The organism is Streptomyces sennicomposti (assembly GCF_019890635.1).
GTDB classification, from domain to species: domain Bacteria; phylum Actinomycetota; class Actinomycetes; order Streptomycetales; family Streptomycetaceae; genus Streptomyces; species Streptomyces sennicomposti.
Map to the genome: position 1 here is coordinate 57,672 of NZ_JAIOAB010000021.1, position 46,528 is coordinate 104,199.

Sequence of the window (46,528 nt, forward strand, 5' to 3'; positions counted from 1 at the left end):
CCTACCTCCTGTACTCCGACCCGCGCCTCGGCCACCGCCGCGGCGGTGTGCTGTTCGTCGGCCCGCACCGCCCCTACCTGGCCTACGTCGCCGATGTGCTGCCGAGTCTGGGCGAGGAGGGTGTGCAGACCTGCGTCCTGCGGGACCTGGTCGCCGAAGGAGCCACGGCGGTGGAGGAGACGGACCCGGAGGTGGCCCGCCTGAAGTCGTCGGCGGACCTGGTGAAGGCGATCGAGAAGGCCGTCAGGTTCTACGAGGAGCCGCCCACCGAGCCGATGACGGTCACCACGCCCTGGGCCGACGTCCGGCTCACCGCCGACGACTGGGCCGAGGCCTTCGGGGCGGCGGAGCCGGGCACACCGCACAACGAGGCCCGCGAGCACATCTGGGAGGCCCTGCTCACCATCGTGGCGGACAAGCACGACGCCGAGGTGTCGCCCCGGCTGCTGCGCCGGGCGCTGGCGCACGACGAGGAGCTGACGGGGGCCCTCTCCCGCGCGTGGCCGCTGCTCGAAGCGGCCGACCTGGTCTCGGACCTGTGGTCGGTGCCCGCGTATCTGCGTATGTGCGCGCCCTGGCTGAGCCGCGAGGAGGTGCGCACCCTGCAACGCGCCGACGCCAAGGCCTGGACGGTGTCCGACCTGCCGCTGCTCGACGCGGCCCGGCAACGCCTCGGCGACCCGGCGGCGGCCCGGCGCACCCGCCGGCGCAAGGCCGCCCTCGCCGCCGAACGCGAGCGGATGGCCGCCGTCATCGACACCGTGCTCGCCGCCGACGACGACGGTGAGGGCGCGGTGACGATGCTGCACGGGGAGGACCTGCGGAACAGCCTGGTCGACGAGGGCGCGCTGCCGCCCGCCGAACCCGACCTGCTCGCCGGGCCGTTCGCACACGTCGTCGTGGACGAGGCGCAGGAACTGACCGACGCGGAGTGGCAGATGCTGCTGCTGCGCTGCCCGTCCCGGAGCTTCACCGTCGTGGGCGACCGTGCCCAGGCCCGGCACGGGTTCACCGAGTCGTGGCGGGAGCGGCTGGAACGGGTCGGGTTCGACCGGATCGACATCGCCTCGCTGAGCGTCAACTACCGCACCCCGCAGGAGGTCATGGCCGAGGCCGAGCCGGTCGTCCGGGCCGCCCTGCCGGACGCCAACGTGCCGACGTCCGTCCGCGCCGCCGGCATCCCCGTCCGCCACGGGTCGGTCACGGAACTGGAGTCGGTGCTCGACACGTGGCTCGCCCGGAACGCGGACGGGACCGCCTGCGTCATCGGTGCCCCCGCGTTCCGGGAGAGGCCCCGAGTCAGGTCGCTGACACCGCGGTTGGCGAAGGGACTGGAGTTCGACCTGGTCGTCCTGGTCGATCCGGAGGAGTTCGGCGAGGGTGTCGAGGGAGCGGTCGACCGCTATGTCGCGATGACGCGGGCGACCCGGGAACTCGTCGTGCTCACCAGCTCCTGAGCGAAGATCCGGCGAGGTGTGCCGGGGGTGTGCTGAGGGGTGTGCAGGCGGTGCGCCGGGGCGGGGGCCGTGCCTCTGCGGACGGCCCACGCCCGGCCCCACGTGTGTGCACGAAGGTGTCGGCACGGGTCGGGTGTGGCCTGCGACGGCGGACGGCGACGGGGTGCGGCCGCCGGCGGCCGGGGCCACATGTGCCCGCGCCGCCGGATCAGGCGGCGCCGGCCTGCGCCCCGTCCTTCTCCTGTCCCACCACGGTGTACATGACCGAACGGCCCTGCTTGTGCCGCTGGATGCGCCCCTTGGCGACCAGCGCCTCCAGGGTGTTGCGGACGACCTGCGGGGTGGGCTCGCGGTCCGGGTGCTTGGCCAGCAGCTCCTCGCGCAGCTCGGCGGCCAGCCGCGGCTCGCTGTGCCCGCCGAGCAGGTCCAGCAGCAGGTCGCGCAGGAGGATCTGGGACTCGTCCTTCTTCGCGGCGGCCTTGCCGGTGCTCTTGGCGGCGGTCTTCGCGGCGCCCTTCGGGGCGCTCTTCGCCGTGCCCTTCGCGGCGGGCTTGGCGGTGTTCTTCGCGGCCCGCTTCTTCGCGGGGCTCTTGGGGGCGGCCTTGGCAGCGGCCTTGGGGGCCTTCGCGTCCTCGGCGGCGTCCTCGCTCTCGGCGGGCGCGGGCCGGCCGGCCGGGGCGCCCTCGGCGGAGGTGTCCGGTGCGGCCGCGGCCGGCTCCGGGACGGACGGCGCCTGCCGGGGGGCGGGCTCCGGCTCGTTGCGGGCCTGCTGCGGCACGTGTGCCGCGTCGGCGGCGGGGTGTCCCGCGAGGCTCAGGATGTCCAGCAGCAGGGTCTCCTCCTGCTGGAGGGTTTCCAACTGACGTGTCAGCTCTTGCTGCTGACGGCGGTTCTCCGCGAGATCCGACGCCGCTTGCTCGGCATACCGCGACCGGACCGTGGCGGTGGCTGATTTGGTGGGCACAGCCGTTCACTCCCTTTGTGTGGATGACGCTGCGCATGCTACTGGGGTGTACGGGCCGTGCCGAGGGCCGGGGACGAAGCGGGGTGCGCGGCGCGGGCCCGCGACACCCCCGGCCACATGGGCCGACGAGGTGTGTCCGGCCGGTTCGGGGCGGTGGGAGCGCCGCCGGAAAACCGCCGTATCGAGTGGCGTCCGCGCTTTGACGGGACGGGTTGCGCGCCCTGAGGCTCCGGCCCGCCGGCCGGGCGCGTTGGGGCTGGGGGTGTTCACCGGCCAACCCCGCGGCCGGGGGCCGGAGTTCGATGAACGTAGCATCGTTGAAATCTTTGCGAAAGGTCTTGCACCGGGTCGGCTCGGTTGTTGCCTGCTGAACTGTCGTTTCTACGCGAGGGGTTGACCGCCGGTGCACCGCGCCGTACGGTCTCGGCCGCAATCTCTTGCAGCAAGAACCAGCCCGCGGCAAGGGACGGCACACGGCCTTCTCCGGCACGGCGCGTTGCCTTCGAGGCTGCTGCTCCGGTACACCCCACTTCACCACTGGAGAAACCATGGCCAGAAAGACCGTGGCCGCTGCACTCGCCGTACTGGCGGGAGCCGCTGCGGCCGTCACGGCACCCACGCCGGCGCAGGCGAGCGCGCCCGGCGGCAAGGACGTCACCGCGGTGATGTTCGAGTGGAACTTCGCCTCCGTCGCCAAGGCCTGCACCGACGAACTCGGCCCCGACGGCTACGGCTACGTCCAGGTCTCCCCGCCCAACGAGCACATCCAGGGCAGCACCTGGTGGACGGCCTACCAGCCGGTCAGCTACAAGATAGGCACCAAGCTCGGCGACCGCGCCGCTTTCAAGAACATGGTCGACACCTGCCACGCGGCGGGCGTCAAGGTGGTCGCCGACGCCGTGATCAACCACATGGCGAACGCCTCCGGCACGGGCACCGCGGGCTCGTCGTTCTCCAAGTACGACTACCCCGGCCTCTACTCGGCGGCCGACATGGACGACTGCACGTCGGTCATCAGCAACTACGCGGACCGCTGGAACGTGCAGCACTGCGAACTGGTGGGCCTGCCCGACCTCGACACCAACGAGGAATACGTCCGCAGGACCATCGCGGGCTACCTCAACGACCTGCTCTCCCTCGGCGTCGACGGCTTCCGCATCGACGCCGCCAAGCACATCGCCGAGGACGACCTCGCGAACATCAAGTCCCGGCTCACCGACCCTGGCGTCTACTGGAAGCAGGAGACCATCGGCGCCGCCGGGGAGGCCGTCCAGCCCTCCGAGTACTACAACACCGGCGACGTCCAGGAGTTCCACTACGCCTACGACCTCAAGCGGGTCTTCACCGGCGAGAAGCTCGCCGAGCTGAAGAACTTCGGCGAGGCCTGGGGCTACGTGCCCAGCGGCAAGGCGTCGGTGTTCGTCACCAACCACGACACCGAACGCAACGGCGCCACCCTCACCTACAAGAACGGCGCCGCCTACACCCTCGCCCATGTCTTCATGCTGGCCTGGCCCTACGGCTCCCCCGACGTGCACTCCGGCTACGAGTTCACCGACAACGACGCCGCCGGACCGGACAACGGACAGGTGGGCGCCTGCTACACCGACGGCTGGAAGTGCCAGCACGCCTGGCGCGAGATCGCGAGCATGGTCAAGTTCCGCAACACCGCCGCCGGGACCGCGGTCACCGACTGGTGGGACAACGGCGGCAACCAGATCGCCTTCGGCCGCGGCGACAAGGCGTACGTCGCCATCAACCACGAGGGCTCCTCGCTGACCCGCACCTTCCAGACCTCGCTGCCCGCGGGCGACTACTGCGACGTGCAGAGCGGCAAGGGCGTCACGGTGAACTCCGCGGGCCAGTTCACCGCCACCCTCGGCGCCGACACGGCCCTCGCCCTGCATGTGGGCGCGAAGACCTGCGGCGGCGGCACGAGCGGCGGCGACGGCGGCGGGAGCACGGCCACCGGCGCGTCGTTCAACGTCAACGCGACGACCCAGTGGGGCGAGAACATCTACGTCACCGGGAACAACGCCGCCCTCGGCAACTGGAACACCGCGAGCGCCCTCAAGCTGGACCCGGCGGGCTACCCCGTCTGGAAGCTGGCGGTGTCCCTGCCCGCCGGCACGTCCTTCGAGTACAAGTACCTGCGCAAGGACGCGAGCGGCAACGTCACCTGGGAGAGCGGCGCCAACCGCACGGCCACCGTCGGCTCCGGCGGCCTGGTCACGCTGAACGACACCTGGCGCGGCTGACACCCGTCGCCGCCCGCGGCCGACGCGCGCCGCCGCCCCGAGTGGGCCGGGGCGGCGGCGCGTACGCACGGCCGAGGGGTTCGGACCCCATCAGCGGGTCCGAACCCCTCAGGAGCGTTCCGGCCGGCCGCCGTCATGGACGCCGGCCCGCCGGGGCTCGCGATAACAAGCGATCAGGCGCAGGTTATGCCGATGCAGATGGTGTTCAGCGCCGTCAGCAGACCGACGCAGGCACACGTGCCGCCGTACGAGGCGCCGTCCATCTCGACGGGCTCCGTCTCGGGGAGGGCGTGCAGCTCGGCCAGCAGTTCAAGGTCCAGGTTTTCCATGGGTGTTCCTTTCTGTGGGGGAAGGGTGAGCGGCGAAGGGACGCTGCTCAGGGTGAGGCGACCGGATGGAGCGGTGCACGCACCACCCGGGGGTCTGAGGGGCCGCGGTCGGCCCGGACCGGCGGCGGGACCGTCCAGAGCCGGGGGGAGGCGTGCCGCAGCCGCAGCAGGAAGGCGAGGATCCCGGCGGACCCGTCGCTCCAGCTGGTCGAGACGTCCCCGTACTCGTTGGGGAAGACGAGGTGGCCGTGCCGGTGGGCGCGCTGGGTCAGCAGCAGGCGGGCCAGCTCCTCGGCCAGCGCCCGGTGGGTGTCGTCCCGGGTGGCGTCGGCCATGTCGAGCAGGAAGTCCCCGTTGCCCGCGAGCCCGTGGCACTGGGTGAGCGGGGCGCGCGAGGCGTACTCGGCCACGGCACGGGTGGCGCGGTGCGCGTAGTCGCCGAAACGGTCGTCGCCGGTGGCCTGGTACAGCCGGACCAGGAAGGCGCCGATCCCGGCGGAACCGTGGCACCAGTACGGGGTCGTGGGCTCGTTCGCGGCCTGCGCCGGCCAGTGCGCGGCCTCGCCGATGAGGACGGCGTTGGCCGTCAGGTGCTCGCCCGCGTCCACGGCCAGGTCCAGCAGGTCGGACCGCCGGGTGGCCAGCGCGGTCGACAGGAGGAAGCTGCCGATGCCCGCGACGCCGTGCGCGAAGCCGAGGTACCGCTTGCCGGCCAGCCGGGAGACGGCCTCGGCGGGCGCCGCCCAGCTCACCCCGGTGGGCTCCGGCTCGGCCGCGGCGGCCAGTTCCTCGGCGGCGGCGGTGGCCAGCTCCAGGAAGCGGGCGTCGCCGGTGCGGTTCCACAGGTGCAGGGCGGCCAGCCCGCTGCCCGCGCTGCCGTGGGTGATGTCGTGGCTGGGGGTGTTCTCGAGCGGCGCGAGGGCCAGCGCGAGGGCGTGGTCGGTGAGCCGGGGATCGTCCACGGCACGGCCCGCGTCGTACAGCGCCCACGCGGTGCCGCGGTCGCCGAAGTGCAGTCCGGGGCGCGCCCGCCGCGTGTCGGTGTGCCGGGTGATCCAGTGGCCCGCGGTGGAGATCACCTCGGGCAGACGCGGATCGCCGGTCAGCTCGAAGTACCGGGTGAGGACGGCCAGTACACCGGCCGCGCCCTGCTGCACGGTACAGGGGGCGGTCTCCCCCGCGGTGGTGGAGACGGGCCACAGCCGTCCGTTCTCGCCCGGTGTCATGGTGGCGATCAGGTGGTCCACGATCCCGGCCACCGGGTCCTGCTCGCCGTCCGGCGCGGGCGGCCGGACGGCGCGGGCGGCGTCGGCCGGGGTGTGCGGGTGTGCGGGCGGGGCCGCGGCGACGATGCGCAGGGCCGTCCGGGCCCGGGGCAGGTCCCAGCGGGCGGCGGGCTCGTCCCGCATCAGCCCGAGCAGCATCGCCACCAGGCCGTCGGCCAGCCCGAGCCGGACCGCGCAGGCGGTCAGCCAAGAGGCGAGCCGCTGTTCCACGGGCTTGGCGGCGGGCTCGTCGTCCAGCAGGATCGGCACCCGGCCCACCAGGACGAAGCAGGCGGTGGCGCCGACGCTGTAGTAGTCGGCCGTCCGGGACACGGGCGCGTCGACCAGACGCTCGGGCGCGCTGAAGCCGGGGGTGCCGAGCCGGGTCGGCGGGGCGGACTCCTCGTCCAGGACGGTGAGTTCGAGGTCGATCAGGCGCAGACTGCCGTCCGGGCGGACCATGACGTTGCCGGGGGTGAGGTCCCGCAGCACACAGCCCTGCGCGTGGGCCGCCGCCACCAGATCCACCAACTGCCCGACCAGGGCGAGTGCGTCGGCCCGGTAGCGGTCCGCGCCGAGGCGGCGGAACTGCTCCGACACCCAGGTGCGCAGCGTGACCCCGGGCACCTCCTCCTCGGCGAGGAACAGGTGCCGGCCGTGCTCGAACAGGGCCAGCGGAGCCGGGGCCAGTCCGAGTCCGTCGAGCCGCTCCAGCGCGCGGGCCTCGTCGCGCAGCCAGTCCTGTACGTCGCGGCCGGCGGCGTCCTCCTCCACGTGCGGCCGGGCCTCCTTGATGACCACCGGGCGGCCCGTACGGAGGTCGGTGCCGCGGTAGACGCCGCCCTTGTTGGTGTGCCGGATCGCCTCCCGCACGGTGAAGCGGCCGCCGAGGGTCAGGGGGCCCGCGGCGCGGGCGGGCTCGCCGGGGGCTGCTGCGGGCGGGGCGGGGGCCTGCACGTCCGGGGCGGAGGCTTGCTCGGCCGGGGTGGCAGCCTGCTCGTCCGGGGTGGGGGAGGCGGACTGCCGGTCGGCGGCGGGCGCGGCGGGAGCGGTGGGTACGGCGGGCGCGGTGGGGAAGGGGCAGACCGCCCAGGACGGGGGCAGGTACCGGCCGGTCCGGCGGTCCTCCACCGGGTTGCCGTCGGGGTCCTTGATGTACGTCACCAGCAGGCCCTCGTCCGACAGCCGCCGCCGGGCGACGAACGCCCCGTAGCGGTAGTGCACCACGCTGCCCGGCGCGTACGCCCGGTCGGAGAGGATCTGCGGTCCGGCGAGTCCGGCCGTGGCCCGGTGGAGTTCCTCCGCGATACGGACCGCGGCGGCGTCGTCCTTCGGGTAGACGGTGAGGAACTTCCCCGAGCTGCCCCGGGGCGTGCTGCGGGAGTTGAGTACGCTCACCTTCTCCCGCGACCGGGCGAACTTGAACGCGGAGTCCTCCGCGAGGAGCACGCCCAGCGCCTGGGTGAGGATCGCCGGGGCGGAGGCGACCGTCGCCGACACGTGGAGCTTCCAGCCCTGTTCGGGCGTCGTCCCGGTGACCGGAGTGACGTGGCACCACGTCTCGTCGGCGACGCTCCGCCAGCGCGCGACGGTCGCGGTGGCGCGGAGTGCTTCGCCAAGGAGGCGCTCGAGGTCGCCTGCCGTGTCGAGGTGCCCGGTCATCTCAGTCCCTTCCACCCGGCCGGGAGGTGTTTCCCGTCCTGCGGTCATGACCAAGGTGCGCACACCTGCGAGCGGTTGGCGCGCGGTGCCGCGCAGACGGGTGACGATCTCACACGAGAGGCGGAGGGCCGGGGTGTGGGAGCGCGGGCGGAGAGGCGGGGTGTGCGCCCCGCCGCCTCGGGGACGAGGTCCGGCAGTCCGGTTCGGCCATGCCCAACTCCATTGGCCGGGCCGCTGTTTCGTCCGGGGCGTCGGTCTCGAAGGGAGGGCCGACAGCCGGGATGAGAGGGACTGCCGTGGGGCCACCGTGAGCACCCCGCCTGCCGCCTGCCGCCCACCGTCCGCGGGCACCGACCCGGCGGGCGTCGGCAGCGGGCCGACCGAGAACAGGCCGACCGGGGACAGTCCTCTGCGGGATCGGGGACAGCCCTCTTCAGGAACAGGGCCGATCGGCCCTGGCCTTTCGGCCCCGGTTCGGGGAAGGATGCCAGGGTAGGCAGAACTCATCACAAGGAGTGACCGATGGCGGACCGCGAGCAGGCAGACCCCGACACCCCGATCCGGGTCTTCCTCCTCGACGACCACGAGGTGGTACGCCGTGGGGTGCACGACCTGCTGAACGACGAGGCGGACATCGAGGTCGTCGGCGAGGCCGGCACCGTGGAGCAGGCCCTCGTACGCGTCCCCGCCCTGCGCCCGGACGTGGCGGTGCTCGACGTGCGGCTGCCGGACGGCGACGGGGTGACCGTCTGCCGCGAGCTGCGCTCCCGCCTGCCGGAACTGGCCTGTCTGATGCTGACCTCGTTCGACGACGAGGAAGCGCTGCTGGACTCGATCATGGCGGGCGCCTCCGGCTATGTGCTGAAGCAGATCCAGGGCTCGGACCTGGTCTCGGCGGTGCGCACCGTCGCCCGCGGCCAGTCGCTGCTCGACCCCAGCGCCACCACCAAGCTGATGGCCCGGCTGCGCGGCGGACAGCAGCAGGAGGAGCAGCCGGACGCACTGCCCGGCCTGACCGAGCGGGAGCGGGAGATCCTGGCCCTGATCGGCGAGGGCCTCACCAACCGCCAGATCGGCCAGCGCCTCTACCTCGCCGAGAAGACGGTCAAGAACCACATCTCCCGCCTCCTCGCCAAGCTCGGCGTGGAACGCCGGATCCAGGCCGCCGTCATCGCCACCCAGGCCCGGGACCGGCTGCGCGGCGACAACCGCTGACGTATCACCGCACAACCGCCGGATCCCGATCTGTCCGGACCCGTCCCGTCCGCCGCCGCGCACGCCGCCGGCCGTTTCCGCGCGGTGTCCCATCGCTGTGCCCTTCCGCGGCGCCACCCGCTACTGTGACCCGAGAGCAGTACGTTCTCGGCACGTCGTGGGCATGGAGGAACAGCGGTGGGAAGCTCCGAGGAGGCCGCCCGCGTCCGCCTGCCGCAGCTGCGGCTGGACGAGCTGCTGGAGGAACTCCAGGCCCGTCTGGACGCGGCGCGCGGCACCCGGGACCGGGTGCACAGCCTGCTGGAGGCGGTGCTGTCCGTCGGCCGCGAGCTGGACCTCGAACCGGTCCTGCACAGCATCGTCGAAGCGGCGGCGACGCTCGTGGACGCCGAGTACGCGGCGCTGGGTGTGATCGGTCCGGACGGCAGGCGCCTGTCCGCGTTCCACACCATCGGCGTCAGCGACGAGCAGATCGCCAGGATCGGTCCGTTCCCGGAAGGGCATGGGATTCTGGGGGAGTTGATCCGGCATCCGGAGCCGTTGCGGTTGGCGAAGCTGTCGGAGCATCCGGCGTCGTACGGTTTTCCGGCGCATCATCCGCCGATGAACACGTTTCTGGGTGTGCCGATCCGGGTGCGGGACCAGGTGTTCGGCAACCTGTATCTGACCGAGAAGCGGGGTGGGGCGGAGTTCGACGAGGAGGACGAGTCGGTCCTGTCGACGCTGGCGGTGGCCGCGGGTGTGGCGATCGACAACGCGCGGTTGTACGAGGAGTCCCGGCTGCGGGAGCGGTGGCTGCGGGCCAACGCGGAGATCACCCGCAGCCTCATGTCCGGCGCCGCCCAGACGGACGTGCTCAAACTCATCGCCGAACGCGCCCGCGAGATCACCGGCGCGGCCCTGGCCGCCATGTCCACCCCGGTGAAGGGCACCGACACCCTCACCGTGGAAGTCGCCATAGGCCGGCAGGCGGAGGCCCACCGCGGCCTGGTGCTCTCCGTCGAGGGCACGCTGACCGGCAAGGCGTTCGCCGACGGCGCCCCCGTGCGCAGCGCGGACGTCGCGCACGACGAACGCGTCACGTCCGGACCGCCCCGGTTCACCGGCCTCGGACCGGCCGTGGCCGTCCCGATCCGCGCCGGCGACCACATCCGGGGCGTGGTGCTGCTCGCCCGGGAGGCCGGCTCCACCGACTTCTCCGACAAGGAGCTGGAACCCCTCAAGAGCTTCGCGGGGCAGGCCGCGCTGGCGATGGAGCTGGCCGAGCGGCGGCAGGACGCGGAGCAGATCGCGTTGCTGGAGGACCGCGACCGGATCGCCCGTGACCTGCACGACCTGGCCATCCAGCGACTGTTCGCCACCGGGATGACCCTGCAGAGCGCGGGCCGGTTCATCGACCACGAGGGCGCCAAGGAGCGGGTGCTGCGGGCGGTGGACGACCTGGACGAGACGATCAAGATCGTCCGCTCGACCATCTTCGGCCTGCGGGCCCGTGACGGCGACGCGGCGCCCGGCCTGCGCGCCCGGGTCGTACGAGTGGTGGGCGAGGTGGCGCCCGCGCTGGGTTTCGCACCCAGCCTGCGCATGGAGGGGCTGCTCGACACCCATGTGGCCAGGGAGACCGCCGACCACGTCGTGGCGGTGCTGTCCGAGGCGCTGACGAACGTCGCCCGGCACGCGCACGCCACCCGCGCGGAGGTGGTGCTGGAGACGGACGGCAAGACCGTGCAGCTCACGGTCACCGACAACGGCGTGGGCATCCCCGCCGAAGGCCGCCGCAGCGGGCTGGCCAACATGGCCGAACGCGCCCGGCAGCTCGGCGGCGACCTGGAGTGGACCACACCCGACGACGGCGGGACGAGACTCTTCTGGCACGCGCCGGTGGGCGGCGCACCGAGCGCGTAGGGCGAGCGCGAGCGCGCACCGAGCGGCAGAAGCTCACGCAGCGAGCGCGCAGCGAGCGCCCAGGGCGCGCGCCGGGGGTGCGCCGAGCGCCCGGAATGCGCGCCGAGCGCCCAGGGCCCGTGCCGAGCGCGCCGGGGGGTGCGCCGGGGTGCGCCGCCTCCGGGCCACGCCCCCCGCTCCGCCTCACCCGGTCTTCTGGTCCCACCGGGGCCCGACCAGCTCCCACTCCGCGGCCCACCGCTGCGAGCGGCGCCGGTCGAGGCGGCGGCGCGGAAGGGCGGCGGCGCCGTGGACGAGCGCGGCCAGCGCCAGCGCGGCCGACGCGCCGAAGAAGACCGACCCGGCGCGCGCCTCGCCCGTACCGGCCGGCTCGGTGGTGAGCGCACCCGTCCCGTCCTGCCAGACGGTGACCGTCGCCCCGGCCTTCGGGCCAGGGGTGAGCAGCGTACGGCCGGTGCGGACCGCGCCGTCGGGCGCGGTCCAGCGGACCTTCGCCAGGGCGCGGTAGACGTCGTTGCCGGTCGAGGTGGTGCGGGGCACGTCGGCGAGCAGGACGGCCCGCACCGGGCGACGGTCGGCGCGCTGCGCGGCGAAGTCGCGGTCCACGGCGCGGCCGACCACCGTCCCGACGAGCGCGCCGCCGACCACGATCACCGTCCACATCGCGAGCACGATCCATGCCTCGACGATGTCGTCGCGGCGGCGCAGCGGGTTCCTACGCCACCGCCACAGCAGCCGCCGCGCCACCGCCGCCCGCCCCGCAAAGACCCCGCCGGACCCCTTGCCGGTCTGCGCACCCTTGCCGGACCTCGCGCTTCGGCCCGTTCCCGCGCCTTTGCCCGACCTCGCACCCCTGCCGGTCCTCGCGCCCCTGATGCCGCGCACGACCCCCACCTCCTTGATCCCTGCCTTCGAAACTGCCAGCGGCCGGTCCGGGGCGACAGGGGCCGGACGGCCCTGTTCCGCCGGGACCACCGGCCGCGCCCGGCCGGGGAGGCCGCCGCACCCGGGCCGTTCTCCGCGTCGGCCGGGACTCACGGCCCTCCCCCGGCGGGCCGGGGCCGCCGACGATGGGACGACAGGGCGAAACGGCCGTGGCGGCCGTACGAGTGGAGAGACGGACCCGCTGATGGACCGTAACGACGGATTCCGCGAACTCGAACGACAGGAGTGCCTGCGGCTGCTGGCCAAGGCGCCGGTGGGCCGGGTGGTCCACACGCGCCACGCCCTGCCCGCCGTGCTCCCGGTCAACTTCTGGCTGGACGGCGACGGCGCGGTGCTGCTGCGCACCGCGGCCGACTCCGGGCTGGTGCGTTCGATCGACGGCGCGATCGTCGCCTTCGAGGCCGACGAGGTGGACGCGGGCGCCCACTCCGGGTGGAGCGTCGTGGTCACCGGCACCGCCTCGGTGGTGACCGACCCCGCCGAGCTGCGCCGCCTGGACCGCGACGGCCCGCGCTCCTGGGCGCCCTCGCCCTGCGAGGTCATCGTCCGGATCGAGCCCGAACTCGTCACGGGCCGCGAACTCGTCGGCGGCCTCACCGCGTACGGCCTCGAACGCTTCTTCTGACCCGCCCCGGCCACCCTCCGGCCCCCGCCCCGCTCCGCCGGGGCAGGTGTGGGGCGTCCGGAGCGGGCGGCTACCGTGACAGGGGACGACGGCGGCCGGCCGTTCGTACGTCGTGAGGGGCTTTGGAGGATCGGTGGAAGGCTCCGAGGGGCCCGGTGAGGCCCGGATGCGGCTGCCGCAGCTGCGGCTGGACGAGCTGCTGGAGGAGCTTCAAGCCCGGGTCGACGCGGCGCGCGGCACCCGGGACCGGGTGCACAGCCTGCTGGAGGCCGTGCTCTCCGTCGGCCGGGAACTGGATCTGGAACAGGCGCTGCGCCGCATCGTCGAGGCCGCCGCGACCCTGGTCGACGCCCAGTACGCGGCGCTGGGTGTGATCGGCCCGAACGGCAGGATCCTGTCGGACTTCCTGACGGTGGGGATGAGTGAGGAGCAGATCGCGAAGATCGGTCCGTTTCCCGAAGGGCATGGGATTCTGGGGGAGTTGATCCGGCATCCGGAGCCGTTGCGGTTGGCGAAGCTGTCGGAGCATCCGGCGTCGTACGGTTTTCCGGCGCATCATCCGCCGATGAACACGTTTCTGGGTGTGCCGATCCGGGTGCGGGACCAGGTGTTCGGCAACCTGTACCTGACGGAGAAGCGGGGTGGGGCGGAGTTCGACGAGGAGGACGAGTCGGTCCTGTCGACGCTGGCGGTGGCCGCGGGTGTGGCGATCGACAACGCGCGGTTGTACGAGGAGTCGCGGCTGCGGGAGCGGTGGCTGCGGGCCAACGCGGAGATCACCCACGGTCTGATGTCGGGCAGCGCCCGGGGCGAGGCGCTGGGGCTGATCGCCGAACGCGCCCGCGAGATCACCGGCGCGGCGCTCGCCGTGGTCGCCGTCCCGATGGCGGACACCGACGCCCTCACCGTGGAACTCGCCATCGGGCCCGAGGCCCAGGCGCACCGCGGTCTGGTGCTGCCCCCGGACGACAGTCTGATCGGGCTCTCCTTCTCCACCGGCGCACCCGTCACCAGCCCGGACATCTCGCGCGACGACCGGGTCTCGCCCGGGCCGCCGCGGTTCGCCGGGCTGGGACCGGCGGTCGCCGTGCCCGTCGGCGCGGGCGAGCGGGTGCGCGGCGTGGTCCTGCTGGTCCGGGAGAACGGGCGCAGCCCGTTCTCGGAGGAGGAGACGGAACCGCTCAAGAGCTTCGCCGCGCAGGCCGCGCTGGCGATGGAGCTGGCCGAGCGGCGGCGGGACGCGGAGCAGATCGCGCTGCTGGAGGACCGCGACCGGATCGCCCGTGACCTGCACGACCTGGCCATCCAACGGCTCTTCGCCACCGGGATGACCCTGCAGAGCGCCGGCCGGTTCATCGACCACGCGAACGCGAAGGAACGCGTGCTGCGCGCCGTGGACGACCTGGACGAGACCATCAAGATCATCCGCTCGACCATCTTCGGCCTGCGTACCCGCGACGACGACGCCGCCCCCGGCCTGCGCGCCCGGATCGTGCGCGTGGCGGGCGAGGTGGCCCCCGCCCTGGGTTTCGCGCCCAGCCTGCGCATGGAAGGCCTGCTCGACACCGAGGTCCCCGACGAGGTCGCCGAACACCTGGTGGCGGTCGCCTCGGAGGCGCTGACGAACGTCGCCCGGCACGCGCACGCCGACCGTGTCGAGGTGGTGCTGGAGACGGACGGCGAGGCGGTACGCCTCGCGGTGACCGACGACGGCGTGGGCATCCCCGCTGAGGGCCGCCGCAGCGGGCTGGCCAACATGGCGGAGCGCGCCCGCCGGCTCGGCGGCGACCTGGAGTGGACCACACCCGACGACGGCGGCACCGCACTGGTGTGGCGGGTACCGCTGAAAGCCGCCTGAGCCGCCTTGAGACATCTGGCACACCTGGCACCTGACACAGACACACCTGACACAGACACACCTGACACGCAGGGCCTCCTGAGACACCGGGGCGGCCGGGCCCACGCCCCGGCCGCCCCGCTCTGTCCCAGGAAGACCCCCACGCCCCGGCTCGTCGGCTCACCCCCTCACCCTCACACCAGGCTGCTCCAGTACGCCCAGAACCGGGTCAGGACCAGCATCGCGATCAGCCCGTACCAGGCGCCCAGCAGCAGCCACTGCGTCTCCAGCACCAGACGCAGCGCGCCCCGGGCGCGGTCCGGCACCCGGATGACGCCGTGCCGCAGGTTGTGCAGGGTCACGTACCAGAACAGCGCGACGGTCACGACCCACACGGCGGCGCAGTAGGGGCAGATCCGGTTCAGGACGTACAGGGACTGGACGATCAGCCAGTGCACGAACACCACCCCGGCCAGCGCCCCCGCGTTCAGCGCCAGCCACAGCCGCCGGTGCAGTCGGGCTCCGGCGGCCACGGCCACGCCCAGGGCGGCGACCGCCGCGAACGCGCCGAGGCCGAGCAGCATGTTGGGGAAGCCGAGCAGGTGTCCCTGCGCGCTCGCCATGGCGCTGCCGCAGCCGATGACCGGGCTGATGTCGCACGACAGCGGGTGTGCGGGGTCCTTCAGCACCCGCCAGTCCTCGACGGTGAGGGCGAAGGAGGCCAGCCAGCCGAGGACGCCGGTCACCGCGAGCACCAGGCCCACGGGCCGGTCGGCCGGCACGCCGGGCGCCGCCGCCCGTCGTGCCGCGTCGGCCCGCACCCCGCCCGGGGCGCTCACGCGGCCCGCCGACCGCGCGGACCGGTCGCCGGCCGGCCGCGCAGCGGGACGGGGGCGGTGGCGCGGCTGCGGCAGATCAGGTATCTCCATGGCCGGGAACCTAGGGCGCGGCGAGCGGCGGATCGTTGGGCCGAAGGCCCCGCGTCCACCGGCCGACGGCCCCGCCCGGACCCCCGGACCAGGGACCAACGGCCCTGCGACCGGGGCCGCTCGGCGCTGGGGGAAGACCACCCGCGTGATCCATGCTGACGGTGATCGAATCGGAGGCAGCGCATGGACCACCGCACCCCCTGCCGGCCCGGCCGCATCCCCCGTCCCAGGCCGAGGCGGGCGCGGGGTACGGACTGCGTCGTCCTCCGGTTCGGTCACCGTCCGGCCGTCGGCGGCCACGTCTGCCCTGACTCCCGCCCGGCCGGACGCACACTCGGCGGACGGTGGTCGTGAACGATGCCGGCGACTCGCCCTGTCCCGACGGCCGCAGAGGACTCCCGCTCTTCGAACCTGGGAACAGCCCCGCGCTGCATACCCGGGCCCTGCGGCTCTGCGGCCTGCGGTCCGCGAAAGGCACCCGGGCCGTGCGGCCCTGCGGTCCGTGAGAGGCACCCGGGACCTGCGGCCCTGCGGAAGGACCGCTGAGCCCTCGCCCCGCGCCGGCGCGACGGCGCAGGGTGGACGGGAAGAGACGGTCTCGTGGAGTGTGTGGAGGAGCCGGCATGCGGACACCGGAAGTCGACGCGACGGCCGTGGAGAGCCTGCTCCACGCGGCCGTCGCCGCGCCGTCGATGCACAACACCCAGCCCTGGCGGTTCGGGATGGAGGCGGACACCGGCGCGATCCACGTCCGCGCGGACCGCGCACGGCGGTTGCCCCACTGCGATCCGCAACTGCGCGCACAGCACCTGTCGGTGGGCGCGGCCGTCTTCAACCTCCGGGTCGCGGCGGCGCACTTGGGCTGGGAGCCCGACGTACGGCTGCTGCCCGACCCCGGCGACCCCGACCTGCTGGCCACCGTCCGGCTCACCGTCGCGACGGGCGGCACGCTGCCGTCGTACGGCGACCTGTACGACGCCGTGGCCCGGCGGCACACCAGCCGGATGCCGTTCACCGGCCGGCCGGTACCGGACCACATCGTGGCCGAGATGCTCACGGCGGCGCGCACCGAGGGCGGGCACCTCGACGTGCCCGGCGTCGTGGGCACCCGCGCACTGCTGCGGCTGACCGCGCTCGGCGAGGCGCGCAACGCCGCCGACCCGGACCGCGCCGCCGAGGCCCGGCACTGGATCACACCCCCGAACACACGCGCCCCGTACGGGATTCCGCTCACCTCGCTCGGCCCCAGGGATCTGGGCCGCCGGATGCCGATGCGGGACTTCACCGGCCCGCTGCCGGGACTTCCCCTGCCCGCGCTGCGCTTCGAACGGCACGCGCAGGTCGGCCTGTTGTGGACGGCGCACGACCGGCCGGCGGACTGGCTGCGGGCGGGACAGGCCCTGGAACGGGCCCTGCTGGTGGCCACCCGGCACGGGGTGCGCACCTCGATGCTGCACCAGGCGATGGAGTGGCCGGACCTGCGGGCGGCGATGAGCGGCACCCGGCAACGGTGCCACCCCCACCTGCTGATCCGCTTCGGCTACGGCCCGGACGGCGGCCCCACCCCCCGCGCGAGCACCCCGGCACGCCTTCCCGGGCAGGCAACGGGTGACCACGACGGGGTGACCGGCGAGCAGGCGACGCGCTGACCGGGGCGTCCGGGCGCGTGCGGCGGCACCCGTACGGTTCCGCCGCACGCACCCGCGCAAGGCACCGGACCCGTACGGTTCCGCCGCACGCACCCGCGCAAGGCACTGACGGGCAGCGAGGCGCCGGCGGGCAGCGAGGCACCGCCTGGTCAGCCCGAGGACGCCGCCGGAGACGTGGCCCGGAGGCGTGGCCCGGCGGCGTCCTCAGCCCGTCACGGCCCGGAGGTCCGCGAGCGCGCGTCCGGTGACCATCGTGGACTCGATCCTGATGAAGACGTCGTCACGGATGGGCATCCAGGAGTCGGGGCCCGTCCGCAGCAGCCGCTCGTGCTCGGCCGGATCGGTGACGACGGTGGCCTGCCCGGTGACGACCACGCTCCAGCCCGACCGGCTCGCCGGGTCGAACTCGTCCGCCTCGAAGGCGACCACGACGCCGTCGACCGCGCGGACGAGATCGGAGCCGGCCGAGGTGCGCAGCAGCACGGACGAGTCCGGGCCGAGGACGAAGTTCACCGGCAGTACGGCGGGCAGCGCCTGCCTGGTGTACACCACCCGGCCGACCGGCACCTCGGCCAGCAGACGCAGGCACTCCGGACGGTCCAGAGAGCGAAAGCCGTCGTTCTTCAGCATCCCTCCATCGTCCCCAGCCGCCGCCTCGATGGTTAGGGCCGATCGGCCCCCATTCGCGAACCGGGACCACCGGGCCCCGGAAGCGGGTCGGTCTTCCCGCTGGCCGGGACCAGCGGCCACTGCCCCGGCGCTTCGCGGCGGCGGAGAGTGGCCGTGGGCCACCGGTCGCGAAGACCGGAGTGCCGGGAAGCGAGGGTGATCCCGGTGCGGTACGAGAGGAAGAAGGAACACCCCCATGTGCGAGTACTGCGGCTGCCAGGCCCTGGAGTCGATCGACCAACTGACCAGCGAGCACGACACGGTGGTGAACCTCATCGGCCTGGTGCGCGACGCCCACCGGGACGGCGACACCACCCGCATGGCCGAACTGGCCCGCCGGATCAGCGCCGTTCTCGGACCGCACACCGAGGTGGAGGAGCACGGTCTGTTCCCCGCGCTGACCGACGACTTCCCCGAGAAGATCGCCGTACTGGAGTCCGAGCACCGGCGCGTCGAGGCGGTTCTCGCCGAGGCGGCGGACGGCGTCCCGGCGGACCCCGGCTGGCCGGCCCGGCTGATGGACGCGCTCACCCTGCTGCGGGACCACATCCTCAAGGAGCAGGACGGCGTCTTCCCCGCCGCGCTGGCCTTCCTGAGCATCGAGCAGTGGGAGGCCGTCGAGGCGGTCCGCATCCGCGTGAGCGGCGGGGCCACGCAGCCGTCACGCTGACCGCCCCGCCTCTCGGCACCGCCCCGCCTCTCGGCACCGCCCCGCCTCTCGGCACCGCCCGGCGCATCGGTGACGCGCCGGGCGGTATGTGTGCGCACGCGAGGCCCGCAGAGGGAGGACGGCGATGGGGCGGGGGCGATACGTGTGCGCGGCGGGGCGGCGGATGCGAGGCTGGAGGAATGGACGACGGCCGCGATCCCGCCCCCGGGCGGCCCCGCGTACGCGGGATCGATCACGTCGGCGTCACCGTCCCGGACATCGAGGCCGCGACCGCCTTCTTCGTCCGGGCGCTGGACGCCGAGGTGCTCTACGACACGTTGCGCCGGACGGACGGGCCGAAGAGAGGTCCCGCGACGGAACGGCGGCTGGGCGTGCCGCCGGGCAGCGCGGAACGGGCCGTCCGGATGCTCGCCCTGCCGCACGGCCCCGGCCTCGAACTGTTCGAGTTCGACGCCCCGGAGCAGCGGCCGGCGGCCCTCCCGTGCGACTTCGGCTGGCAGCACCTCGCCGTCTACGTCGACGACCTCGACCGCGCCGTCGCCCGCGTCGAGGAGGCGGGCGGCCGCGCCCTGTCCGACCCCGGCCCGCTGCCCGGACCGGAGGCGGGCCCGCGCAACCGCATGGTCTACACGCACACCCCGTGGGGCAGCACCCTGGAACTGATCACCTACCCCGACCCCCAGCCCTACGAGCACCACACCCCCCGCCGCCGCTGGCGCCCCTGAGCCGCGGACGGGCGGCCCCGGGCCGGGCGCGCGCCGCGTACCGAGGCCGTACCTCTCGGGGATGACGTGAGCGGTCGGGGAGTTACCTCCGCGGGTGGATGAGCCGGCGCGGGGCCGGTGTGAGGGTGGAGGAAGGGGGGCGACGACACACCGGGGGAACGCGTGGAGCGATGGGATCGGGTGGGCCGGACCGCCGCGTATGGGGCGGCGCTCGCCCTGACGCCGTACGTGTGCATCAAGGCATCGTGGGTGGTCGGCTCGCTGCTGGGGGTGGTGCCCGTCGGCGCCGGGTTCAGCACGGCGGGCTGGGTGCTGCTCAACACGGTCACGATCGGCATGGCGGGCGCCGGGATCGGGGTGGCGCTCGCGCTGGTGCGGCCGTGGGGGTTACGGGTGCCGGGACCGCCGCTGGCCTTCTGCGCCTGGGTGGCGGTCGGCTTCCTCGTCCCGCTCCTGCCGTACGCCGTGCTCGCTTCGCTGTTCGGCCCCGACGAGGTCGAGGCGAAGGGCGGCGACGATCCGGTGATGCCGGGCTGGGAGGCGGCGCTCGTCCAGATCGGCTTCGTGGGCATGGGGCTCGGCCTGGCCCTCGGGCTCCCCGCCTATCTGCGCCGCCGCTGGCCCGGCGCGTTCGCCGGCCGCCTGGAGGGGCGGCCCCTCTTGTCGAGGGGCGCGGCCGTCGGCGCCGGCGTCGTGGGCCTGGTCTGGCTCTCCTGGGCCGCGGGCGCCACCGCCGGTGTGGCCCGCCTCGGCGAACGCGACGTCAACTGGCGGGTGCTGAACGGGGTTTCCGGGACGTGGGCGCTGATCACGGCCATCGCCGCGTACGTCCTCCAGCGGCAGGAACCCGCCACACCTGCCAGGCTGCCCCGCTGGGTGCCCGTCTCGGCGCTCTGGATCGGCACGGGGTCGCTCTTCGCCTGGAGCGGCTGGAAACTGGCCTTCACGCTCTATCTGCTGCTCGCCCGCCCCGCCGACGCCGCCCTGCCGGAAGACCTCACCACGGCGGCGGTCCTGCACACGGTGGCCGCGACAGCGGGCGCGACCCTGGCCCGCTCACTCACCCGGGGCACGAGGCCGCGCGACCCGGACCGGTGAGCCGACGGCGGGCGGACTCCCAGACCGCCTCGAACTCGGCGGAGGTCAGGTACACGGGGTCATGGCCCTCCCACTCCCCGACGGGGGGCTCGGCAGTGGCCCCGAACCTGGCTTCGTACGCGCCGACTCGGCTCGCGTCATGCGCCCGCTGCCACTCCTCAAGGGAGGCGGCTGCGATCGGGGTCAGTTCCGGCCCTCGAAGTTCGACCTGCCGGATCACCACGCCTTCGGCATCGACCTCGAAATAGAACCAGACGTCTTCGTCGTCCCAGTAGCACCGCATCCACGTCCTCATCCGCCCATGATGAGGCCACGCCCACGGCATCGATGCCCGATCGGACAGCGCTACGGCACCTCGGTGGAGCCGTCCGGGTCCTGTCGGCGTGGGTCGACGCGGATGTCGCCCTGGGTGCGGACGTCGGTCAGTCGCTCGCCGCATTCCCGTACCGGTATCGCCGCCACTTGTGGATCGGACATCAGCACGACGGTCATTCCTGCTCCCAGTCCCAGGTGTCGAAGTAGGCTGCCACACCCGTCCGGCGGGCCTCCAGCACCGCTTCCAGCCGTTCGAAGTCGCGCGGCGGCATCAACGGCCTCCACTCCCGCAACGACAGGACCCGCACCTCGTCGTGCTCCTCGGGGTCCAGGACGATGCCGCGGATCTGGTCCTCGGTGAGCCGGCCGCCGTCGAAGACCGTGCCCATCGTGCTGTACGGCCACTCCGCGCCGGGCAGCCCGAACACCGTCGCGAGGAGCCGCGGCGGCCCCTCCACCGTGAGGCCGGTCTCCTCCCGGCACTCCCGGACGGCCGTCTGCCACGGACGCTCGCCGGGGTCCATGGTGCCGCCCGCCAACTGCCACGGATGCGTCGGGCTGTAGACGGAGTGCAGCTGCACGGGCCGGTCCTGCTCGTCGGTGAGGAGGACCGCGGCGAAGCCGGTCGCCTTCATCACCGTCTTCGCGTACTCCTCTGGCGGCAGCCAGACCCGCCCGCCGCGGGGCGGACACGACCCGACGGCCGCTGCAGTCGCCGTCATCGGCTCACCGGTCGTCGCCATGGCGCTCACCAGCCCATCTCGGAGTACAGCCGGCCCACCCCGATGCCGTCGATCGCCGCGCGGGCGTACGGGACGATCGGTTCGGGCAGTTCCTCCCGCGGCCACCAGCGCCAGGCCAGGCACTTGTCGGGTTCCCGCACCTGCGGTTCGCCCTGCCACCGCCGGGCGCGGAAGACCAGTTGCAGCCGTGGCTGACCGCCGGGCCGGTGGATCAGGTGCACGGCGTGGGCGAACTCGACGTCCTCCGGGCGGATCAGCAGTCCCGCCTCCTCCTCCGCCTCCCGGACGAGACACGCGACGGCGCTCTCCTGCTCGCAGTGCCCGGCGAGGAAGTGCCAGAGGCCGCCGGCGAAGGGGGAGTCGGGATGGCGTCGGCCGAGCAGGATCTCGCCCGCGGGGTTCTCCAGATAGAGGTGCACGCCGAGCACGTTCTTGACGCCCCGGGACACGCCGTCCGTAGAGGCCGCAGCGGCGGTGGTGGTGGCGGCCGGGGTGGCGGAGGCGGTGCCGGGCGGTGCGGACGGCTGTCGGGGTACGGCGCCGTCCGCGGCCGGCTCGGTCCCGCCACCGGACGGTACGCCGCCACCGGGCCGGACGCTGCCACCGGGCCGGACGCTGCCACCGGACCGTACTCCGTCGGCCGGCGCGGCCCCGCCCGCGGACGGGACGGCGCGCTCGTCGCCCGACGCCTGTGAGCGGTGCGCGAGGATCGCCTCGTACGCCCAGTCGCACATGGTCAGTTGCGCCATCGTGGCGACGTCGAACCAGGCGAACATGATGCCCTCGGTGACCGGCAGGGTGTGCGCGTCGCCGTCCCAGTGGGCGACGAACACCTTGATCTGCCCCTCGGTCACGTACGGGCCGTGGGCCTCCGCCCTGGTGAAGGGCGTGACCTCGTCCAGCACGAGCCCGGTCTCCTCGCGGAGTTCGCGGACGATCGCCTCGTGCGGAGTCTCGCCGTCCTCGGACCCGCCGCCGACCAGCGACCAAGTGCCGGGAGCACGAATCGGCTTGTGGGCGTCACGCAGGTGCAGCAGGTACTGCCCCCGGCTGTTGACGATCAGTACGGCGGTGCTGTGGGCCGCGCTCGCCTCGCCGGGCACGGCGGACGGAACGGCAGCAGTGCGGGACGAAGGGGGCATGCTGCTCCCGGAGGGTGTGCGCTGCGGACAGGTGACAGGTGACAGGGACAGGTAATAGGAACAACGCAGGTCACCCTAGGTCCGTCACGGCCCCTGACGAGTGGAATCGAGGGAATCCAGCCAGGCGAGGAGCCGGGCGCCCTCGCGGCTCATGACCTCCGGGTCGCGCAGGGCGTTGGCCAGCAGCGACATGCCCTGGTAGCCGGAGACCAGGGTGAGCGCGAGGCCGTCCGGGTCGGGCAGGCCCAGCGCGCGGAACTGGTCCGCGGCCCAGTCCAGCAGCCGCCGGATCACCGCCCCGGCCGCCATGTCGAGATCGCCGTCGGCCCGCTTGTCCAGCTCGACGGCGAGGGTGCCGGTGGGGCAGCCGTGTTGCGCGGCGAGATCCCGTTGCCCGACCCATGCCTCGACCAGCGCCTTGAGCCGGTCCCGCGGGTCGGGCAACCGGTCCAGCCGGCCGGTGAGTTCGTCCAGGTGCGCGCTGTGCTGGGACAGCGCCGCCCGGACCAGGTCGTCCTTCGTCTTGAAGTAGTAGTACACGTTCCCGACAGGGACGTCGGCCGCGCGTGCGATGTCGGCGAGGGTGGTGCGCTCGACGCCCTGTTCGTGCAGGACGCGGGCGGCCTCGGTCACGAGCCGCCGCCGCTTGTCCGCCGCCGCCCGTGCTCGGGGCGTCACTGAGTCAGTCACCCGACTGACTATAGACAACCGCGACGGCGGCGTACTACGGTCCTCCACGTTAGTCAGTCGACTAACTAACTCCTTCACCGAGTTCAGGAGGCCGCGATGATAGTGGTGACAGGTGCGACGGGCAACATCGGACGGACGCTGGTGCCCCTGCTGGCCGCCGCGGGCGAGGACGTGGCGGCCGTCTCGCGCGGCCTCCGGCCCGCCGAGCCGGCCGGAGCCGAGCCAGTCGGGGCCGAGTCGACCGGTGCCGAGCACGCCGGGGCCGACGAGGGCGTACGCCGGGCGCGGGCCGCCGGAAGAGTCCGCCATGTCCAGGCCGACGTGGGGGACGCCACGACCCTGCGCCCGGTCCTCGACGGCGCGGACGCCCTCTTCGTGCTGCTGGGCGGCGAGCTGAACAGCCACGGGGAGAGCCCGCACGCCCTGCCGACGGCGGCCGCGGACGCCGGGGTGAAGCGGATCGTCCTGCTCTCCTCGCAGGGCAGCGCCACCCGGCCCGACGCCCCCTCGCACACCCGGTTGCGCGCGTTCGAGGCGGCCGTGCGCGCGGCCGGACCGGACTTCACGATCCTGCGCCCGGGCGCCTTCGCCTCCAACGCCTTCGCCTGGGCCGAGTCGGTGCGCACGCGGCGCACGGTGCACGCCCCGTTCGGCGACGTGGCGCTGCCGGTGATCGACCCGGCGGACATCGCGGAGGTCGCGGCGGCGGCGCTGCGCGAGGGCGGCCACGCGGGCCGTACGTACGAACTGACCGGTCCGGAGGCCATCAGTCCGCGCGAGCAGGTCGCCGTGCTGTCCGCGGCCCTGGGCGAGGAGGTGGCCTTCGCCGAACTCACCCGCGAGGAGGCCCGCGCCCGCATGACACACTTCATGCCGGAGGAGGTCGCCGACGGCACCCTGGACATCCTCGGCGCCCCACTGCCGTCCGAACAGAGGGTCAGCCCCGACGTACGCGACGTCCTGGGCCGCCCGGCCCGCCCCTTCGCACAGTGGGTGGCGCGCAATCTGCCGGCCTTCCGGTAGCGCCCGCGACGGGCGGGTGTGCGGCGGCGTCGGCTGCGGACGGGGCAGCGGTCGTGACCGGAGCGTGGGGCCTACGTCAGTCCACGGCCGTCAGTCCACCGGCCACGTGTGCACCGGGGCGTTGAGGTGCATGTACTCGATGTACTGCTCCGTCATCCGGCGCAGCGACTCGTGGCGGCCGGAGCGGGTGGTGGCCTCCAGGCGGTGGAACATCTCCTTCTGCCAGACCGCGCCGTTGCGGCCGGTGACGCAGCGCTGTTCGATCACGCCGAGCAGCGGTTCCCGCCAGGCCTCGTCCATGCCGGACAGCTCAAGACCGCGGTGCGCCATCGGCAGCAGGCGCCGCAGGACGAGTTCGGCGACCGGCACCTCGCCCATGCCGGGCCAGTACAGGCGTCCCTCGATGCCGTGCCGGGCCGCCGTGTGCAGGTTGTCCTCGGCGGCCGAGAAGGACATCCGCGACCACACCGGCCGGTCCTCCTCCACCAGGGCGCGGGTGATCCCGTAGTAGAACGCGCCGTTGGCGAGGGTGTCGGCGACGGTCGGGCCGGCGGGCAGCACCCGGTTCTCCACCCTGAGGTGCGGTTTGTCCTGGGCGATGGCGTAGACCGGCCGGTTCCAGCGGTAGATGGTGCCGTTGTGCAGGGTCAGCTCACCGAGTTCGGGGACGTCGCCGCGGTCCAGGGTCTCCCCGGGGTCCTGGTCGTCGCAGAGCGGGAGCAGGGCCGGGAAGTAGCGCAGGTTCTCCTCGAAGAGGTCGAAGACGCTGTTGATCCACCGCTCCCCGAACCACACCCGGGGCCGCACCCCCTGCACCTTGATCTCCTCGGGGCGGGTGTCCGTGGCCTGCTCGAACAGGGGGACACGTGTCTCGTGCCACAGCTCCTTGCCGAACAGGAACGGCGAGTTGGCCGCCAGCGCCACCTGGACGCCGGCGACCGCCTGCGCCGCGTTCCAGTAGCCGGCGAACTCCTCGGGGGAGACCTGGAGATGGAACTGGGTGCTGGTGCACGCCGCCTCGGGCGTGATCGTGTCCGCGTACGTCCGCAGCCGGTCCACGCCGTCCACCTCGATGTGCAGGTCCTCGCCCCGGGCGGCGAAGACCTGGTCGTTGAGCAGCCGGTAGCGCGGGTTCTCCGAGAGCGCGGCGTGGCCGGCGTCCTCCTGGCGCAGCGTCGGCAGGATGCCGATCATGATCAGATGGGCGCCGACCGTCCTGGCCCGGCGGTCCGCGTGGTTGAGCGCGGCCCGGATCTCGGACTCCCAGGCGTCGGGGCCGCCGGCCGTCAGCCGGCGCGGCGGGATGTTGGTCTCCAGGTTGAACCGACCCAGCTCGGTGGACCAGGCGGGGTCCGCGATCGCCTCCAGCACGTCGCTGTTGCGCATCGTCGGCTCCGCCCGGTCGTCCACCAGGTTCAGCTCGATCTCCAGCCCGACCTGCGGCCGCTCGGACTCGAACCGGGCGTCGCGCAGCATCTGCGCGAGCGCGTCGAGGCACTCCTGCATCTTGATCCGGTAGCGGCGGCGGTCCTCACGGGTGAACACCAGCGCCGGGACGTCCCGTCCCATCGGGCCTCCCGGGGGCCTCTCGACGCACATCCTCCACACCTCAGCGTCCCACCACCTCGGGACCTCGACCACGCGGCGGGACGGGCCCAGGCGCCGCCGAGGAGATCTCCCTTGGCGTGCTCGGTGCGGCGACTGAATTCGTCGTCGTGGACAGTCGCAACGACGTTTTACGTAAATGTGTGGTGCTGGTGCGATGGAATCAGTAGGGTTTCCGTCGCTGTCCCCGTCGTGTGCGCGGGTGGCCCGGCCGTGGCGGTCCCGGCGGCCGGACCGGCTGCGTCGGTCGTGTCCGCTGCGTCGGCCGTATCGGCCGTGCCCCAGAGAGGTGCCCCATGGACTCCGGTTCCCCGGAACGGCGGCTGCCGGTCACCGAGCGGACGCGGCACCGCCGGCTGCGGCAGCAGGGCAGCCTGGACCGCGACCGGCTGGACGCGATCCTCGCCGCCGGCTTCGTCTGCCACCTGGGCGTCACCGTCGACGGCGCCCAGCTCGTGGTGCCCACCGTGTACGGCTCCGACGGCTCCACCCTGTACTTCCACGGCTCGGTCGCCAGCCGCAGCCTGGTCGCGTCACCCGAGGCCACGGTCTGCGTCACGGTCACCCACGTCGACGGTCTCGTCCTGGCCCGCTCGGTCTTCGAGCACGGGGTCAACTACCGCAGCGCCATGATCTTCGGCGTCCCCCGCGCGGTCACGGACCCCGAGGAGAAGCTCGCCGGTCTGCGCTGCCTGACCGAGCAGGCCGCGCCCGGCCAGTGGGACTACGCCCGCCGCCCCACCGCCAGGGAACTCGCCGCGACGGCCCTGCTCGCCCTCCCGCTGGACGAGGCGTCCGTCAAGATACGTACCGGCGCCCCGGAGGACGGCGACGGCGAGGACGCCCGGCTGGGCCTGTGGGCGGGCGTCCTGCCGTTGCGTACGACATGGGGCGAGCCGGAGCCGGACCCGCTGCTGCCCGAGGGCGCCGAGGTCCCCGCCCATCTCGCGAAGCGGGCCGGCGCTCCGGCCGGCTGACCGGGCAGGCCCGCCCGGTGCGCGTCCGGGTCCGCGTCGGGTCCGGGTTCCGGTCCGCGTCGGGTCCCGGTCCGCGACCGGGGTCCGGGTTCGGGGCCGGGTCCGGGTCAGTGGGACGTGGGACGCAGGTGTACGGGGAGGGTCTGGTGGCCGTTGCTGATGAGTGAGGGGTAGGGCCGCAACGTCTCGGCGGGCACGGCGAGTTCGAGGTGCGGGAAGCGGTCGAAGAGCAGCCGCAGGGCGGTGGTGACCTCGATGCGGGCGAGGGGCGCGCCGAGGCAGAAGTGGACGCCGTGACCGAAGGCGAGGTGGTCCTTCGACGCCCTGGTCGTGTCGAAGACGTCGGCGGTCGGGCCGTGCCAGTCCGGGTGCCGGTTGGCGGCGGCGTAGGAGGCCAGGATGGCTTCGCCGCGGGCGATGACCTGTCCGTCGGGCAGCGGGATGTCGGTGAGGGCGTAGCGCAGCGGGAGGTGTTTGACGGCCGGCTCGTGCCGCAGCGTCTCCTCGACCACGTCCGTCCAGCTCGTGCGCCCGGTCCGGAGGTGGGCCAGGTGTGCGGGGTCGGTGAGCAGGGCGGTGACGGCCTGGTCGATGACGTTGACGGTCGTCTCGTAGCCGGCGCTGATCATCAGCAGCAGGGTGTCGCGCAGTTCGGCGGCGGACAGGGTGCCGCCGTCGCCCTCCTCGTCGCGGGCGGCCAGGAGCAGGCTCGTCATGTCGTCGCCGGGGGCGCGGCGCTTGGCGGCGATGAGCAGGTCCAGCGCCGTGTAGAGGGCGGCGGTGTTGGCCTCGGCCTGCGCGACGGTGAGCGTGGTGGTGAAGACCCCGTCGACCAGTGCGCGGAAGTCCTGGCGCTGGTCGTGCGGTACGCCCATGAGCCCGCCGATCACGGCGATCGGCAGCGGGCGGGCGAGGTGTTCGCGCAGGTCGACCGGTTCCGTGGCGGGCAGGGCGGCGAGCCGGTCGAGGAGCGAGGTCACGGTCGCCTCGACCACGGGGCGCAAGGCCTCGATGCGGCGGGCGCTGAAGGCCGGCGCGATCATCCGGCGCAGCCTGCGGTGGTCGGGGCCGTAGGCCGTGAACATGTTTCTGGCCGTCACCCAGAGGGCGAGCGGCCAGCTGGCGACCGCCTCGGCGTAGGCCGGCCAGTGCGCCGCGGCGTCCTTGGAGACCTCCGGGCTGGTCAACAGGCTTTTGAGCAGGGCGGGTTCGGTGACGGCCCAGGCGGTCACGCCGAGGATGTCCACGCGGGCGGCCGGACCGCGGGCGCGCAGGGCCCGGTGCTCGGCGTGGTGGCCGGAGCCGGTGGGGTCGAGGACGTACGGCGACCGGGATGACGGCTGGTACGGCGACTCGGATGACGGATCGGGCAACGGCTGGGGTGACGGCTGGTACGGCGCTGGCTGCTCGGTCACGAGTGCGGTCTCCTTCGGCGGGCGACTGCGTACCGGGCCGCGACGGGAGGGGGTGGGGGCGCGTCCCAGCGGATGGCTACCCCGACGGGCGACCGGAGCAATCGACTCCGAGTGGAGGGAAACCGGACAATCTGTACCTCGTGTCGCCGGCCGGCGGTCGCCCCGGCCCGGCGGGGGGGGGGCGGGGCTACCGCGATCGCGCCGTACCGGCCCGGCTCCTGTACGGAACCGGGCCGGAACCGAGCCCGAGGAAGCCGGTCGGCTACGCGGACAGTGTCCACACCGCGTACGCCATCGCGTCCGCGTTGCGGTTCAGCGCCGTGTCGTCGATGTTGGCCGAGGTGTCACAGGACGAGTGGTAGCAGCGGTCGAACGCCACACCGGCCGTACCGCCCCATTTCGCGGCCTGCGCCGAGGTCTTGATGTAGTCCGCGCCGCTGAAGACGCCGCCCACCGGTATGCCCGCGTTCTTGAAGGGCGCGTGGTCGGAGCGGCCGTCGCCCTCGGTCTCCGGCTCGGTCGCGATGCCGAGTCCGGTGTAGTAGTCCTTGAGCGTCTTCTCGATCGTGGGGTCGTCGTCGTAGACGAAGTAGCCGGGGTTGGGCGAGCCGATCATGTCGAAGTTGAGGTAGCCCTTGATCTTGGCCCGGTTCGTGGTGGACAGGCCGCTGACGTAGTTCCGCGAGCCGACCATGCCCAACTCCTCCGCGCCCCACCAGGCGAACCTGAGGTGTTTGGCGGGCTGGTAGCCGGTGCGGGACACGGCCAGCGCGACCTCCAGGAGCGCCGCCGAACCGGAGCCGTTGTCGTTGATCCCGGGCCCCGCGGCGACGCTGTCGAGGTGGGCGCCCGCCATGATGACCCGGTTGGCGTCGCCGCCGGGCCAGTCGGCGACGAGGTTGTAGCCGGTGCGGCCCGAGGCGGTGAACTGCTGGACGGTGGTGGTGAAGCCGGCCGCCTTCAGCTTGTTCTGCACAGAGGTGAGGGAGGCCTGGTAGCCGGCGCGCCCGTGGGCGCGGTTGCCGCCGTTGGCGGTCGCGATCGACTGCAGTTGCGCCAGGTCGGCCTTGACGTCGGCCACGGCGATGTCGGGCGCGGCGGCCGCCGCCCGGGGCGCCGGGGCCGCGGCCCCGGTCGTGGCGCCGCCGGCCAGCAGCACGGCGGTCGCGGCGGCGACGGCGCAGGCGGGCCTGCGGAGGCGAACGGAGTGTGTCATGTGGGGCTCCGTCTGTTCGAGGTGGAGGCATGCAGCAGGCGGGACCGGCGGGGAGTGCCGGAACCCTGGTGCATGACATGTCCACGATCTATGTGGGGTGCCTGGGATCGTGGCGGGGCCACCGGTCCCCGGTCAAGAGCGGAAACCGGACATGCGTGTCCGCATAGCGATCCCGGTGGCCGCCCCGCACGCCCCGCCCCAGATCGGCCGGGACGCGGATCCCGGCCCGGTTTCGGACACGGAGTGGTAAAGCCCCGTCTGCCGGGTACTCGCGGCACTGCCGAGAGCCGATCGGCGGGCCTCTGGTCCGCCGCGGCCGATCGACGAAACTGGAGGCACCTGTTCATGAGCACGGTCAAGGAAACGGTCGAAGTCGACGTCCCCGTCCGCATCGCGTACAACCAGTGGACGCAGTTCGAGTCCTTCCCGAACTTCATGGAGGGGGTCGAGGAGATCAGGCAGCTGGACGACCGCCACAACCACTGGGTGACGAAGGTCTCCGGCGTCAAGCGGGAGTTCGACACCGAGATCGTCGACCAGCTCCCCGACGAGCGGATCACCTGGCGCACGACCAGCGGCGACACCCAGCAGAGGGGCACGGTCCGCTTCGAGCGGGTGGACGACGGGCACACCCGCGTCGAGCTCGCGATGGACATCGAGCCCAGCGGCATGGCGGAGAAGGCCGGCGATCTGCTGGGGATCACGGACCGGCAGATCAAGGGCGACATGAAGCGCTTCAAGGAGTACATCGAGAAGCGCGGCGGCGAGTCCGGCGCCTGGCGCGGCCGGATCACACCGGGCGAGGCGGACGCCGGCGGGACGTCCGGCGGGTTCTCCGGTGGAGGCTTCTGAGTCCCCCGACGTGTGTGACTGACGGCTCGTCAAGTCCGGGGTCTACGCTCCCGGCTTGACGGGCCGCTTCGCGCGGCGAGGTGACGGGTGGGCGGGTGCCGCGAGGCGTCCGCGGCGGGGCAGAGCGAGGCGTCCGCGGCGGGGCAAGCGAAGCGTCTGCGGCGGGGCCGCCCTCAGCGGGAGGCGTCGTCCCGCTGCCAGGCGCCGACGCCCAACTTCCCCGTCGTGCCCAGGTCCAGCTCCGGCGTCACCGTCACCGCGGCGGCGCCGGGCTTCGCCACCACCCGCACATAGGGCGCGTTGACGGGCTCGCCCATCTCCGTGGTGTTGCGCCACACCAGCCCGGCGTGCGCCCCCTCCCCGGGCCGCAGCGCCAGGGGCCGGGGCGTGTCGTCGGCCCCGGTGCCGAGGGCGATGGCCCCGCCCCCGTGCAGGATCCGTACGCCCTCGACCGGCTTGTGCTCCTCGTCGAACAGCTGGAGCTGCGGATAGCCGTCGAGGTGATACGTGTGCGTGCCGCAGTTCACCAGGTGCAGTCCGACGACGCGCAGCCCCATCGCGGCGTCGCCCCGGTCGGCGTACACGCGCACCCCCGACGCCGGACAGGGTCCCGTCTCGCTGGGCGCCTCGGCGGAGGGGACGCTCCTGACCTTGACGATCCGCACCTTCGTCGGCTTTCCGGCGTCTCCGGGCAGCGTGCCGACGTCCGTCAGCGAGACGGCGCGCCGTACGGTCCGGCCGGGTTCGACGGACGCCACCGTCGTCTGGGCACTCGTCAGCGCGGTACCGGTGTCCGACAGCAGGAAGTAGGTGACCGTGTAAGTGGCCGTTCCGGCCGTGTGGTTGGTGATCTCGAGGACCGGGCAGCCGGCCGGGCCGACGAGTTCGACGCCCTCCCTCGCCGTCGCCGTACCGCCGGAGGAGGCGTCCGGCGCCGCTTGCCCGGGTGTTGAGGTGTCGGGCCCGGTGTCGTCGGTCGCCGACCGGCCGGCGGGTGTCGCGGAGGCGCCGCAGGATTCGCCCGAGGTCGCGGACGCGTGCGGCGACGCCGGGCCGGGGTCCTGTGCGCCGGCGCGCTGCGTACCGCACGCCGTGAGGAGCAGTGCGCCCGCGAGGGCGACGGCGGCGGGCAGGGCCAGGGGGAGAGGGGCGCGGCGCATGGGGTCAGTCGATCAGGCGGGGACCGCCTCGGCTGTGACCTGGGTCATACCCGCCGTCACAGGGCTGTCACAGCCGGGTGCGGCGCGCTCGGCGGTCGCTACCGGGGCGTACCGCGTTTACATCGGTCTGCGGGGTCGCTACCGTGATGCTCGATGGGAGCGCTCCCAAGGCTTCCTCTGCTTGTCATGCTCTGATCATTCAGTGGTGCAGAAGGAGAGCGGACGGTGACGAGGACGGTTCGGCCGCCGGGCAGGCGGGAGTTACGGGTGGCGGCGCTGCTGGCCGTGGTGGGCGCGCTGCTGGCGGGCCTCGCCGGCTACGGCGTGCGCGGCACCGCTCAGGCGGCGGACGGCGGTGCGGCGTGCCGGGTGTCGTGGACGGCCGACCAGTGGGCGGGCGGCTTCACCGCGCAGGTGTCCGTCACCAATCTCGGCCCTGCGGTGAGCGGTTGGGAACTGCGGTGGACGTTCGACGCCGGTCAGCGGGTGACCTCCGCGTGGAACGCCCGGGTGAGCCAGAGCGGTACGGCGGTCACCGCCGCGAACCTCGACTACAACGGGTCGCTGGCGACCGGCGCCGCCGCGAGTTTCGGCCTCCAGGGCACCTGGTCCGGCGCCCATCCCGTACCGGGTGACTTCACCTTCAACGGCGTTCCGTGCGACGGGGGTTCGGGGGCGAGTCCGACGCCGTCGGGACCGTCCGGGAGTCCCTCGCCCACACCGTCGGGGCCGCCGTCCGGGAGTCCCACGCCGCCGCCCTCGGGCAGCCCCGCTCCGGGATGCGGCGACGCGGCGGTGTGCTCCGGTTTCGAGGACCAGACCGGGAGCGCGCCCTCGGGCGCCTGGACGGTCGTGTCGCCCGACTGCGACGGCTCCGGCAAGGCGACGGTGGACACCTCGGTCGCCCACACCGGAAGCCGCTCGGTGCGGGTGGACGGAGCCGCCGGTTACTGCAACCACGTCTTCGTGGCCACCACGAAGGACGTGTCCACGGTGGGGCCCGTGGTGTACGGCCGGGTGTGGGTGCGCCACACCACGCCGCTGCCCGCCGCGCACATCGCCATGATCACCCTGGCCGACGCGCGCGACGGCGGACGCGACCTGAGGATGGGCGGCCAGAACGGCGCGCTCCAGTGGAACCGCCAGTCCGACGACGCGACCCTGCCCGCGCAGAGCCCGGCGGGCGTGGCGCTGAGCACGGAACTGCCGACCGGGCGCTGGGTGTGCCTGCGGTTCGCCGTCGACACCACCCGGCAGGCCATGGACACCTGGCTGGACGACCGGCAGATCGCCGGACTGCACGTGGACGGCGTCCCCACGCAGGACATCGACGCGCAGTGGCTCAGCCGCACCACGGCTCCCCGGCCCACCACCTTCCGGCTGGGGTGGGAGAGCTACGGCACAGGCGACGACACCCTCTGGTACGACGACGTGGCGCTCGGCTCGACACCACAGAGCTGCTGAGCGTGGCGGCTGTTCGCCGTCGGTGTCGTCATGGCCGGCCGGCTCCCGGTGCGCGGGGGCCGGCCGGCCTGGCCTGTCCGGGGCCGCCGGTCGGTCGCGGGTCCGGGGGCGTCAGCTCGCCGCGGCGATGGCGCCGAGGGAGGCCAGGGTCGCGGTGACCGTCCGGTACAGCGCCTCCGGGTCGGCTCCGGAGCGGGAGCGCAGGTTGACGCCGTAGGCGAGCAGGGCCAACAGCTCGGCCGCGCACTGGAGTTCGGCGTCCCGGGGGAGCTGGCCGCGGGACTGCGCGGACAGGAGCGCGGCGTGCAGGGCGCCCAGCAGGTGCTGGTGGTGCCCGTCGAGGAGGCGCAGGACCTCCGGGTCGTCGTTCTCGGTGCGGGCGGCGTGCGCGTTGGTGATCATGCAGCCCCAGCGTGCGTACTCGCCCGAGCAGCGGACCTCGATCAGTCCGGCGAAGAAGTCGGCGACGGCGGGCAGTCCGCGCCCGTCCTGGGTCAGGCGCTCGAAGGCCGGTTCGGAGTGGGTCCGGACGTAGCGCCGCAGCGCGGCGAGGTACAGGTCCTGTTTGCCGCCGAACGTGGCGTACAGGCTGGAGCGGTTGAGGCCGGTGGCCGTCACCACGTCCTGGATGCCGGTCGAGGCCGCGCCCTGCCGCCAGAACAGCCGCACCGCCGTGTCCAGGGCGGCCTGCGGGTCGAAGTGCTTGATGTCCGGCACGCGCCCCTCCCATCTTGAAACGAGGGTTCCAAGATAGCGCGCCCGACCGCTACGCTGACAGCAATCTTGGAACGGTCGTTCCGAGATCCGGTTTTCGCTGCCCTGCCACACCCGTGCCCCGACCCGCCGGAGGATGCCCCGATGAGCCTCGAAGCCGAACTGCGCGCCTTCTCCACCGCCCGCCGGCCTCAACTGCCGCCCGAGGCGAGGGAGATCATGGACCGCGCCGGGCGGGACCTGGCCGCCTCCGGACAGGCCGGCCGGGCCTTGACCGTGGGCGCCCGGGCCCCGCGCTTCACCCTGCCGTCCGCGACCGGGCACCCGGTGGCCCTGGACGGCCTGCTCGCCGAAGGCCCGGTCGTGCTCACCTTCTACCGCGGCGCCTGGTGCCCGTACTGCAACCTCGCTCTGCGCGCCCTGCAGCAGCGCCACGGGGAGTTCGCCGAGCGCGGCGCGCGTCTGGTCGCCGTCTCACCGCAGGTCCCCGACGAATCGCTGAGCCTCGCCGAGAAGCACGCCCTCGCCTTCGACGTCCTCAGCGACCTCGGCTCCGACACGGCCGGGCAGTACGGCCTCGCCTTCGACCTGCCGGACGACCTGGCCGCCGTCTACGACCGGTTCGGCTTCGACCTCCAGCGCGTCAACGGCGGCCACGCACGTACGCTCCCGCTGCCCGCGACCTACGTCATCGACCGCGCCGGAACCATCCGCTGGGCCTTCGTCGACCCCGACTACACCCAGCGCGCGGAACCCGCCGACATCCTCGACGCGCTCGACGCGCTCGAAGCGCGCCACTCCCTCGACTGATGCCCGACACCCCGCGGGCCGTGCCTCAACAGGCCGTGCCCCGACGGGCCGTCCTCAGCGCGCGGTGCCGAAGTCCTGCGTCCAGTAGGAGCCGGGCTGCGCCAGGCCGACGCCGATCTCCTTGAAGGAGCAGTTGAGGATGTTCGCCTTGTGGCCGGGGCTGCCCATCCAGCCCGCCATGACCTGCTCCGGAGTGGCGTAGCCGTAGGCGACGTTCTCGCCGTAGCTGCTCCACACGTAGCCCGCGCCGGTGATCCGGTCGCCCGGGGCGGAGCCGTCGGAACCGGTGTGCGACATGTTCTGGTGCGCGGCCATGTCCTCGCTGTGCGCCTGCGCCGCCTTGGTGAGCGACGCGTTCACCGTCAGGGGCGAGCAACCGACCTTCGCGCGCTCGGCGTTGACGAGCTGCACGACCTGCGCGACGGCACCGGAGGCCGGGGCCTGAGACGCCGGCGAACTCGGCGCGGCGGCGGTCGCGGAGGGAGTGGCGGACGGGGCCGCGCTGGTGGCCGTCGCGGCGGGCGCGGCCGGGGTGGCCGCGGCGGTGGCCGTCGCGGCGGGCTTCGGCGCGCTGGGGGAGGCGCTCGGCCGGGGCTTGGCCTTGGGGTGGGGAGCCGACGGGTGCCGCTTGTGCGCCGGTGCGGCCGCCTTGGCCTTCGGCGCGGTGGCGTGCGGCACGGCGGCGTGCGGCGCGCTCGCGACGGCGCCCGGCGTCCGCGGCGCGGCCGGGACGGTCGGCACCGGTGCGCCCGGCACGGCCGGCGGCGCCGGTACGGCGGGAGAAACCGGCACGGTGGCCGAAGTCATCGCGGTGGGCGCCGTGCTCGCGCTCACGTTGCTCTGGCGACTCAGCGCGGCCTGCGCCCACCAGGCCGCCCCGCTCTCCCGGTCGGTGAGCTGCGACCCCGCGGGGGCCGCCTGGTCCGTCGTGCCGCCCGGCCAGTCGCCGCAGGCCAGGGCGACGGACGGGATGCCGACGGCGCCGACCGTGGCGACGGCGATGGCTATCCGCCGGTAGTACTGCTTCTTACGGTGCTTGCCCATGCGTGACCTCACTCGGTGGTCGCCGCACGCCCGCATACGGCTCGCTCGTATGCAATGGCTTGTGAACTGCGGCGATGCCTTGTGGGTCGTCATTCTTAAGACGCCTTCACACGCAGCGCAAAGGGCCCGGCTACTACCGCCCCTCGTAGACCGGCACGGCCCTTGCGGAGGCCGGGCGGCCCGTGCTGCCCCGGTTCCCGCGCCTCGCGCACCGCCCTGGCTACCCGTCAGGAAGCCGCCATGGTTTGCAGAAGCGATGACTTCGCCGAGGGTGCGGAACGTCCCGGTCGCATACCCGGCGCGCGTCCGGATCAAGCCGGACAAGTCCCCCATGTCGGCAGTGCGGCCACTACTACTCCGAGGGCATAGATCGCGGAACCGCTGTGACTCATGTCACGGAACGCAGGGGGTCCGGTGAGGCATCGTCCGTCTGGCGGAGTTCGGCGAGGAGTTCGGTGCGGCCCACCAGCAGCTCGGTGAGGATGCGGCGGGCCGCGCGCAGCAGTTCGGCGACGTCGCCGCCGGCCAGCTCGTAGCGGACCGTGGACCCCTCCCGGGTGGACACGACGATGCCGGAGCGCCGCAGCACGGCCAACTGCTGGGACAGGCTGGACGGTTCGATCTCGATGTCGGCCAGCAGATCCCGCACCGGCACCGGGCCGTGCTGGAGCAGTTCCAGGACCCGGATGCGCACGGGGTGCCCGAGCATGCGGAAGAACTCGGCCTTGGCCTGGTAGAGGGGGACCTGCATGAGTGCTCGCTCCCTGCCGCGTCGCGACGGTCCGGATCAGGGGCGGCGCCCCGGAGGGCGCCGCCGCGGAAAGTGCCCCGCACAGCCCATCCTTCTCGGCCCCGGCCGGGCGCATCCACGAGTTGGGATCATGCTGATGTGGTGACTTGAAGAAGTCTTCACATCATGGGCGCGCGTCGGCCGGGCCCCGGAAGGGCGCTAGATCTCCAGCTGCTCCTCGACCCGCTTGAGCTGGTGGCGGGCCATCGCGAGGTTCGAGCGCGACTTGTCGAGGACGAGATAGAGGAACAGGCCGTTGCCGTTGCGCCCGGTCACCAGGCGGATCAGGTGGTACTGCGCACCGAGGGTGATCAGCACGTCCTCGATCTGGCTCTGCAGGCCGAGCTGCTCCATGGTGCGCACCTTGGCGCGGATCACGTCCGTGTTCCCCGCCGCGGCGATGGTCAGGTCCAGGTCCTTGCCCCCGCCCAGGGTGCCCAGCGCCATCCCGCTGGTGTAGTCGACGACCGCCGCGCCCAGCGCCCCCTCGACCGCGGTCATCATCTCCTTCAGCGACACTTCCACACTCGCCATGGTGCCTCCCCTTGATCGTCGACTGGTCGCCGGAGGGGACGGGCGCTGCCGCTCCGTCCCCGGGGACGGCCGACGCCGTCCCGACCGGTGACCGCACCGTAGGCTTGTCCGACCGGCGTTCGAGTGACGGTCTTCGGTAATGACCTGTGTTGATCGGAGAGCATCGAGAGGAGATCGGTCTGCGACCGCAAGTGACGCCTGGTGTCACTCCCGTACGCCCGCGAGGTCTACCGCCCGGCGGCGCAGGACGAGCGCGGCGGGGACGACCGAGGAGACCACCGCGAGCACCGCGCAGGCGGCGACGGCCTCGCCGACCGCGGCCCACGGCAGCTCGATCGCGCTCCGCACGGACAGCAGCCGCAGCGCACCCCACATACCCGCCAGATTCAGCCAGGCGACCGCCAGCCCGAGCGACGCACCCACCGCGACCACCGTCAGCGCCTCGGCGCCCACCAGTCGCAGCACCTGCCGGCGGGTGGCCCCGGCCAGCCGCAGCACGGCCAGGTCGCGCACCCGGTCGGAGGTCGCCATGACCATCGTGGTGGCCAGGGAGACACCCGTGTAGAGGAGGGCGATGCCGAGGACCAGCAGGAAACCGAGCCGGGTCGTACGGTCGGCGTGCGGGCGCGTGGCCCGCAGCCACTGGGACTCGGTGCGCACCTGACCGCCCGCGGCGCGCACCGCCGCGCGCAGACCGGCGGCCACCGCGTCCGGGTCGGCGCCGTCGGCGAGGGCCACGTCGACCCGGTCGACACCCGCGCCGGGAGCGTTGCGCGGGGTGACGTAGACACCGTTGCCGCCGGTGCCGGTGGTCATCACCGCGGCGATCCGCAGCGTCCGCTCGGCGCCGTCGCCGAGCCACACCCGCACCCGCTGCCCCACCGTGTGCCGCTGCCACTCCTCGTTGACGATGATCGAGCCGTCGTCCAGGTCGCCGGCCTTCCCGGCGGCCAGCGGCAGCCGGGCGGTGGCCGCGAGCGGGCCGGGCTCGGCCGCGCGCGCCTCGGACCGCACGAGCGCCACCCCGTCCTCCAGCACGTAGACGGCCCCGGCCGAGGTCGGCGACACTGTCGCACCGGGCACCTCGCGCAGCCGCGCCACGGTCGCCGCGTCGAAGGCCGCGCCGCCCCGCGGGGTGACGACGAAGTCGGCGGTCGTCCGCGCCCGTGCCTCGGCGGCCTTCGCCCCGTTCAGCGTGGCGGTCGCCCCCAGCAGCGATCCGGTGAGGGCGACGGTGACCAGGACGGGCGCCGCGACGGCCGCGGTGCGCCGGACCGCCGCGGCGGCGTTCTCGCGCACCAACATGCCCACGGCTCCGGGCAGTCGGGCCGGCAGCCAGGCCAGCAGCCGGGTCAGCGGGCGCACCACCAGCGGGGCGAGCAGCGCCACCGCCGTGATCAGCAGCATGGGGCGGCTGGTGGAGGACTTGCGGTGCAGCAGGTCGCCCGGGTCGCCCGCCAGCGCCAGACACAGGGTGACCGCGGCGGTCAGCAGCAGCGCCGCACCGGCCAGCAGACGTCCCGGCGTCATCGTCCGGCTGTCCACGGACGCCTCGCGCAACGCCTCGGCGGGACCGGTCCGCCCGGCCCGCCGGGAGGCGGCGACCACACCGCCGAGGGCCGCCGACAGACCGGTCCAGAAGGCCAGTTGGTACGGCCAGGTGTGAGCGCCCACGGTGAACCAGCCGGGCGCGAGTCCGGCCTCGACCACCCGGGCGGCCAGCAGCGGCGCGCCGTAGGAGCCGAGCAGACAGCCGGCGGCCGAGGCGAGGACGCCCACCCCCAGCGCCTCGGCGACCACCATCCGGCGCAGCTGCCCGGGAGTCGCCCCGACGGTGCGCAACAACCCGAACTCACGCCGCCGTTGCGCCACGGCGAACGCGAAGGTCGACGCCACCACGAACACCGACACGAAGGCGCTGACGCCACCGGCCGTGCCGAACAGGGCGTTCATCGCGGCGACCGCCTCGGCGTCGCGGTCCGGATCGGCGTCGGCCTCGCGGCGCGCGTCACCGGTGAGCACCTGCACACCGTCTACGCCGCGCACCGCCCGCCGTACCGCCGCCGGATCGGCGACCACGACCAACTGCAGTACAGAGGGGGCGAGTTGCGCGGCACGTGCGTCGGTGCAGAAGACGGCGTCCTCGAAGCCTCGGGAGCCGGCGCTCCCCGAGGCGCTGGCGCTGCGCACCGTCCCCACCACCCGCAGCACCCCCCGGTCGGTCCGCACCGCCTCGCCCACCCGCGCCCAGTCCCCGCTGATCGCCACCTCGTCGGGCGCCGTCGGCGCACGCCCCGCGGTGAGGCGGTACGGGGCGAACGCCGCGACGGACCAGGGGTGGCCCACCAGATCGCCGGGCCCGCCGTCCGCCACCCGCACCGGGAACGTCCGGTCCACCACCACGGGACCGAGCCGCCCGAGCCTCGCCACGGCCCCGGCGGTCAGGGCACGCGGCTCCGCGAGCTTCTGGGTGCGCACACCCGCCGGAGTGCGCACCCGCAGGGTGTCCGCCCCCTTCACGACGACCGGCGCCGCCGCGAACCGCTCGGGCCCCCGGCGGGGCGCGTCCAGCGAGGACGCCAGCACCAGTCCCGTCACGGTGAGCAGCGCGACGCCGAGCGACAGCGCGACGAACGCGCCGGTGAAGGTGGTCCAGCGGGTGCGCAGGGTGCGCAGCGCGACGCTCAGCACGGCAGCGCCTCCAGCCGGGTCATGCGCGCGGCGATGCGGTCGGCGTCCGCCCCGGCCAACTCGCCCTCGACACGCCCGTCGACGAGGAAGACCACGCGGTCGGCCCAGGCCGCGGCCACCGGATCGTGGGTCACCATGACGATCGTCAGGCCCTCGCGGTCCACCATCGCGCGCAGCAGCGCCAGCACCTCACGCCCGGTGCGCGAGTCCAGGGCGCCGGTCGGCTCGTCGGCGAACAGCACCTCGGGCCGGGTGATCAGGGCGCGGGCGAGCGCCACACGTTGCTGCTGGCCGCCGGACATCTCCGTCGGCCGGTGCCGCGCCCGCTCGCCGAGCCCGACCTGCTCCAGCACCTCGCGCACCCTGGCCCGCGCGGGACGGCGGCCGGCCAGCCGCAGGGGCAGCGCCACGTTCTGCTCGGCGGTCAGCGACGGCAGCAGGTTGAACGCCTGGAAGACGAAGCCGATGCGGTCCCGGCGCAACAGGGTCAGTCTCGTCTCGCCGAGTTCCGTCAGCTCGGTCCCGCCGACGACGACCGAGCCGGAGGTCGGCCGGTCGAGTCCCGCCGCGCACTGCAACAGCGTCGACTTGCCCGAGCCGGACGGCCCCATGACGGCGGTGAACGTCCCCCGCGCGAAGGCGAGCGACACCTCCGCCAGGGCCGTCACGGCGCCCTCGCCCGTCCCGTACCGCCTGCTCACGGAGCCCAGCCGGATCGCGTCGTCGCTCATCTTCCCTCACTCATGTGTGCGTTCGCCGACGCCTCCCAGCGAACCGCCCGAGGGCGCCCCGGCGCAGTGCGGCAGGACCGAGAACCGGAGGACGGGCAGGACGGAGGAGGGAGGTACCGCGCACCCGAGCACCGGGATACGGCAGGACCGACGAGCGGGGTGGGGGCGGGACCGAGGCCGGGGGTATGGCCTGCCCCACCCCCTTCCTCCCCTTGGACCCATGGCCTCGCCCCCGCCCCGCCTCCTACGGTGATCCCCATGCAACCGGCGATCCCCGCGCACCCCCGTACCGTCTGGCAGGCCATGCGCCGCCCCGGCTTCGTGCTGTCGTCGTGGCCGTGGCGCTCGGCGGCCTACCTGCTCACCGGCGCGGTGATGGGCGCCCTCGCCCTGGTGGGGATCGTGACCGCCGCGGCGGCCGGCGCGGTGCTCGCCGTCGTCCTGGTGGGACTGCCGCTGCTCCTCCTCACCGTCCTCGCCGGTCTTCCGCTGGCCTGGGCGGAACGGCGCCGGCTCCGCCTGGTGGACCTCGACCCGGCACCCGACCGGCACACCCCGCCCGCCGGCGCCGGACTACGGGCCTGGCTCTCCACGCGGCTGCGCGAGCAGGCGACCTGGCGGGAACTGGGGCACGCCCTGCTCTTCGCGGTCCTGCTGTGGCCGGTCGACGCCCTGGCGGTCACGGTCGCGCTGCTGTGCCCGCTGTCCCTGGTCGCAACCCCCTTGCTGCTGGCCACGGTCGGCGACGGCCGGGAGACGAAGGTGCTCAAGGCGTGGCCGGTCGACACCTGGCCGGCCGCCCTCGGCATCGCGGCCCTCGGACTGGTCCTCCTGGCCGTCGGCGTGTACGTCCTCGGCGTCGCGGCCGGCGCCCGCGCCGAGCTGACCCGGCTGCTGATCGCCCCGCGCGGCGGCGACCTGGACGCGCGGGTGGTCGAACTCACCCGCTCCCGCGTGCGGTTGGTGGACGCCTTCGAGGCGGAGCGGCGGCGTATCGAGCGCGATCTGCACGACGGCGCCCAACAACGCCTGGTCGCCCTGACGATGAACCTCGGACTGGCCCGGCTGGACGCACCGCCCGGCCCCCTCGCCGACCGGCTCGCCCAGGCACACGGCGAGGCGGGGCGGGCGCTGGCCGAACTGCGCGAGCTGATCCACGGAATCCACCCCAAGGTGCTGGCCGACTACGGGCTCGAGGCCGCCGTCGCCGACGCCGCGGACCGCTCCCCGGTGCCCGTCGACCTCGACCTCCAACTGCCCGCCAGATTCCCGGAGTCCGTGGAGGCGGCGGCGTACTTCGTGGTCCGTGAAGCGCTCGCCAACGTCGCCCGGCACAGCGGGGCGAGCCGCGCCCGGGTCAGCGGCGGCCACCGCGACGGGCGGCTGGTCCTGCGGGTCGGCGACGACGGCCGGGGCGGCGCGGACGTCTCGGCCGGAACCGGTCTCACCGGGCTCGCGGACCGGGTGTCGGTCCTGGATGGCAGACTCTCCCTGTCCAGCCCGCCCGGCGGACCGACCCTGCTGACTGTGGAGTTTCCTTGCGAACCCTGCGAGCCGAGCGAACCCCGCGAGCCGACCGGCCGCTGCGCGTAGTGCTGGCCGAGGACAGCGTCCTGCTGCGGGAGGGGCTGACCGGTCTCCTCGACCGCTGCGGCCACCGGGTCGTCGCGGCCGTCGGCGACGCCGGGGCGCTGGTCGCCGCCGTCGAGGAACACGCACCGGACATCGTCGTGACGGACGTCCGGATGCCGCCCGGCTTCCAGGACGAGGGCCTGCACGCGGCGGTCCGCCTGCGCGAACGCACCCCCGCCCTGCCCGTGCTGGTCCTCAGCCAGTACGTGCAGCGGGCCTACGCCGCCGAACTCCTCGACTCCGGCGACGGATCGGGCGTCGGCTATCTGCTCAAGGACCGGGTCGGGCAGGTCGAGGAGTTCGTGGCCGCGCTGTGCGAGGTGGCGGCCGGCGGCACGGTCGTGGACCCCGAGGTCGTACGGCACCTGCTGCGCCGCCGCCGCGACCCGCTGGAACGGCTCACGCCGCGCGAGCGCGAAGTCCTCGCCCTGGTCGCCGAGGGCAGGTCGAACGGCGCGATCGCCCGCGAACTCGTCGTCTCCGAGGCGGCGGTGGGCAAGCACATCGGCTCCATCCTCACCAAGCTGGACCTGCCCCCGGCCGACGACACCCACCGCCGGGTGCTGGCCGTGCTGGCCTATCTACGGGCCTGAGTCACGCGGTGAGTCCGTAGTCGAACCGGACGCGGTGGGTGTGAGCGAAGCCGAAGGCGACGCACCCTAAACCCCCGAGCCCCAGCGCGAGCCCGGACCCGGACCCGCACTCGGACCCGCGTCGGGACCCGCGTCCCGACCCGCCAGCCCCCCGCCCCCCGGCCGCCGGGACTCCCGCAGCCACGCCGTGCCCGCGCGCACCGCCCAGAAGAACACCGCGAACGCCGACGCCGCCACCGCCAGCGAGTCCCACGGCGCCGGCAGCCGCCCGGAGCCGCCGAACGAACCGAGCCAGGACAGCACGGTGAGCAGGACCAGGAACACCACCAGCCAGGCCCCCGTGCGCAGTTCGGCGGCGAGCGGCCGGCCGGCCATGGCGGTGCGGTGCATCCCGAGGAACACCAGCAGCCCGACCAGCACCAGCGGCAGCGCCAGCCGCAGATCGTGCCAGCCCGACCAGTACACGAACTCCGCCGCCACCACGAAGCTCACCGGCGCGATCCAGCGCAGCCCCGGCACCCAGCCCGCCGTGCCGCTGTCCGGATCGGCCAGGAACACCGCCGCCGCCACCGCCGAGGCCGCGTAGATCAGCAGATACATGTCGCCCATCACGCTCACGATGTCCTGCCAGCCGCCGAACGGCAGCAGGAACACCACGATCACCAGCAGGTTCAGCACCAGCGCCCGGCGCGGAATGCCCGAGCGCGCCTCCACCGCCATGAACCAGCGGGGCAGGGTGCCGTTCTTCGCCAGCGCGTAGGTGTGCCGGGCGTCCAGCGCCACCCCGACGTACGCCGAGCCGCCGGGCGAGACGACCGCGTCCGCGTACAGCAGCGCCGAGAGCCAGTGCAGGTTGAGCAGCAACGCCAGCTGCCCGAACGGGGAATCGAAGTCGACGCCGTGCCAGCCGTGTCCGAGCAGGCTCTCGGGCACCGTGAACAGGAACGCGACCTGGAGCGCGAGATACATCAGCACCGCCAGACCGATGCCGGCCAGCACCGACGCGGGGACGGTGCGCCGGGGATCGCGGGTCTCGCCGGAGAAGTCCAGGGGCGCCTGGAAGCCGTTCACCGAGTACACGATGCCCCCGCCGGCCAGCGCCGACAGACAGGCGGCGTACCCGTACGGCGCGAACCCGCCGTGGTCGGTGAGGCGTCCGGAGTGCCAGCCGGACGCCAGCAGCGCCACCACCGTGACGACCGGCACCGCGATCTTGAACACGGACAGCAGGTTGTTCAGCCGCGCGAACAGCCGCACCGCGAACCAGTTCAGCGTCGTCAACAGCACACTCAGCGCCGTCGCCACCCCCAGCCCGGTGGCGGTGAGCGAACCGCCGCGGTAGATGCCGGGCAGATAGTGCCCCGCGTACTGCATGATCGCGCTGATCTCCGCCGCGGTGCCGCCCACCGACAGCAGCACCGACCAGCCCACCAGCGTGCCCACCAGCCGCCCCGAGGCGTACAGGGGCCAGCGCACCGTGCCGCCGCCCTCGGGCCGGGACGCGCCCAGCTCGATCATCACCAGCGCCACCAGGACGCACAGCAGCCCCGCGGCCACCCACGACAGCAGCGACGCCGGGCCCGCCGTCTGCGCCGCGTACATCGCCGCGAACAGCCATCCCGAGCCCACGATGTTGGAGAACGCGATCGCCGTCAGCGCCCAGAAACCCAGGTCCCGGCGGAGCCGGTGCTCCTGCGTCAGGGCCGCCGTGATCGCGCCCTCGCCGGCCGGCAGGTCCTGCGGCACGCCACCGCCTCCTCAGCGTCGTCGTACGTCCGCACGAGACTAACGGGCGGGACGGGACGCACGGCGGTGCGGCGCGACGGCTGTACAGCGGTGCTACGCGACGGCTGTGCGACCGCGCGGCGCGACGGCTGTACGACCGCGCGGCGCGACAGCCGTACGACCGCGCGGCGCGACGGGCCGTACGCGCCGAGGCGGCCCCCACGGCCGCACGGGAGGCGGCCCCCGGCGTTTCCCGGCCGGGCGTCACCGGGCACACCCACCCATGGCGGCGCGAGCCGAAGTGCCGCGCGCCGCGCCGGGGCGGGACTCGGGGGAAGAGGGCGCGATGGGCGCATGGCACGGGCGACTGCCGGCCTGGCTGCGGATCCTGGTGCTCGCGGCCGCGGTGACCGGACTGATCGGCTGCGCGCGGTGGGCGGGCGAAGCGTACGACGGCGCCGTGGCCTACCGCCGCGCACCCCTGTGCACCGGCGCGCCCGGCCCCGACTGCGTGGCGCGGGTGACGGGGACGGTGATCGACACGGCAACCGGCGAGTCCTGCACCACGGACTCCGACGGCGTCCGGTCCTGCACACCGTACTACCGGCTCCGGGTCCGCTACGGCGACCGGACGGCGTGGCGCGACGTCGGCCACGGCACCTACGAGGACACGCACCGCGGCGATCCGGCGCGGCTGCGCACCTGGCACGGCGCGGTGGTGCGCCTGGAGGTGCGCGGGCACACCGAGACCTACCTCTCGCCGGCCGACCAATCCCTGGCTCTGCGGCTGGCCGCCACCTGGCCGGTCTTCGGCGTGGTGCTGTGGGCCGTGGTGAGCGGCCGCCTGTCGGGGCTGATCGCGTTCCCGAACCTCGGCTGGCTGGGACTGTCCCTGCCGGTGGCCGGGCTGGTGCACGGCGCGCTGTTCGGGGCGAGCATCCTGGAGTGGGTGATGACGGGGATGCTCGCCGCCTTCTTCACCGCGTGGACGGCCATCGGGTGGCGCATGGAGTGGCGGTGGCGGCGGTGGTGAACGCCCCGGACCGCCGCCGAGACCGCTACCGCAGCGCGTACACGCGGATGCTCACCTCGTCCTCCCGCTCCGATCGGGCGAGCCCCACGAAGACTGTCTCGGCGAGCCAGCGGTGGGCGGGCGCGTCCGTGCGGAAGACGGGGGAGGTGCGGTAGTACACACCGGCCCGGGACACCTGGAGGCCGTCGTCGTCCTGGTTCGGGCAGTCCGAACCCTCGTGGTAGTAGCCGCGGTTGACGATGTCGACGACCGCGCCGTCCTCGGCCCGGACGAGGTAGCGCGCCTCCAGTTGGCAGACGCGACCGCGGGTGCTGCTCCAGTCGCCGCCGCCGGCGAGGACCTCGCCGCGCAGCAGGGGACCGGTGACGCTGCCGCCGGTGATCGGCGTGAACTCGGTGATTTCGCCGTCGCCGTGCCCGATGTGCAGGGACGGGGCCAACTCGGCGCGGATCTCGAAGGCGTAGGTCAGGGCGGGAGCGAAGGGCATGGTCATTCCTCCTCTTGACGGGGGCGATCGCGGTCGCGGCGGCGGGGCTTCCAGCCGCGGCGGGGCACGGAGTCGATCAGGCGGCGGGTGTACGGCTCCTGGGGGTCGCCGAGCACGGCGGCGGTCGGGCCGCGCTCCACGATCCGGCCCCGGTGCATGACCACCGTCTCCTCGCACACGTGCCGCACGATCCCGAGGTCGTGGGTGATGAACAGGTAGGCGACCCGCGTCTGTTCGCGGATCTCGCGCAGCAGGGCGACGATCTGCGCCTGGACGGAGACGTCGAGCGCGGCGACGGCCTCGTCCAGCACCAGGACGCGCGGTCGTACGGCCAACGCGCGGGCGATGGCGACCCGTTGGCGCTGGCCGCCGGACAGGGCGCGGGGCAGCGAGCGGGCCTGCCGCGCGTCCAGGCCGACCTGGTCGAGGAGTTCGGCCACGCGCCGCTCCAGCGCGGCCCCGCGCAGCTCGGTGTGCAGGGCCAGCGCCTCGCCGACGCAGTCGCCGACCCGCTGCCGCCGGTCCAGCGAGGAGTAGGGGTCCTGGTAGACCATCTGGACCTCGCGGGCCTGCCGTCGGCGCTCGGCCGCCCGTACCCGGCCGGGCGGCCGGGCGCGCCCGCCCCACCGGACGGTGCCGGCGGTGGGCGTCTCCAGTCCGGCGATCATGCGGGCCGTGGTGGTCTTGCCCGAGCCGGACTCGCCGACCACGGCCAGCGAGGCGCCCGCCGTCAGCACCAGGCTGACGTCGTCCACGGCGGTGAAGTCGCCGAAGCACTTGCGCAGCCCGCTGACCTCCAGGACCGGCGGGCCGGTGTCGGGCTCCCGGACGGGCGGGCGGGTGCCGGGTGCGTCAGACATCGTGCGCGCTCCTGTCCGCGACGCTCGCCGCCGCGCGGGTGTCATGGGGGAAGTGGCAGGCGGCGACGCCGTCGCCGACG

At 73.8% G+C, this 46,528-nt stretch carries 41 protein-coding genes and 1 pseudogene (1 of these 42 running past the window's edge); 18 read left to right on the top strand and 24 right to left on the bottom strand.

The features are described from left to right. A protein-coding gene (gene helR / locus K7787_RS14720) for an RNA polymerase recycling motor ATPase HelR (protein ID WP_223001648.1) crosses the window boundary here: on the top strand, nt 1-1,457 show its 3' portion. 691 nt of this gene lie to the left of the window's left edge; only the last 1,457 of its 2,148 coding nucleotides appear in the window; its start codon lies off the left edge, out of view; its stop codon occupies nt 1,455-1,457. A gap of 208 nt (nt 1,458-1,665) precedes the next feature. On the opposite strand, the gene K7787_RS31735 is transcribed toward helR, so the two are convergent. Beyond that, nucleotides 1,666-2,235 carry a BlaI/MecI/CopY family transcriptional regulator gene (locus tag K7787_RS31735; RefSeq protein ID WP_372456645.1) on the bottom strand — a complete coding sequence of 190 codons (570 nt, stop codon included), beginning with the start codon at nt 2,233-2,235 and terminating at the stop codon, nt 1,666-1,668. 734 nt (nt 2,236-2,969) lie between these two features. Here K7787_RS31735 and K7787_RS14730 point away from each other — a divergent pair. After that, nucleotides 2,970-4,679 carry a carbohydrate-binding module family 20 domain-containing protein gene (locus K7787_RS14730; RefSeq protein ID WP_223001649.1) on the top strand — a complete coding sequence of 570 codons (1,710 nt, stop codon included), beginning with the start codon at nt 2,970-2,972 and terminating at the stop codon, nt 4,677-4,679. 173 nt (nt 4,680-4,852) lie between these two features. On the opposite strand, the gene K7787_RS14735 is transcribed toward K7787_RS14730, so the two are convergent. Next, entirely contained in the window at nt 4,853-5,008 is a 156-nt protein-coding gene (locus tag K7787_RS14735) for a VenA family class IV lanthipeptide (protein ID WP_009192482.1), read from the bottom strand. A gap of 47 nt (nt 5,009-5,055) precedes the next feature. Then, the gene (lanL, locus tag K7787_RS14740; protein ID WP_223001650.1) at nt 5,056-7,935 is read right to left on the bottom strand and encodes a class IV lanthionine synthetase LanL; all 2,880 of its coding nucleotides are present in this window, start codon (nt 7,933-7,935) and stop codon (nt 5,056-5,058) included. Nucleotides 7,936-8,457: 522 nt separating this feature from the next. Here lanL and K7787_RS14745 point away from each other — a divergent pair. Both K7787_RS14745 and K7787_RS14750 read left to right on the top strand, forming a co-directional pair. Beyond that, nucleotides 8,458-9,150 (top strand): response regulator, encoded by a 693-nt coding sequence (locus K7787_RS14745; protein WP_009192484.1) that lies wholly within the window; start codon nt 8,458-8,460, stop codon nt 9,148-9,150. 177 nt (nt 9,151-9,327) lie between these two features. Continuing rightward, entirely contained in the window at nt 9,328-11,055 is a 1,728-nt protein-coding gene (locus tag K7787_RS14750) for a sensor histidine kinase (protein WP_223001651.1), read from the top strand. Nucleotides 11,056-11,238: 183 nt separating this feature from the next. Here the strand turns inward: K7787_RS14750 and K7787_RS14755 are convergent, their stop codons facing one another. Beyond that, complete coding sequence (locus K7787_RS14755; RefSeq protein WP_443742881.1) at nt 11,239-11,802, bottom strand: Rv1733c family protein; 564 nt, start codon at nt 11,800-11,802, stop codon at nt 11,239-11,241. A 382-nt stretch (nt 11,803-12,184) separates the two neighbouring features. Here K7787_RS14755 and K7787_RS14760 point away from each other — a divergent pair, with 382 nt between their 5' ends. Beyond that, on the top strand, nt 12,185-12,625 hold the full coding sequence (locus K7787_RS14760; protein WP_223001652.1) for a pyridoxamine 5'-phosphate oxidase family protein: 441 nt from the start codon (nt 12,185-12,187) through the stop codon (nt 12,623-12,625). 166 nt (nt 12,626-12,791) lie between these two features. Continuing rightward, nucleotides 12,792-14,483 carry a sensor histidine kinase gene (locus K7787_RS14765; RefSeq protein ID WP_247720897.1) on the top strand — a complete coding sequence of 564 codons (1,692 nt, stop codon included), beginning with the start codon at nt 12,792-12,794 and terminating at the stop codon, nt 14,481-14,483. A 173-nt stretch (nt 14,484-14,656) separates the two neighbouring features. On the opposite strand, the gene K7787_RS14770 is transcribed toward K7787_RS14765, so the two are convergent. After that, nucleotides 14,657-15,391 (bottom strand): vitamin K epoxide reductase family protein, encoded by a 735-nt coding sequence (locus K7787_RS14770; RefSeq protein ID WP_247720889.1) that lies wholly within the window; start codon nt 15,389-15,391, stop codon nt 14,657-14,659. A 623-nt stretch (nt 15,392-16,014) separates the two neighbouring features. Here K7787_RS14770 and K7787_RS14775 point away from each other — a divergent pair. Further along, nucleotides 16,015-17,040, top strand: coding sequence for an Acg family FMN-binding oxidoreductase (locus K7787_RS14775; protein WP_223001654.1), 1,026 nt, complete (start codon nt 16,015-16,017; stop codon nt 17,038-17,040). A 204-nt stretch (nt 17,041-17,244) separates the two neighbouring features. Here the strand turns inward: K7787_RS14775 and K7787_RS14780 are convergent, their stop codons facing one another. After that, nucleotides 17,245-17,670, bottom strand: a complete 426-nt coding sequence (locus K7787_RS14780) for a pyridoxamine 5'-phosphate oxidase family protein (protein ID WP_223001655.1) — start codon at nt 17,668-17,670, stop codon at nt 17,245-17,247. Nucleotides 17,671-17,905: 235 nt separating this feature from the next. Here K7787_RS14780 and K7787_RS14785 point away from each other — a divergent pair, with 235 nt between their 5' ends. The 3 genes from K7787_RS14785 (at nt 17,906) to K7787_RS14795 (ending at nt 20,202) form a co-directional block, all read left to right on the top strand. Further along, entirely contained in the window at nt 17,906-18,379 is a 474-nt protein-coding gene (locus K7787_RS14785; protein WP_223001656.1) for a hemerythrin domain-containing protein, read from the top strand. Between the two features lie 179 nt (nt 18,380-18,558). Further along, a complete protein-coding gene (locus K7787_RS14790; protein WP_223001657.1) occupies nt 18,559-19,104 on the top strand; it encodes a VOC family protein in 546 nt (181 codons plus the stop codon). A gap of 162 nt (nt 19,105-19,266) precedes the next feature. Beyond that, complete coding sequence (locus K7787_RS14795) at nt 19,267-20,202, top strand: hypothetical protein (RefSeq protein ID WP_223001658.1); 936 nt, start codon at nt 19,267-19,269, stop codon at nt 20,200-20,202. Here K7787_RS14795 and K7787_RS14800 read toward each other — a convergent pair. From K7787_RS14800 to K7787_RS14820, 5 genes and pseudogenes are all read right to left on the bottom strand, one after another. Then, nucleotides 20,165-20,497 carry a hypothetical protein gene (locus K7787_RS14800; protein ID WP_223001659.1) on the bottom strand — a complete coding sequence of 111 codons (333 nt, stop codon included), beginning with the start codon at nt 20,495-20,497 and terminating at the stop codon, nt 20,165-20,167. The two genes, K7787_RS14795 and K7787_RS14800, sit on opposite strands and share 38 nt — an antisense overlap. Nucleotides 20,498-20,562: 65 nt before the next feature. Continuing rightward, nucleotides 20,563-20,802, bottom strand: a pseudogene (locus K7787_RS32270) (M15 family metallopeptidase); the annotation flags it as partial. After that, on the bottom strand, nt 20,691-21,239 hold the full coding sequence (locus tag K7787_RS14810) for an NUDIX domain-containing protein (RefSeq protein WP_223001683.1): 549 nt from the start codon (nt 21,237-21,239) through the stop codon (nt 20,691-20,693). The pseudogene K7787_RS32270 and the gene K7787_RS14810, both read right to left, overlap by 112 nt. A gap of 26 nt (nt 21,240-21,265) precedes the next feature. Continuing rightward, the gene (locus K7787_RS14815; protein WP_247720890.1) at nt 21,266-22,402 is read right to left on the bottom strand and encodes an NUDIX hydrolase; all 1,137 of its coding nucleotides are present in this window, start codon (nt 22,400-22,402) and stop codon (nt 21,266-21,268) included. Nucleotides 22,403-22,486: 84 nt separating this feature from the next. Further along, a complete protein-coding gene (locus K7787_RS14820; RefSeq protein WP_223001660.1) occupies nt 22,487-23,092 on the bottom strand; it encodes a TetR/AcrR family transcriptional regulator in 606 nt (201 codons plus the stop codon). A 96-nt stretch (nt 23,093-23,188) separates the two neighbouring features. Between K7787_RS14820 and K7787_RS14825 the strand changes: the two genes are divergently transcribed. Then, the gene (locus tag K7787_RS14825; protein WP_223001661.1) at nt 23,189-24,115 is read left to right on the top strand and encodes an NAD(P)H-binding protein; all 927 of its coding nucleotides are present in this window, start codon (nt 23,189-23,191) and stop codon (nt 24,113-24,115) included. Nucleotides 24,116-24,205: 90 nt separating this feature from the next. On the opposite strand, the gene K7787_RS14830 is transcribed toward K7787_RS14825, so the two are convergent. Next, entirely contained in the window at nt 24,206-25,684 is a 1,479-nt protein-coding gene (locus K7787_RS14830) for a glutamate-cysteine ligase family protein (protein WP_223001662.1), read from the bottom strand. 332 nt (nt 25,685-26,016) lie between these two features. Here K7787_RS14830 and K7787_RS14835 point away from each other — a divergent pair, with 332 nt between their 5' ends. Then, nucleotides 26,017-26,697, top strand: coding sequence for a pyridoxamine 5'-phosphate oxidase family protein (locus tag K7787_RS14835; RefSeq protein WP_223001663.1), 681 nt, complete (start codon nt 26,017-26,019; stop codon nt 26,695-26,697). 107 nt (nt 26,698-26,804) lie between these two features. On the opposite strand, the gene K7787_RS14840 is transcribed toward K7787_RS14835, so the two are convergent. Next, complete coding sequence (locus K7787_RS14840; RefSeq protein ID WP_223001685.1) at nt 26,805-28,070, bottom strand: cytochrome P450 family protein; 1,266 nt, start codon at nt 28,068-28,070, stop codon at nt 26,805-26,807. A 304-nt stretch (nt 28,071-28,374) separates the two neighbouring features. Then, nucleotides 28,375-29,328 (bottom strand): M28 family metallopeptidase, encoded by a 954-nt coding sequence (locus K7787_RS14845; RefSeq protein ID WP_223001664.1) that lies wholly within the window; start codon nt 29,326-29,328, stop codon nt 28,375-28,377. Between the two features lie 345 nt (nt 29,329-29,673). On the opposite strand from K7787_RS14845, the gene K7787_RS14850 reads away from it, so the two are divergent. Next, a complete protein-coding gene (locus K7787_RS14850) occupies nt 29,674-30,180 on the top strand; it encodes an SRPBCC family protein (protein WP_019979963.1) in 507 nt (168 codons plus the stop codon). 173 nt (nt 30,181-30,353) lie between these two features. Here the strand turns inward: K7787_RS14850 and K7787_RS14855 are convergent, their stop codons facing one another. Next, nucleotides 30,354-31,340, bottom strand: coding sequence for a DUF4232 domain-containing protein (locus K7787_RS14855; protein WP_223001665.1), 987 nt, complete (start codon nt 31,338-31,340; stop codon nt 30,354-30,356). A gap of 225 nt (nt 31,341-31,565) precedes the next feature. Between K7787_RS14855 and K7787_RS14860 the strand changes: the two genes are divergently transcribed. Further along, on the top strand, nt 31,566-32,804 hold the full coding sequence (locus K7787_RS14860) for a cellulose-binding domain-containing protein (protein ID WP_223001666.1): 1,239 nt from the start codon (nt 31,566-31,568) through the stop codon (nt 32,802-32,804). A gap of 111 nt (nt 32,805-32,915) precedes the next feature. On the opposite strand, the gene K7787_RS14865 is transcribed toward K7787_RS14860, so the two are convergent. After that, a complete protein-coding gene (locus K7787_RS14865; RefSeq protein WP_009192506.1) occupies nt 32,916-33,521 on the bottom strand; it encodes a TetR/AcrR family transcriptional regulator in 606 nt (201 codons plus the stop codon). A gap of 141 nt (nt 33,522-33,662) precedes the next feature. Here K7787_RS14865 and K7787_RS14870 point away from each other — a divergent pair, with 141 nt between their 5' ends. After that, nucleotides 33,663-34,328 (top strand): peroxiredoxin-like family protein, encoded by a 666-nt coding sequence (locus K7787_RS14870; RefSeq protein WP_223001667.1) that lies wholly within the window; start codon nt 33,663-33,665, stop codon nt 34,326-34,328. Between the two features lie 54 nt (nt 34,329-34,382). On the opposite strand, the gene K7787_RS14875 is transcribed toward K7787_RS14870, so the two are convergent. From K7787_RS14875 to K7787_RS14895, 5 genes are all read right to left on the bottom strand, one after another. Then, on the bottom strand, nt 34,383-35,372 hold the full coding sequence (locus tag K7787_RS14875; protein WP_223001668.1) for a CAP domain-containing protein: 990 nt from the start codon (nt 35,370-35,372) through the stop codon (nt 34,383-34,385). Between the two features lie 388 nt (nt 35,373-35,760). Next, complete coding sequence (locus K7787_RS14880; RefSeq protein ID WP_009192509.1) at nt 35,761-36,123, bottom strand: ArsR/SmtB family transcription factor; 363 nt, start codon at nt 36,121-36,123, stop codon at nt 35,761-35,763. Nucleotides 36,124-36,321: 198 nt separating this feature from the next. Then, nucleotides 36,322-36,696 (bottom strand): roadblock/LC7 domain-containing protein, encoded by a 375-nt coding sequence (locus tag K7787_RS14885; RefSeq protein ID WP_009192510.1) that lies wholly within the window; start codon nt 36,694-36,696, stop codon nt 36,322-36,324. A 204-nt stretch (nt 36,697-36,900) separates the two neighbouring features. Further along, nucleotides 36,901-39,387 (bottom strand): ABC transporter permease, encoded by a 2,487-nt coding sequence (locus tag K7787_RS14890; protein ID WP_223001669.1) that lies wholly within the window; start codon nt 39,385-39,387, stop codon nt 36,901-36,903. Then, a complete protein-coding gene (locus K7787_RS14895; protein WP_223001670.1) occupies nt 39,381-40,118 on the bottom strand; it encodes an ABC transporter ATP-binding protein in 738 nt (245 codons plus the stop codon). The genes K7787_RS14890 and K7787_RS14895 overlap by 7 nt, the downstream gene beginning before the upstream one ends. A 303-nt stretch (nt 40,119-40,421) precedes the next feature. On the opposite strand from K7787_RS14895, the gene K7787_RS14900 reads away from it, so the two are divergent. Both K7787_RS14900 and K7787_RS14905 read left to right on the top strand, forming a co-directional pair. Next, a complete protein-coding gene (locus K7787_RS14900) occupies nt 40,422-41,711 on the top strand; it encodes a sensor histidine kinase (RefSeq protein WP_223001687.1) in 1,290 nt (429 codons plus the stop codon). Then, on the top strand, nt 41,711-42,343 hold the full coding sequence (locus K7787_RS14905) for a response regulator (protein WP_223001686.1): 633 nt from the start codon (nt 41,711-41,713) through the stop codon (nt 42,341-42,343). Before K7787_RS14900 ends, K7787_RS14905 begins: the two co-directional genes overlap by 1 nt. A 66-nt stretch (nt 42,344-42,409) precedes the next feature. Here K7787_RS14905 and K7787_RS14910 read toward each other — a convergent pair whose 3' ends face one another. Then, nucleotides 42,410-44,089, bottom strand: a complete 1,680-nt coding sequence (locus K7787_RS14910; RefSeq protein WP_308036359.1) for an APC family permease — start codon at nt 44,087-44,089, stop codon at nt 42,410-42,412. Nucleotides 44,090-44,414: 325 nt separating this feature from the next. Here K7787_RS14910 and K7787_RS14915 point away from each other — a divergent pair, with 325 nt between their 5' ends. Continuing rightward, nucleotides 44,415-45,101 carry a hypothetical protein gene (locus tag K7787_RS14915; protein WP_223001671.1) on the top strand — a complete coding sequence of 229 codons (687 nt, stop codon included), beginning with the start codon at nt 44,415-44,417 and terminating at the stop codon, nt 45,099-45,101. A 25-nt stretch (nt 45,102-45,126) separates the two neighbouring features. Here the strand turns inward: K7787_RS14915 and K7787_RS14920 are convergent, their stop codons facing one another. Next, nucleotides 45,127-45,588: a DUF3237 domain-containing protein gene (locus tag K7787_RS14920; protein WP_223001672.1), complete on the bottom strand. Its 462-nt coding sequence runs from the start codon at nt 45,586-45,588 to the stop codon at nt 45,127-45,129. A 2-nt stretch (nt 45,589-45,590) separates the two neighbouring features. Next, the gene (locus K7787_RS14925) at nt 45,591-46,448 is read right to left on the bottom strand and encodes an ABC transporter ATP-binding protein (RefSeq protein ID WP_223001673.1); all 858 of its coding nucleotides are present in this window, start codon (nt 46,446-46,448) and stop codon (nt 45,591-45,593) included. Nucleotides 46,449-46,528: the final 80 nt, after the last annotated feature.

Bases quoted from the DNA above. Each gene is read 5' to 3' on its own strand.
- K7787_RS14785 (WP_223001656.1), top strand. From the start codon at position 17,906: ATGTGCGAGTACTGCGGCTGCCAGGCCCTGGAGTCGATCGACCAACTG.
- K7787_RS14800 (WP_223001659.1), bottom strand. From the start codon at position 20,497: ATGAGGACGTGGATGCGGTGCTACTGGGACGACGAAGACGTCTGGTTC.
- K7787_RS14900 (WP_223001687.1), top strand. From the start codon at position 40,422: ATGCGCCGCCCCGGCTTCGTGCTGTCGTCGTGGCCGTGGCGCTCGGCG.
- K7787_RS14885 (WP_009192510.1), bottom strand. From the start codon at position 36,696: ATGGCGAGTGTGGAAGTGTCGCTGAAGGAGATGATGACCGCGGTCGAG.
- K7787_RS14775 (WP_223001654.1), top strand. From the start codon at position 16,015: ATGCGGACACCGGAAGTCGACGCGACGGCCGTGGAGAGCCTGCTCCAC.
- K7787_RS14790 (WP_223001657.1), top strand. From the start codon at position 18,559: ATGGACGACGGCCGCGATCCCGCCCCCGGGCGGCCCCGCGTACGCGGG.
- K7787_RS14765 (WP_247720897.1), top strand. From the start codon at position 12,792: ATGCGGCTGCCGCAGCTGCGGCTGGACGAGCTGCTGGAGGAGCTTCAA.
- K7787_RS14915 (WP_223001671.1), top strand. From the start codon at position 44,415: ATGGGCGCATGGCACGGGCGACTGCCGGCCTGGCTGCGGATCCTGGTG.
- lanL (WP_223001650.1), bottom strand. From the start codon at position 7,935: ATGACCGGGCACCTCGACACGGCAGGCGACCTCGAGCGCCTCCTTGGC.
- K7787_RS14735 (WP_009192482.1), bottom strand. From the start codon at position 5,008: ATGGAAAACCTGGACCTTGAACTGCTGGCCGAGCTGCACGCCCTCCCC.
- K7787_RS14875 (WP_223001668.1), bottom strand. From the start codon at position 35,372: ATGGGCAAGCACCGTAAGAAGCAGTACTACCGGCGGATAGCCATCGCC.
- K7787_RS14810 (WP_223001683.1), bottom strand. From the start codon at position 21,239: ATGACGGCGACTGCAGCGGCCGTCGGGTCGTGTCCGCCCCGCGGCGGG.
- K7787_RS14870 (WP_223001667.1), top strand. From the start codon at position 33,663: ATGAGCCTCGAAGCCGAACTGCGCGCCTTCTCCACCGCCCGCCGGCCT.
- K7787_RS14830 (WP_223001662.1), bottom strand. From the start codon at position 25,684: ATGGGACGGGACGTCCCGGCGCTGGTGTTCACCCGTGAGGACCGCCGC.
- K7787_RS14760 (WP_223001652.1), top strand. From the start codon at position 12,185: ATGGACCGTAACGACGGATTCCGCGAACTCGAACGACAGGAGTGCCTG.
- K7787_RS14850 (WP_019979963.1), top strand. From the start codon at position 29,674: ATGAGCACGGTCAAGGAAACGGTCGAAGTCGACGTCCCCGTCCGCATC.
- K7787_RS14780 (WP_223001655.1), bottom strand. From the start codon at position 17,670: ATGCTGAAGAACGACGGCTTTCGCTCTCTGGACCGTCCGGAGTGCCTG.
- K7787_RS14730 (WP_223001649.1), top strand. From the start codon at position 2,970: ATGGCCAGAAAGACCGTGGCCGCTGCACTCGCCGTACTGGCGGGAGCC.
- K7787_RS14845 (WP_223001664.1), bottom strand. From the start codon at position 29,328: ATGACACACTCCGTTCGCCTCCGCAGGCCCGCCTGCGCCGTCGCCGCC.
- K7787_RS14745 (WP_009192484.1), top strand. From the start codon at position 8,458: ATGGCGGACCGCGAGCAGGCAGACCCCGACACCCCGATCCGGGTCTTC.
- K7787_RS14920 (WP_223001672.1), bottom strand. From the start codon at position 45,588: ATGCCCTTCGCTCCCGCCCTGACCTACGCCTTCGAGATCCGCGCCGAG.
- K7787_RS14815 (WP_247720890.1), bottom strand. From the start codon at position 22,402: ATGCCCCCTTCGTCCCGCACTGCTGCCGTTCCGTCCGCCGTGCCCGGC.
- K7787_RS14770 (WP_247720889.1), bottom strand. From the start codon at position 15,391: ATGGAGATACCTGATCTGCCGCAGCCGCGCCACCGCCCCCGTCCCGCT.
- K7787_RS14835 (WP_223001663.1), top strand. From the start codon at position 26,017: ATGGACTCCGGTTCCCCGGAACGGCGGCTGCCGGTCACCGAGCGGACG.
- K7787_RS14895 (WP_223001670.1), bottom strand. From the start codon at position 40,118: ATGAGCGACGACGCGATCCGGCTGGGCTCCGTGAGCAGGCGGTACGGG.
- K7787_RS14925 (WP_223001673.1), bottom strand. From the start codon at position 46,448: ATGTCTGACGCACCCGGCACCCGCCCGCCCGTCCGGGAGCCCGACACC.
- K7787_RS14880 (WP_009192509.1), bottom strand. From the start codon at position 36,123: ATGCAGGTCCCCCTCTACCAGGCCAAGGCCGAGTTCTTCCGCATGCTC.
- K7787_RS14825 (WP_223001661.1), top strand. From the start codon at position 23,189: ATGATAGTGGTGACAGGTGCGACGGGCAACATCGGACGGACGCTGGTG.
- K7787_RS14855 (WP_223001665.1), bottom strand. From the start codon at position 31,340: ATGCGCCGCGCCCCTCTCCCCCTGGCCCTGCCCGCCGCCGTCGCCCTC.